This is a genomic window from Actinomadura sp. GTD37 (assembly GCF_041951365.1).
Lineage (GTDB): Bacteria > Actinomycetota > Actinomycetes > Streptosporangiales > Streptosporangiaceae > Spirillospora.
Window position 1 is genome coordinate 1 of record NZ_JBGNUS010000009.1, and the last position, 56990, is coordinate 56990.

At 73.3% G+C, this 56990-nt stretch carries 49 protein-coding genes and 2 tRNA genes (1 of these 51 running past the window's edge); 17 read left to right on the forward strand and 34 right to left on the reverse strand.

What is annotated here, in order from left to right; genetic code table 11:
• Positions 1 to 484 precede the first annotated feature (484 nt).
• Positions 485 to 557: transfer RNA gene (locus ACA511_RS33695), tRNA-Leu, on the reverse strand.
• A gap of 166 nt (positions 558 to 723) precedes the next feature.
• Positions 724 to 2130 (reverse strand): NAD(P)/FAD-dependent oxidoreductase, encoded by a 1407-nt coding sequence (locus ACA511_RS33700; RefSeq protein ID WP_375028742.1) that lies wholly within the window; start codon positions 2128 to 2130, stop codon positions 724 to 726.
• A 219-nt stretch (positions 2131 to 2349) separates the two neighbouring features.
• On the opposite strand from ACA511_RS33700, the gene ACA511_RS33705 reads away from it, so the two are divergent.
• Complete coding sequence (locus ACA511_RS33705; protein ID WP_375028743.1) at positions 2350 to 2997, forward strand: DUF4232 domain-containing protein; 648 nt, start codon at positions 2350 to 2352, stop codon at positions 2995 to 2997.
• Here the strand turns inward: ACA511_RS33705 and ACA511_RS33710 are convergent.
• Positions 2994 to 3815, reverse strand: coding sequence for a uracil-DNA glycosylase (locus tag ACA511_RS33710; RefSeq protein WP_375028744.1), 822 nt, complete (start codon positions 3813 to 3815; stop codon positions 2994 to 2996). The two genes, ACA511_RS33705 and ACA511_RS33710, sit on opposite strands and share 4 nt — an antisense overlap.
• Positions 3816 to 3965: 150 nt before the next feature.
• On the opposite strand from ACA511_RS33710, the gene ACA511_RS33715 reads away from it, so the two are divergent.
• A complete protein-coding gene (locus ACA511_RS33715) occupies positions 3966 to 4739 on the forward strand; it encodes a DUF2510 domain-containing protein (protein ID WP_375028745.1) in 774 nt (257 codons plus the stop codon).
• 15 nt (positions 4740 to 4754) lie between these two features.
• Here ACA511_RS33715 and ACA511_RS33720 read toward each other — a convergent pair whose 3' ends face one another.
• The 4 genes from ACA511_RS33720 to eno all read right to left on the reverse strand — a co-directional run bounded on the left by ACA511_RS33720 (position 4755) and on the right by eno (position 8116).
• Positions 4755 to 5702, reverse strand: a complete 948-nt coding sequence (locus tag ACA511_RS33720) for an exopolyphosphatase (protein WP_375028746.1) — start codon at positions 5700 to 5702, stop codon at positions 4755 to 4757.
• On the reverse strand, positions 5699 to 6271 hold the full coding sequence (locus ACA511_RS33725) for a DUF501 domain-containing protein (protein ID WP_375028747.1): 573 nt from the start codon (positions 6269 to 6271) through the stop codon (positions 5699 to 5701). Before ACA511_RS33725 ends, ACA511_RS33720 begins: the two co-directional genes overlap by 4 nt.
• Positions 6272 to 6288: 17 nt before the next feature.
• Positions 6289 to 6750, reverse strand: a complete 462-nt coding sequence (locus tag ACA511_RS33730) for a septum formation initiator family protein (RefSeq protein WP_375028748.1) — start codon at positions 6748 to 6750, stop codon at positions 6289 to 6291.
• Between the two features lie 82 nt (positions 6751 to 6832).
• Positions 6833 to 8116, reverse strand: a complete 1284-nt coding sequence (gene eno / locus ACA511_RS33735) for a phosphopyruvate hydratase (protein ID WP_375028749.1) — start codon at positions 8114 to 8116, stop codon at positions 6833 to 6835.
• 267 nt (positions 8117 to 8383) lie between these two features.
• Here eno and ACA511_RS33740 point away from each other — a divergent pair, with 267 nt between their 5' ends.
• Positions 8384 to 9742 (forward strand): sensor histidine kinase, encoded by a 1359-nt coding sequence (locus ACA511_RS33740; RefSeq protein ID WP_375028750.1) that lies wholly within the window; start codon positions 8384 to 8386, stop codon positions 9740 to 9742.
• A gap of 6 nt (positions 9743 to 9748) precedes the next feature.
• On the opposite strand, the gene ACA511_RS33745 is transcribed toward ACA511_RS33740, so the two are convergent.
• From ACA511_RS33745 to mfd, 7 genes are all read right to left on the reverse strand, one after another.
• Positions 9749 to 10105, reverse strand: coding sequence for a tetratricopeptide repeat protein (locus ACA511_RS33745; RefSeq protein WP_375028751.1), 357 nt, complete (start codon positions 10103 to 10105; stop codon positions 9749 to 9751).
• A 90-nt stretch (positions 10106 to 10195) separates the two neighbouring features.
• Positions 10196 to 10408, reverse strand: a complete 213-nt coding sequence (locus ACA511_RS33750; RefSeq protein WP_375028752.1) for a hypothetical protein — start codon at positions 10406 to 10408, stop codon at positions 10196 to 10198.
• A gap of 71 nt (positions 10409 to 10479) precedes the next feature.
• Positions 10480 to 11424: an NADP-dependent oxidoreductase gene (locus ACA511_RS33755; RefSeq protein ID WP_375028753.1), complete on the reverse strand. Its 945-nt coding sequence runs from the start codon at positions 11422 to 11424 to the stop codon at positions 10480 to 10482.
• A 118-nt stretch (positions 11425 to 11542) separates the two neighbouring features.
• Entirely contained in the window at positions 11543 to 14008 is a 2466-nt protein-coding gene (locus tag ACA511_RS33760; RefSeq protein WP_375028754.1) for a penicillin-binding protein, read from the reverse strand.
• Between the two features lie 79 nt (positions 14009 to 14087).
• Positions 14088 to 15080: a YabN family protein gene (locus ACA511_RS33765; protein ID WP_375028755.1), complete on the reverse strand. Its 993-nt coding sequence runs from the start codon at positions 15078 to 15080 to the stop codon at positions 14088 to 14090.
• A gap of 5 nt (positions 15081 to 15085) precedes the next feature.
• Positions 15086 to 15742 carry a hypothetical protein gene (locus ACA511_RS33770; RefSeq protein ID WP_375028756.1) on the reverse strand — a complete coding sequence of 219 codons (657 nt, stop codon included), beginning with the start codon at positions 15740 to 15742 and terminating at the stop codon, positions 15086 to 15088.
• A gap of 59 nt (positions 15743 to 15801) precedes the next feature.
• Positions 15802 to 19410 carry a transcription-repair coupling factor gene (gene mfd / locus ACA511_RS33775; protein WP_375028757.1) on the reverse strand — a complete coding sequence of 1203 codons (3609 nt, stop codon included), beginning with the start codon at positions 19408 to 19410 and terminating at the stop codon, positions 15802 to 15804.
• A 170-nt stretch (positions 19411 to 19580) separates the two neighbouring features.
• Between mfd and ACA511_RS33780 the strand changes: the two genes are divergently transcribed.
• The 5 genes from ACA511_RS33780 (at position 19581) to ACA511_RS33800 (ending at position 25155) form a co-directional block, all read left to right on the forward strand.
• A complete protein-coding gene (locus ACA511_RS33780; RefSeq protein WP_375028758.1) occupies positions 19581 to 20507 on the forward strand; it encodes a class I SAM-dependent methyltransferase in 927 nt (308 codons plus the stop codon).
• Positions 20508 to 20617: 110 nt separating this feature from the next.
• Positions 20618 to 22150, forward strand: a complete 1533-nt coding sequence (cysC, locus tag ACA511_RS33785) for an adenylyl-sulfate kinase (RefSeq protein WP_375028759.1) — start codon at positions 20618 to 20620, stop codon at positions 22148 to 22150.
• Between the two features lie 102 nt (positions 22151 to 22252).
• Positions 22253 to 23176 (forward strand): sulfite exporter TauE/SafE family protein, encoded by a 924-nt coding sequence (locus tag ACA511_RS33790; protein ID WP_375028760.1) that lies wholly within the window; start codon positions 22253 to 22255, stop codon positions 23174 to 23176.
• 120 nt (positions 23177 to 23296) lie between these two features.
• The gene (locus ACA511_RS33795) at positions 23297 to 24316 is read left to right on the forward strand and encodes a hypothetical protein (RefSeq protein ID WP_375028761.1); all 1020 of its coding nucleotides are present in this window, start codon (positions 23297 to 23299) and stop codon (positions 24314 to 24316) included.
• Positions 24316 to 25155, forward strand: a complete 840-nt coding sequence (locus ACA511_RS33800) for a hypothetical protein (protein WP_375028762.1) — start codon at positions 24316 to 24318, stop codon at positions 25153 to 25155. The genes ACA511_RS33795 and ACA511_RS33800 overlap by 1 nt, the downstream gene beginning before the upstream one ends.
• On the opposite strand, the gene ACA511_RS33805 is transcribed toward ACA511_RS33800, so the two are convergent.
• Both ACA511_RS33805 and ACA511_RS33810 read right to left on the reverse strand, forming a co-directional pair.
• The gene (locus ACA511_RS33805) at positions 25133 to 26176 is read right to left on the reverse strand and encodes a hypothetical protein (RefSeq protein ID WP_375028763.1); all 1044 of its coding nucleotides are present in this window, start codon (positions 26174 to 26176) and stop codon (positions 25133 to 25135) included. The genes ACA511_RS33800 and ACA511_RS33805 overlap by 23 nt on opposite strands.
• A 135-nt stretch (positions 26177 to 26311) precedes the next feature.
• Complete coding sequence (locus ACA511_RS33810) at positions 26312 to 28291, reverse strand: hypothetical protein (protein WP_375028764.1); 1980 nt, start codon at positions 28289 to 28291, stop codon at positions 26312 to 26314.
• A gap of 427 nt (positions 28292 to 28718) precedes the next feature.
• On the opposite strand from ACA511_RS33810, the gene ACA511_RS33815 reads away from it, so the two are divergent.
• From ACA511_RS33815 to ACA511_RS33835, 5 genes are read left to right on the forward strand one after another with little or no spacing between them, the layout of a single operon-like run.
• A complete protein-coding gene (locus tag ACA511_RS33815; protein ID WP_375028765.1) occupies positions 28719 to 30527 on the forward strand; it encodes a Wzz/FepE/Etk N-terminal domain-containing protein in 1809 nt (602 codons plus the stop codon).
• Positions 30528 to 30543: 16 nt separating this feature from the next.
• A complete protein-coding gene (locus ACA511_RS33820) occupies positions 30544 to 32133 on the forward strand; it encodes an O-antigen ligase family protein (protein ID WP_375028766.1) in 1590 nt (529 codons plus the stop codon).
• Complete coding sequence (locus tag ACA511_RS33825; protein ID WP_375028767.1) at positions 32096 to 33316, forward strand: hypothetical protein; 1221 nt, start codon at positions 32096 to 32098, stop codon at positions 33314 to 33316. Before ACA511_RS33820 ends, ACA511_RS33825 begins: the two co-directional genes overlap by 38 nt.
• Positions 33309 to 34184: a sulfotransferase domain-containing protein gene (locus tag ACA511_RS33830; RefSeq protein ID WP_375028768.1), complete on the forward strand. Its 876-nt coding sequence runs from the start codon at positions 33309 to 33311 to the stop codon at positions 34182 to 34184. The genes ACA511_RS33825 and ACA511_RS33830 overlap by 8 nt, the downstream gene beginning before the upstream one ends.
• Positions 34181 to 35797 carry an oligosaccharide flippase family protein gene (locus ACA511_RS33835; RefSeq protein WP_375028769.1) on the forward strand — a complete coding sequence of 539 codons (1617 nt, stop codon included), beginning with the start codon at positions 34181 to 34183 and terminating at the stop codon, positions 35795 to 35797. Before ACA511_RS33830 ends, ACA511_RS33835 begins: the two co-directional genes overlap by 4 nt.
• Positions 35798 to 35833: 36 nt before the next feature.
• Here ACA511_RS33835 and ACA511_RS33840 read toward each other — a convergent pair whose 3' ends face one another.
• The 12 genes from ACA511_RS33840 to ACA511_RS33895 all read right to left on the reverse strand — a co-directional run bounded on the left by ACA511_RS33840 (position 35834) and on the right by ACA511_RS33895 (position 48094).
• A complete protein-coding gene (locus ACA511_RS33840; protein ID WP_375028770.1) occupies positions 35834 to 36649 on the reverse strand; it encodes a WecB/TagA/CpsF family glycosyltransferase in 816 nt (271 codons plus the stop codon).
• Positions 36646 to 37584 carry a glycosyltransferase family 2 protein gene (locus tag ACA511_RS33845; RefSeq protein ID WP_375028771.1) on the reverse strand — a complete coding sequence of 313 codons (939 nt, stop codon included), beginning with the start codon at positions 37582 to 37584 and terminating at the stop codon, positions 36646 to 36648. The genes ACA511_RS33840 and ACA511_RS33845 overlap by 4 nt, the downstream gene beginning before the upstream one ends.
• Positions 37581 to 38597, reverse strand: a complete 1017-nt coding sequence (locus ACA511_RS33850) for a sulfotransferase (RefSeq protein ID WP_375028772.1) — start codon at positions 38595 to 38597, stop codon at positions 37581 to 37583. Before ACA511_RS33850 ends, ACA511_RS33845 begins: the two co-directional genes overlap by 4 nt.
• 6 nt (positions 38598 to 38603) lie before the next feature.
• Positions 38604 to 39866 (reverse strand): sulfate adenylyltransferase subunit 1, encoded by a 1263-nt coding sequence (locus ACA511_RS33855; protein ID WP_375028965.1) that lies wholly within the window; start codon positions 39864 to 39866, stop codon positions 38604 to 38606.
• A gap of 29 nt (positions 39867 to 39895) precedes the next feature.
• Positions 39896 to 40813 (reverse strand): sulfate adenylyltransferase subunit CysD, encoded by a 918-nt coding sequence (gene cysD / locus ACA511_RS33860; RefSeq protein ID WP_375028773.1) that lies wholly within the window; start codon positions 40811 to 40813, stop codon positions 39896 to 39898.
• Between the two features lie 127 nt (positions 40814 to 40940).
• Positions 40941 to 41867 carry a 3'(2'),5'-bisphosphate nucleotidase CysQ gene (locus ACA511_RS33865; protein WP_375028774.1) on the reverse strand — a complete coding sequence of 309 codons (927 nt, stop codon included), beginning with the start codon at positions 41865 to 41867 and terminating at the stop codon, positions 40941 to 40943.
• 83 nt (positions 41868 to 41950) lie between these two features.
• Positions 41951 to 43438, reverse strand: a complete 1488-nt coding sequence (locus ACA511_RS33870; RefSeq protein WP_375028775.1) for a sugar transferase — start codon at positions 43436 to 43438, stop codon at positions 41951 to 41953.
• Positions 43439 to 43691: 253 nt separating this feature from the next.
• Positions 43692 to 44267 carry an aminoacyl-tRNA hydrolase gene (gene pth, locus ACA511_RS33875; RefSeq protein WP_375028776.1) on the reverse strand — a complete coding sequence of 192 codons (576 nt, stop codon included), beginning with the start codon at positions 44265 to 44267 and terminating at the stop codon, positions 43692 to 43694.
• A gap of 103 nt (positions 44268 to 44370) precedes the next feature.
• Positions 44371 to 44991, reverse strand: a complete 621-nt coding sequence (locus tag ACA511_RS33880; protein ID WP_375028777.1) for a 50S ribosomal protein L25/general stress protein Ctc — start codon at positions 44989 to 44991, stop codon at positions 44371 to 44373.
• Positions 44992 to 45277: 286 nt separating this feature from the next.
• Positions 45278 to 46258 carry a ribose-phosphate diphosphokinase gene (locus tag ACA511_RS33885; RefSeq protein WP_375028778.1) on the reverse strand — a complete coding sequence of 327 codons (981 nt, stop codon included), beginning with the start codon at positions 46256 to 46258 and terminating at the stop codon, positions 45278 to 45280.
• Positions 46259 to 46422: 164 nt separating this feature from the next.
• On the reverse strand, positions 46423 to 47868 hold the full coding sequence (gene glmU, locus ACA511_RS33890; protein WP_375028779.1) for a bifunctional UDP-N-acetylglucosamine diphosphorylase/glucosamine-1-phosphate N-acetyltransferase GlmU: 1446 nt from the start codon (positions 47866 to 47868) through the stop codon (positions 46423 to 46425).
• A 154-nt stretch (positions 47869 to 48022) separates the two neighbouring features.
• Positions 48023 to 48094, reverse strand: a tRNA-Gln gene (locus ACA511_RS33895).
• Between the two features lie 502 nt (positions 48095 to 48596).
• Between ACA511_RS33895 and ACA511_RS33900 the strand changes: the two genes are divergently transcribed.
• Together ACA511_RS33900 and ACA511_RS33905 are read left to right on the forward strand one after the other, a co-directional pair.
• Positions 48597 to 49550, forward strand: a complete 954-nt coding sequence (locus ACA511_RS33900; protein ID WP_375028780.1) for an acyl-CoA desaturase — start codon at positions 48597 to 48599, stop codon at positions 49548 to 49550.
• 53 nt (positions 49551 to 49603) lie between these two features.
• Positions 49604 to 50350 (forward strand): TetR/AcrR family transcriptional regulator, encoded by a 747-nt coding sequence (locus tag ACA511_RS33905; protein ID WP_375028781.1) that lies wholly within the window; start codon positions 49604 to 49606, stop codon positions 50348 to 50350.
• A gap of 180 nt (positions 50351 to 50530) precedes the next feature.
• On the opposite strand, the gene ACA511_RS33910 is transcribed toward ACA511_RS33905, so the two are convergent.
• Positions 50531 to 51325, reverse strand: coding sequence for a trans-aconitate 2-methyltransferase (locus ACA511_RS33910; RefSeq protein WP_375028782.1), 795 nt, complete (start codon positions 51323 to 51325; stop codon positions 50531 to 50533).
• A gap of 194 nt (positions 51326 to 51519) precedes the next feature.
• Between ACA511_RS33910 and ACA511_RS33915 the strand changes: the two genes are divergently transcribed.
• Both ACA511_RS33915 and ACA511_RS33920 read left to right on the forward strand, forming a co-directional pair.
• On the forward strand, positions 51520 to 52362 hold the full coding sequence (locus tag ACA511_RS33915) for a patatin-like phospholipase family protein (RefSeq protein ID WP_375028783.1): 843 nt from the start codon (positions 51520 to 51522) through the stop codon (positions 52360 to 52362).
• A 9-nt stretch (positions 52363 to 52371) separates the two neighbouring features.
• Positions 52372 to 52863 carry a MarR family winged helix-turn-helix transcriptional regulator gene (locus tag ACA511_RS33920; protein WP_375028784.1) on the forward strand — a complete coding sequence of 164 codons (492 nt, stop codon included), beginning with the start codon at positions 52372 to 52374 and terminating at the stop codon, positions 52861 to 52863.
• Between the two features lie 21 nt (positions 52864 to 52884).
• Here ACA511_RS33920 and ACA511_RS33925 read toward each other — a convergent pair whose 3' ends face one another.
• From ACA511_RS33925 to ACA511_RS33945, 5 genes are all read right to left on the reverse strand, one after another.
• Positions 52885 to 54000, reverse strand: a complete 1116-nt coding sequence (locus ACA511_RS33925) for an amidase (protein ID WP_375028785.1) — start codon at positions 53998 to 54000, stop codon at positions 52885 to 52887.
• A 48-nt stretch (positions 54001 to 54048) separates the two neighbouring features.
• The gene (locus ACA511_RS33930; RefSeq protein WP_375028786.1) at positions 54049 to 55839 is read right to left on the reverse strand and encodes an ABC-F family ATP-binding cassette domain-containing protein; all 1791 of its coding nucleotides are present in this window, start codon (positions 55837 to 55839) and stop codon (positions 54049 to 54051) included.
• 42 nt (positions 55840 to 55881) lie between these two features.
• Positions 55882 to 56148, reverse strand: a complete 267-nt coding sequence (locus ACA511_RS33935; RefSeq protein ID WP_375028787.1) for a hypothetical protein — start codon at positions 56146 to 56148, stop codon at positions 55882 to 55884.
• A gap of 52 nt (positions 56149 to 56200) precedes the next feature.
• The gene (locus ACA511_RS33940) at positions 56201 to 56377 is read right to left on the reverse strand and encodes a hypothetical protein (RefSeq protein WP_375028788.1); all 177 of its coding nucleotides are present in this window, start codon (positions 56375 to 56377) and stop codon (positions 56201 to 56203) included.
• 107 nt (positions 56378 to 56484) lie between these two features.
• Positions 56485 to 56990, reverse strand: the 3' portion of a protein-coding gene (locus ACA511_RS33945) for a 4-(cytidine 5'-diphospho)-2-C-methyl-D-erythritol kinase (protein WP_375028966.1). 415 nt of this gene lie beyond the right edge of the window; 506 of the gene's 921 nt are visible here — the last part of the coding sequence; the start codon falls outside the window, past its right edge — the gene reads right to left on this strand; it ends in the stop codon at positions 56485 to 56487.

Sequence of the window (56990 nt, forward strand, 5' to 3'; positions counted from 1 at the left end):
CCCGCGAGTTGATCGGAGATCAACGAGCATGGTGGCCCGCCCTCGGGGGTTCCAGGGGGTCGGCCCCCTGGGTAAACAATGCGGGCCACCCGCGAGTTGATCGGAGATCAACGAGCATGGTGGCCCGCCCTCGGGGGTTCCAGGGGGTCGGCCCCCTGGGTAAACAATGCGGGCCACCCGCGAGTTGATCGGAGATCAACGAGCATGGTGGCCCGCCCTCGGGGGTTCCAGGGGGTCGGCCCCCTGGGTAAACAATGCGGGCCACCCGCGAGTTGATCGGAGATCAACGAGCATGGTGGCCCGCCCTCGGGGGTTCCAGGGGGTCGGCCCCCTGGGTAAACAATGCGGGCCACCCGCGAGTTGATCGGAGATCAACGAGCATGGTGGCCCGCCCTCGGGGGTTCCAGGGGGTCGGCCCCCTGGGTAAACAATGCGGGCCACCCGCGAGTTGATCGGAGATCAACGAGCATGGTGGCCCGGCGCGTGCCCCTGGTCGGACTCGAACCGACACGATGGCTCTTTTAGGGAGCCTGCCTCTGCCATTGGGCTACAGGGGCGGCGTCATCATATCGAGTCAGGGGCTGAGAACGGCGCGTCCTTTCACGGGGTTGGGGGAGACGGCCGGGTCCGGCCAGTTCGACAGCGCCAGTCAAGAAGCGCCACGGTCCCGCCGGACAGGCCCGCGTGGACGTGCCCGACCCGCTCTCACCTCGGTGGACGGAGTCAGGCCGACACGTTCTCCTGGGTGCGCCCTGCGGCGAGTTCGAATTCCTGGCGCGGCCGTTCCAGCTCGGCCAGGGAGACGATTTCCCGCCGGAAGAAGAACGCGAGTGTCCAATCCATGGTGATACGGAACTTGCGGTTGACGGTCGGCATCCGCGACAGGTGGTAGGTGCGGTGCATGAACCAGGCGGGGAGGCCGCGCAACTGCACTCCGTAGACGTTGGCGACGCCCTTGTGGAGGCCGAGGCTCGCGACGGAACCGACATAGGCGTGCTTGTACGGCTTTCGCGGCTTGCCGTGCACGTCCGCGGCGATGTTGTCGCCGAGCCGCTTGGCCTGCCGGACGGCGTGCTGGGCGTTGGGCGCGGTGAACTCGCCCTTTCCGCTGAGGTCGGGGACGGCGGCGTTGTCGCCGGCCGTGTACACGTGCTCCAGCCCTTCGACGGTCAGTTCGGGGGTCGCCTTGAGGCGTCCCTTGTCGTCCAGCGGCAGGTCGGTGTCCTTGAGGAGGGGGTGCGGTTTCACGCCGGCGGTCCAGACGAGGGTGCCTGCGTCGAACTCCTCGCCGTCGCTCAGCACGATGTGCCGTTTCTCGGCGGACTTCAGCAGCGTCTTCATCTTGATCTCGATGCCGCGGCGGCCCAGCGCGTCGGCGGTCCAGCGGCCCATCTCCGGGCCCACCTCGGGCAGGATGCGGTCGGTCGCCTCCACCATCATCCAGCGCATCTCGCGCGGGTCGATCGTCGGGTACCACTTGCACGCGTCCCGCGCCATGTCCTCCAGTTCGGCCATGGCCTCGACTCCCGCGAACCCGGCCCCGACGAACACGAACGTCAGCGCGCGCCTTCTGACGTGCTCGTCGTCCGGGTTGGCGGCGGCGATGTCGAGCTGGTGGAGGACGTGGTTGCGCAGGAAGATCGCCTCTTCGACGGTCTTGAAGCCGATCCCGCTTTCGGCGAGCCCGGGGATGGGCAGCGTCCGCGAGATGGAGCCGGCCGCGACGACGAGCATGTCGTAGCCGACGTCGCGCGCGGCGACGCCGTCGGTCCGCGTCCCGGCAGGGCAGACGGTGATCCGCTTGGACGCGTGGTCGATCCGGGTCACGAACCCGTTGACGATCCGGCAGCGTCCGAGGACCTTGCGCAGCGGCGCGACCACGTGCCGCGGCTCCAGGTTCCCCGCGGCCGCCTCGGGGAGGAACGGCTGGTAGGTCATGTAGGACTGGGGGTCGACGACGGTGACGACCACCTCGCCCCGGCGCAGCTCGCGGCGGAGCCTGCGCTGCAGGCGCAGGGCCGTGTACATGCCGACGTACCCCCCGCCGACGATCACGATCTGCTTCGCCGATCCCCCGCCGCGCGCCGAGGTGCCCGGAGGGCCGCTCGTCCGAACCGATGTAGAAGGCATGTCCGGAGCGATACCCGTACGCCCGGCATGCGAACTTCATGGCCCCTTCCGGCATCTCACCGGATGTATCACCAGAAAGAGGACGGCGGGATCAGGGCCGGACGGGGGCGCCAAGCGGCCGCGGACGGCGGACCGGGACGGGGGCCGGTCACCACGCCCGCGGCCGCTTGGCCAAGGCCCTGACCTGCCGTCGCTCTCGTTCACCGGGGGGTGGGCACGATGCCGCGACTGATCTGGGGGATTGTCGTCGCCGCCGCCGTCACCGGAGCGCTCGCCGGATGCGGGTCCAGCCCTGACGCGGGCAGCGCGTCGTCCAGCGGGGGTGCGACGGCGGGTCCGGCTTCGTCAGGGACGTCCGCCACGGCCACGGCCACAGCCACGGCCCCGGGGACCGGTTCGCCCGGTTCGCCCGGCGCGCCCGGCGCGCCCGGTGCCGCGGCGGGGAGCCCGCACTGCACCAGCGGCATGCTCGGCGCGTCGCTCACCGACCTCGGCACCGCGGCGGGGAACCGCTACGCGACGCTCGTCCTGACGAACAGGTCGGGCAAGAACTGCACGACGGGCGGCTGGTCGGGGCTCCAGCTGTCCGGCGCGGACGGGACGGTCCCGACGAAGGTCGTCCGCGAGGGCGCCGCGCGCACGATCACGGTCGGCAACGGCGGCCGCGCCTACGAGCGGCTGCACTGGGCGGTCGTGCCCGCCGGGGACGAGCCGGACGACGCGGGCTGCGAGCCCGAGCCGTCCGCGCTGAAGGTGATCGCGCCCAACGACACAGAGCAGATCACCGCGAACTGGACGTACGGGGCGGTCTGCCAGCACGGCCGGATCCGCCTCCAGCCCCTCACGACGAACCCGGAGCCTCGCTAGCGGTAGTCGCGGGCGCGGGTGAGGACGGCGTCCAGCATCTCCTCGGTGACCCGGCCGGTGAAGGTGTTCTGCTGGCTCGGGTGGTAGCAGCCCAGCAGCAGCACGGGGTCGCGCCGGGCCACCGAGGGCGGCGGCGCCAGCTCCGCCTCCGCGCCGTGGCCGAACTTCGGCCGCGGCCGCGGCACCCCGTACCCCGCCTGCTTGAGCGCCGGCCACACGCCCTGCCACGCGAACCCGCCGAGGCACAGGACGCAGCGGACGCTCGGCGCCACCATCTCGACCTCGCGGGCCAGCCACGGCAGGCACGTCGTCCGCTCCAGCGGCGTCGGCTTGTTGTCGGGCGGCGCGCAGCGGACGGTCGCCGCCATCCGCGCGCCGATGAGCCGCTGCCCGTCGCCCGCGCGGACGCTGGTCGGCTGCGCCGCGAGCCCCACCCGGTACAGGGACGCGAACAGCCAGTCGCCCGACCGGTCGCCGGTGAAGATGCGCCCGGTGCGGTTGCCGCCGTGCGCCGCCGGGGCCAGCCCGATGATCAGGATGCGCGGCTCGGGGTCGCCCCACCCGGCGATGGGGCGGCCCCAGTACTCCTCGCCGGCGAACGCGCGGCGCCGCTGGACGGCGACCTTCTCCCGCCACGCCACGAGCCGGTCGCAGGCGCGGCACACCGACTGGCGGGCGCACAGCTCGTCCAGACCGGGCGCTTCGGCGGCCAGCTCGACGACCTCGCCGGTGCCGTGGGCGACGGGGGTGCCCGGCGTCGCGGGATCCTCCGGCCACCCGGATCCGGGCGGCACGAACGGGGCGTTGGCGGTCGGCATACCATCGATCGTCCCACGCCGCGCCGTCTCGCCCGGCGGTGGCCGGGTTCCGCCCATGCCGGGTGCGGGACGGGCCTGGTCGGTACGATGCGTTCGCCGGTCGGGGAGGCGGGTGTCCGGCGTCGCCATCGTGCCCAGCGGGAGGCAGGAGTGTCGCAACCGGGCTGGTACCCCGACCCCTACGGCACCGGGAGCCTGCGCTGGTGGGACGGCCGGACCTGGACCGAGCGCCTCAACCCCGAGCCCGACCGGCCGCCCCGGCTGCCCCCGCCGCGGCAGGAGAGGGCGCCGGTCCGCGAGGAGGCCGGCGCCGCCCGCGCCGCCCCGCACGCGCAGCGCCCCTCCTGGGACCGCGCCCCGGACGTCCAGGGGCTGGACGTCACCCTGCGCGGCCTGCACCTGTACGCCGACGACCAGGGCCTCGCCTACGCGGACGCGTCGCTCACCTGGCCGAGGGTGGAGTGGGTGGCGTACTGGGCGGCCGACCGCCCGGCCGGTTCCGGCCACCGCCCCGGCACGCAGTGGATCTTCCAGGCGGGCCGGTTCCCGTTCCGCGGCGGCCCGCGCGTCGAGGTGGTGATCGAGCCGGACGCCGTCCCGGGCCGGGACCCCGACCCCGAGCACGTCTGGGGGCGGCTGATCCAGCTCTGCCAGGAGCACGCGGAGCCGCGGCTGGTCGCCGAGCTGGCCGGACGCGTCCGGGCCGGCGACTCGGTCGACGTGGCGCAGGGGCTGACCGTCCATCCGGGCGGGGTGCGCGGCAACCGGGTGTCGCTGAGCTGGTCGTCGATCTCCGGCGCGACCGTCGACCGGGGCCGGGTCTGGATCCAGCAGGCCAGCAGCAGCGCGCCGATCCTGTACGTCCCGCAGCAGAACCCGAACGCGGTGCTGATCCCCGCGTTGCTGGCGCGGCTCAAACGCTGAGCGCCCGCGCCGGGCTCAGAGCAGCGACCAGGCGATGCCGTCCAGGATGTCGTGCTCGCTGACGACGACGGCGCCGAACCCGTACTCCCGCATGATGCGGTCCAGGATGAGCGCGCCCGCGCCGATCACGTCGACGCGGCCGGGGTGCATGACGCCGATCTCGGCCCGCTCGGCGCGGGTGGCGTGCAGCAGCCGCCGCGTGACCTCGTGCACCTGGGTGGCGGTGATGCGCGACAGGTGGATGCGGGACGCGTCGTACTCCGGCAGGTCGAGCGCGATCCCGGCGACCGTGGTGACCGACCCGGCGAGGCCGACGAGCGTGCGCGCCTCGTCGACCGGGACCCGTTCCCGGACGGCGTCGAGCGCGGTGTCGATGTCGGCGGCGGCGCCGGAGATCTGCTGCGGGGAGGGCGGGTCGTCCTTCAGGTGCCGCTCGGTCATCCGCACGCAGCCGATGTCGATCGAGCGGGACGCGCCGGCGGTGGAGCTGCCGAGCACGAACTCGGTGGAGCCGCCGCCGATGTCGACCACCAGGTAGGGGCGGGCGGGCCGCAGCTCGGCCAGCTCGCGGGTGGCGCCGAGGAACGACAGCTCGGCCTCCTCGTCCCCGCTGATCACCTCGGGGACGACGCCGAAGATGTCGAGGACGCCGCTGACGAAGTCGGACCGGTTGGCGGCGTCGCGGGTCGCGCTGGTCGCCACCACCCGGGTCTTGATCGGGCCGTGCCCGGTGCCGGCGCCGTGCCGCTCGATCAGCTCGGCGTAGCCGCGCATCGCGGTGAAGGTCCGCGCCAGCGCGGCGGGCGAGAGCCGCCCGGTCTCGTCGACGCCCTCGCCCAGCCGGACGATCTCCATCCGGCGCTCGACGTCGGTCAGCCGCCCGCCGCCCTCGCCGGGCACGATGTCGGCGATCAGCAGGCGGACCGAGTTCGTCCCGCAGTCGACGGCCGCGACCCGCGTCACTCGCTCTCCCCCGGTTCGGCCCGGTGATCCACCCGGGCCCGCTCGATCTGGACGCCCTCAGGCTGGACGCCCTCAGGCTGGACGCAGGGCCCGGACCGCCACCATTCGGGCAGCGCCTCCAGGCCCTCGCGGCCGAACGGGTTCGCGCCGGGCACCGCCAGCTCGTGCGCGATCAGGGCGTGCAGGCACTTGACGCGCTCGGGCATGCCGCCGGCGCTCTGCGTGCCGGCGGGCAGCGGTTCGACGCCGTCCTCGCGGGCGGCGTCGTCGCGGCGGCGGAGGTAGTCGTCGTGGGCTGCGGCGTACTCGTCCCTGAGGGACGCGTCGCCGGCGAGCCTGGCCTGCATGTCGCGCATGACGCCGCTGCCCTCCAGCGTCCCGATGGCCGAGGCGGCCTTCGGGCACGTCAGGTAGAACAGCGTGGGGAACGGCGTCCCGTCGGGGAGCCGCGGCGCGGTCTCGATCACCGCGGGCAGCCCGCACGGGCAGCGGCTCGCCACCGCGCGCACACCGCGCGGCTCCCGTCCGAGCTGGGCCGCGACGGCGGCCGTGTCACCTGCTTCGATCATCTGTCCCCACCCGCGAATCAGCGCGGCCGGTCGGCGGCCTCCACCGACCGCCACAGGGTCTCGTACCACGGCGGCCTGCTCGGCGGCCCGCCCCGGCGCGCCTGCCGGCCCTCGGCCCCGGTTCCGTCCAGCACGATGTAGCACTTTACGTCAGGACGGCAGTAATGAAGCCGTCGCGTCGCCTCACGCTCAATGTACGACTTATCACCCAATTGTTGCTTGCGCTGGGCGAGTTCCTCGACCTGCCCGCGGGCCGCGGCCTCCTTGTGCCGCAGGTCGGCGATCTCCTTGCGCTGGGCGATGTACTCCCGGACGGGGTAGGCGAGGCTCAGCGCGATCGCGCACACCACCACCGCGAGGATGGCGGCGCGGCTGGTCAGCGCCGGATTGCCGCGGCGCCCCGCGGATTCGCGGTCGTGCGCGCCGAGGTCGTCGCCGTCATCGTCGTCGCGGTCGTCGCGGTCGTCGCGTTGCGCCATACCGTCCCCTGCCTCCGGCTCGGCCGCCCGGGACCCGGCGGCGGGACGCGGCCGTCCCGCCCGCCGGGTCACCGGCCGCTGCTCAACCCCGCGCGTCGAAGCGCGGGAACGCGGCGGCGCCGGCGTAGCGCGCGGCGTCGTCCAGCAGTTCCTCGATGCGCAGCAGCTGGTTGTACTTGGCGACGCGGTCGCTGCGGGCCGGGGCGCCGGTCTTGATCTGGCCGCAGTTCGTCGCGACGGCCAGGTCGGCGATCGTGGTGTCCTCGGTCTCGCCGGACCGGTGGCTCATCATGCACTTGTAGCCGCTGGTCTGCGCGAGCGAGACGGCGTCGAGGGTCTCGCTGAGCGTGCCGATCTGGTTGACCTTGACCAGCAGCGCGTTCGCGGCGCCGGACGCGATGCCGCGGCCGAGCCGCTCGGGGTTGGTGACGAACAGGTCGTCGCCGACGATCTGGACGCGGTCGCCGACGGCGGCGGTGAGGCCCTCCCAGCCGGCCCAGTCCTCTTCGTCGAGGGGGTCCTCGATGGAGACCAGCGGGTAGGCGCTGAGCAGCTCGCCGTAGTAGGCCGCCATGTCGTCCGCGGACCGCTTGGTGCCCTCGAACGCGTACTGGCCGTCGGCGTGGAACTCGGTGGCGGCGACGTCCAGGGCGAGCGCGATGTCGCGGCCGGGGGTGAAGCCGGCCTTGCGGATCGCCTCCACGATCAGGTCGAGCGCGTCCCGGTTGCTCGGCAGGTCGGGGGCGAAGCCGCCCTCGTCGCCGAGGCCGGTGTTCAGGCCCTTGGACTTCAGCACCGACTTCAGCGCGTGGTAGGTCTCGGCGCCCCAGCGCAGCGCCTCGGCGAAGGTGGCCGCGCCGATCGGCGCGATCATGAACTCCTGGATGTCGACGTTGCTGTCGGCGTGCGCGCCGCCGTTCAGGATGTTCATCATCGGGACGGGCAGCAGGTGCGCGTTCGGGCCGCCCACATAGCGGAACAGCGGCAGGCCGGCGGAGTCGGCGGCGGCCTTGGCGACGGCCAGGCTGACGCCCAGGATCGCGTTGGCGCCGAGCGCGGACTTGGCCGGGGTGCCGTCCAGGTCGACCAGGAGCTGGTCGATCAGCCGCTGGTCGGACGCCGGGTAGCCGACGAGCTTCTCGTCGATGCTCTCGTTGACGGCCTTCACGGCGTTGCGGACGCCCTTGCCGCCGTAGCGCTCACCGCCGTCCCTCAGCTCAACGGCCTCGAACTGGCCGGTGGAGGCGCCGCTCGGCACGGCGGCGTGCGCCTCGGTCCCATCGGCGAGCAGGACCTCGACCTCGACGGTCGGATTGCCGCGGGAGTCAAGGATCTCCCGGGCGAGTACGGCCTCGATCGACGACACGGGGAACCCCCAGAGGATGCGGATGGTCTGGTGCGGTCACCGAGCCTATCCGCGCGGCCCCCGCACCGACCAACTGGCTCGCCGTGCAGGGCGTCCGCAGGGCGTCCGGCGGGTGCCGCGAGGCCGCGGCATGACCGGGTTTTACCCGTCCGCCACGGTGGCGTTTGCCCCGTTCAGGTAAGGAATCTCGGGAACAGGCAGGAACATACCCGGGAGGTCGCCATACGCGTCCGGCTCCGCCGGCCGTCCACGGGACTGAGCCACTGGATGTGGCGGGCCGTCCTGCATCGCCCGGAGATCCGCATCCGGATGACGCTCACGGCCACGCTGGTCGCGCTGGTGCTGTCCACCACGCTGTGCGGGGTCCTGCTGGTGCTGCTCAGGCAGCAGGCGACCGCGGAGACCGTGCGGGGTCTGGCCCGGGACGGGCGCAGGGTGGCGACGGCCATCAACGCCGGACGGCTGCGGAGTTCGATCGTGACCTCCGACGACGAGCTCCTGCAGGTGACGGACCTGAACGGGCGGGTGATCGCCGCCTCGCCGCGGATGCGGGGCCGCCCCCCGGTGCGCTTCGCTCGGCCGACGGCCGACGACCTCCGCCGCGACGGGCGCAGCTGCGACGTCGACGCGCCCGGCGGCGACTGCTTCCTCATCGTGGCCTACCAGGTCGGCGTCGGGCCGTCCGCGAAGATCGTCTCCTCGATGGCCCCGCGGCCGGGGCTGCTCCCGCACCCGGTGGCCGCACTGCTGCTCGTGCTCGGCATCCCGTTCATCACCGGCCTCGTCGGCTACGCGACGTGGCTGTCGGCGACCCGGACGCTGCGGCCGGTGGACGGGATCCGCCGGGAACTGGACGAGATCACCGCCACGGACCTGGAGCGCCGCGTCCCGGTGCCCGGCCGCCGCGACGAGGTGGGGCTGCTCGCCGAGAGCGTGAACGCGACCCTCGACCGGCTGGAGCAGGCGGTCGCGCGGCAGCGGGCGTTCGTCTCCGACGTGTCGCACGAGCTGCGCAGCCCGCTCACCGCACTGCGGATGGAGGTGGAGCTGGCGCTGGCCGCGCCGGAGGACAGCGACGTGCCGCGGACGCTGCGGGCGGTCCTGGAGAACATCGAGCGCCTGTCGGCGGTGGTGGACGACCTGCTCGCGCTGGCGCGGCTGGAGGCCGACCGGAGCTTCCCGCGCGAGCCGGTGGACCTGACCGAGCTGGCGGACGAGGAGGTCCTGCGCCGGCCGCGCCGCACCCAGGTGACCGTCCTGTCGGAGGGGTCGGTGACGGTGCGCGGCGGGCGCAGCGAGCTGGCGCGGCTGCTGACCAACCTGCTCGACAACGCCGACCGGCACGCGTCCGCCGAGGTCACGATGATCCTGCGCGCCGAAATGCCCGCGACCGCCGTCGTCGAGGTGATCGACGACGGTCCGGGCATCGCGCCGGAGGACCGCGAGCGGGTGTTCGAGCGGTTCACCCGGCTGGCCGAGGGCCGGCACCGCGACGCGGGCGGCACCGGCCTCGGGCTCGCCATCTCCCGGGACATCGCCCAGGCGCACCGCGGGTCGCTCGTCCTCACCGACCGGATCGACGGCCGCGACGGCGCCCGCTTCGTCCTCCGCCTGCCCCGCTCCTGACCGGGGTCAGTACAGGTCGGCGGCGGTGACGGTGACCTCGACGCCCGGCGCCGGGTCGACGCCCATCGCCTTGGCGAGCTTGCGGAACACGGCCGCCTCGTCCGCGCGGCCCCGCCGCTCCAGGGTGCGGGCCAGCGCCTCGTGGGCCCAGCCGTTGCACGGGTCGAGCTCCACGAGCCCGCGGAGGGTCGCCTCCGCGCGGCCGAGCTGCGCGCTGTGGAAGTAGGCGCGGCCGAGCAGCTCCACGACGGAGCGGTTGCCGGGGTTCTCCGCGGCGATCGGGGCCAGCAGGCGCGCCGCGCCGGCGTAGTCCTTGGCGTCGAAGAACAGCGTCGCGCGCTCGAACTCCTCGTAGGCGGTCATCGCCGCCTCCCCTCCGTTGCTTGACACAACCCGCAACCGGGGGCGGGGGGCCTTTGTTCCCGGGTGTTCCCGGGTGTTCCCGGGGCGGGCTCAGCCGAGGCCGAGGGAGTCGCGGAGGCGTTCGCGCTCGGCTTCGAGCTGCTCGATCTGGCCCTGCAGCTCCTCGCGCTGCGCGAGGTACTGGCCGGCGTCGATGAAGTCGCCGGCGTCGGCGGACGGCTCGGGCAGGTCGGCGCGGAGCCGGTCGAGGGACTCGTCGATCTCGCGGAGCCGGGTGCGCCGCTCGTCCTCGGTCTGGTTCATCTCATCCTCCCCGTCGGGTACGGCCCTTCATGCCCACGGGAGGCGCGGGCAGTCCTCGCCTCGCGCGGCGCTCAGACGCGGAGCACCGTCTTGCCGCGCGCGCCGCCCGCCCGGTTGGCGGCCAGCGCGTCGGCGGCCTCGGCGAGCGGCGCCTCGCGCTCGACCCGGACGCGGAGCTCGCCCGCGTCGATGAGGTCGGAGAGCCGCTCCAGGAGCGCGGCCGAGGGCTTGCCCTCGTAGTTGACGCCGCGCAGCTCCCTGGCCTCCATCGCGTCCGGGTTGACCGCCCAGGTGGTGCTGACGTACGTCCCGCCGGGGCGCAGCAGCTGCGCGATGTGCTCGGCGGCGGTGGTGTCGCTGACCGCGTCGAGGACGACGTCGACCCCGTCGGTGTGGACGGCGAGCACCTGCTGGTTGAGGTCGCCCTTGGAGTGGTCGACGGTCTCGTCCGCGCCGAGGCGGCGCATCGTCCCGGCCATGTCGTCGCGGGCGGTCGCGATGACCTTGGCGCCCGTGCGGGCGGCGAGCTGCACCGCGCTCTGCCCGACGCCGCCGGTGGCGCCCACGACGAGGACGGTCTGCCCTGCGTCGACGCGGGCCTCCTCCACGATGGCGAGCGCGGTCGTGCTCGCGGTCGGCACCGCCGCCGCCTGCGTGTAGATCATCCCCTCCGGCATCCGCGCGACCGGCCCGTCCTCGCGGACGATCGCGTACTCGGCGTAGCTGCCGAGGCCGCGCGGGGCGTCCAGGAAGCCCCCGTAGACCTGCTCGCCGTGCCGCAGCCGGACCACGTCCGCGCCGACCTCGTCCACGACGCCCGCGCCGTCCTGCCCGAGGATCAGCGGGAACGGCACGTCGACGGAGTCCTTGAGCATGCCGTCGGCGATCTTCCAGTCGACCGGGTTGAGCCCGGCCGCGACGATCTTGACAAGGATCTCCCCCGGCCCCGGCTCCGGGCGCGGCAGGTTCATCAGCGCCGGTGTGGCGCCGTACTCGGACACGGCGATGGCTCGCATGACGATCGTCCCCCCGATCGGATCTTCACGGGGCCGCGACAACCCCCGAGGTGATCTACCCGATCACCGGGCCGTCACACGGATCCGCAGGTCGCAGGGGTCGGAGCGGCCGTCTTCGTCAGGCGGGGGCCTGCTGCGCCGGGTCGCCGGGCAGCGGCGGGACGGTCACCGGCGGGCTCGGGCGCGGCGGCCCGCCGGGGCCCGGACCGCCGCCGTCGCCGGGCTCGTCCGAGCCCTCGCTGACGCGCAGCGTGATCGTCGTGCCGGGCTCGGCCGACCCGGGCCCGGGGTTCATCTCGGCGACCGTGCCCTTCTTGTACCGGCGCGACTCGACCGGCTCGCCCACCTCGGTCTGGAAGCCCGCGGCCCGGAGCCTGGCGACGGCCTCGGCGGGCTTCATGCCGCGCACGTCCGGCACCTTCGCCCGGTCCTCGCCGGACCCCTTGCTGAAGTAGTGCGACGGCGGGCGCTGGAACGACGACGCCGCCGTGCCCGCCAGCGCGCCGCTCATGCTCTGCTGCCAGATCGGCGCGGGGATCGTCGCCCCGAACACGGAGCCGTAGCAGGTGCCGTCCATGCAGAGGTTCCCCATCGGGTACCGGTAGCCGCCGCGCGGGTCGCCGACCCAGACGGCCGCCGCCAGTTCCGGGGTGTACCCGGCGAACCAGGCGGCGGAGAAGTCGTCGACGGTGCCGGTCTTGCCGGCGGCCGGACGGCCGATGCCCATCCCCTGCGCCGTGCCCTTGGTGAGGACGCCTTGCAGGACGTAGTTGACGGCGTCCGCCACGCCCTCGTCGATGACCTGCTCGCAGTCGCGTCCCGGCACCTTCAGCCGGTGCCCGGACGCGTCCCCGACCGCCTTGATCGCGGTCGGCCGGCAGTACTCGCCGCGCGCGCCGAACGCCGCGTAGGCGGCGGCGAGCCGCAGCGGCGACACCGGGTTGAAGCCGAGCGTGAAGGCCGGGTACTCCTCCAGCGGCTTGCCGTTCGCCTGCCGCATCCCGAGCCGTTCGGCCATCTTGACGGTGTCGCAGAGGCCGACCTTCTTCTCCAGCGCGAGGAAGAACGTGTTGACCGAGTGGTGCGTGCCGGTGACGAGGCTGAACTCCTTGCCGCCCTCGCCGTCGGCGGCGTTGCGCAGGGACGCGCCGGGGTCGCCGACCCGGGCGCCGTCGCAGTTGCGGAAGCCGACGGGGGTGAACTCGCGCGGCGCCATCAGCCGGGTGCCGAACGGCAGGCCCTCGTCCAGCGCGGCGGCCAGCGTGAACGCCTTGAACGTCGACCCGGCCTGCATGCCGATGCTGGAGCCGTGGCTGGCGTCGGCGGCGAAGTTGATCCAGGTCTTGCCGCGCTCCTTGTCCGGCCCGAGCCGCCGGTCGACGACCAGGGCCTTGATCTCGCCGGTGCCCGGCTCGACCATCGCCTCGGCGGCGGCCTTGTGCGCCGAGTTCTTCGGCGGGACGTGCTGGTCGACGGCGCGCTGCGCCGCCTTCTGCGCCCGCGGGTCCATGGTGGTGCGGATCGTGAGGCCGCCGCGCTTGAGCAGCTTCTCGCGGTCCTTGGGCGTCTTGCCGAACACCGGGTTCGTGAGGATCTCGCGCTGGACGTAGTCGCAGAAGAACGCCGACCTGCTGGTGACGCAGCCGCTCCGGAGGTTGTCGACGTCCAGCTGGATGGGCCTGCTCCTGGCGGCGTCCGCCTTGGCCCGGTCGATCCAGCCCAGCTCGGCCATCCGGTCCAGGACGGTGTCGCGGCGCTGCCGGGCCTCGCCGGGGTGCCGGGTCGGGTCGTAGGCGTAGGGGTAGCGGATGATCCCGGCGAGCAGCGCCGCCTCCGGCAGGTTCAGCTCGGACGCGTGCTTGGAGAAGTAGTGCCGGGACGCGGCCTCGACGCCGTAGGCGCCGTCGCCGTAGTAGGCGATGTTGAGGTAGCGGCGCAGGATCTCGTCCTTGCCGAACTTCTCCTCCACGGCGACCGCGTACCGCAGTTCGCGGATCTTGCGGGCGGCGGTGACCTCCTTGGCCGCCTCCCGCTCCTCGTTGTTGTCGGCCTGGGTGAGCAGGAGGTTCTTCACGTACTGCTGGGTGATGCCGGAGCCGCCCTGCGTCACCTGCCCGCTGCTGAGGTTGCTGGCGAACGCCCGCAGCGTGCCCTGCATGTCGATGGCGCCGTGCTCGTAGAACCGGCTGTCCTCGATGGCGAGCACCGCCTGCCGCACCACCGGCGCGATCTTGGCGAGCGGGACGTCGACCCGGTTCTGGTAGAAGAACGTCGCGATCTTCGATCCGTCCGCGGCGAGGATCGTGGAGCGCTGCGGGACGCCGGACGTCGTCAGGTCGACCGGCTCGCTGTCGAACCAGCGGGCCGTGTCGCGGGCGCCGACCCCGGCCGTGCACGCGGTGGGCAGCAGCATCAGCGCGACGAGGAGGCCGGCGAGGCCGCCGAGCGCGCCCAGTCCGCGCAGCGCGCGGGCCTTCTCGGCCCGGCTCGTGGACGTGGTCAGGACGCGGCGGCGGCGCGGCGGGACGGGGAGCCCGCCCCTCGCGGCGCGATTCCCTGGTTCACCATCTGCCCCGGCAGGCACGCGCTTAGAGTAAACGTGCGTACGCGGCCGGACCACCCCATCGGCGATGTTCCGGTCGATTCCCCGCGATTCAGGCGAGCTACCGCCGTCGTTCCCACGCTCGGACACGATCGCGGAATACCCGCGAAACGGCGCGCAACTCCGCCTCCGGGTCGGCGCCCCGCTCCGCCGCCTCCCGGACGAGCGCGAAAAGCCTTTCCCCCACGTCGCTCCCGGCGTCCGAGGCGCGACCCTCGGCGAGCCCGTCGGCGAGGCCGGCCGGGGCCTCCAGCCGCGCGGCGCGGCGCTGGAGCTGCGCGGCCAGCGACAGCGCCGGCTGCCCCAGCGGGACGCCGTCGAGCGCCGACGCCTCGTCGCCGCTCTTCGCCGCCCGCTCGGCCGCCTTGATCTGCTCCCAGTTGGCGTTGACCTCGTCGGCGCCGGACACGGTCACGTCCCCGAACACGTGCGGATGGCGGCGCACCAGCTTCTCGACGATCGCGCCCGCGACGTCGTCGATGGTGAACGCCGTCTCGTCGTCGCGTTCGGCGGCCACCACCGAGTGGAACGCCACCTGCATCAGCACGTCGCCCAGCTCCTCGCGGAGCGCGCCGAGGTCGCCGGACTCGATCGTGTCGAGGACCTCGTACGCCTCCTCCAGCAGGTACGGGACGAGGCTGACGTGCGTCTGCTTGCGGTCCCACGGGCATTCGCGGCGCAGCGTGTCCATGACCGACACCAGGTCGAGCAGCCGCGCGCCCGGCAGGTCGTAGGAGCCGTGCAGGACCTCGACGTCCAGCGGATCGGCCACGACGAGCGTCCCGATCTCGCGCATCAGCGCCTCGTCGCCCTCGGGCGCGGCCACCCACACGATGCCGCCGTCCGGGGCCGCGGACCGCGCGTCGGCCACCAGCCGCGCCGCGTCGGGCTCCTCGACCGTCTCCGCGCCGACCCCGGCCTCGCGCAGCGCGGGCAGCAGCGGGTGCCCGGCGCGGAGCCGGACGGCGGCGGCCGACCGGAGCGCGTCCCACGCCCGCCAGGTCAGCAGGCCCGGCGCGACCCGGTGGGTGGTCGCGAGCAGTGTCAGGCTCATGCGCCTCAGATACCCGAGTCGGGGCTGGACAGCCGGTAGGTGATCGGGCCGACCTCGAACTTGCCCGGGTCGTAGGTCCCGTAGCGCGGGTTGACCTCGATGTGCATGCCGTCGGCGGTGCGCTGGAACAGCTCGTTCCACTGCCGGCCGGCCTGCTGCGTCGCCGGGCTCAGCCGGTTGTCCATGTCCGCGCCGAACCGCCGCATGACCGCGATCTGCGTCGCGACGAGCCGGGCCAGGTCGCGGGCGCGGTCGCGGGGCAGTCCGCTCGCCAGCGTGACCGAGTCGGCGCCGCCCTGCTGGTTCAGCGCCTGGACCGCGCCGTCGACCTGCCCGCCGCTGACCGTCACGCCCGCCTTGCGGGCGACCCTGTCGGCGACCTGGAAGTTGATCAGCAGGGTGAGCGCGCCCTGCAGATCGGACTCGGAGTCGCCGGCGAGCTGCGGCGCGACGCCCCCGGCGTTCGCGCGCAGCTCGTTGGCCGCCGGGTCGGCGCGGAACTGGGTGCGCCAGTCGCGGACGGTCTGGCTGAGGTCGGTGACGGTGATGCGGTCGTCGCCGACGAGGGCGGCGGTGCCGACCTTCGGGGAGCCGCCGCAGCCGGCCAGCGCGCCGGCCGCCAGCACGACCGCCACCGCCGCCTTCACGGACTTACCAGGCACGGATTCCTCGTCTCGTCATGAATGGTCTGAATCGGGGTCGGAGTCGGGATCGGCTCAGGCTACCGCTTGCCCGACGCGGTCGCGGGTTCGAGGAACAGGGCCTCGACCAGGTCGGTCGCCCACCTCAGCAGCTCCTGGTCGCGCAGCGGCCGGCCGCCGATCGCCGCGGTCTTCGGCGCCGGCACGAGCAGGGTGTCGGTCGCCGGCTTCAGGATGCTCTTCGGGTACAGCCGCTGCAGCCTGACCTGCTTGGAGTCGGGCAGGTCCACCGGGGTGAACTTGACGAAGGCGCCCTGGAGCGTGACGTCGGTGAGGCCCGCGCTCCGCGCCTTCGCCCGGAACCGCGCGACCTCCAGCAGGTTCAGCACCGGGACGGGCAGCGGGCCGAAGCGGTCCTTCAGCTCGTCGTGCACGGCGCCGATCTCGTCGTCGGACGTGATGGCGGCGATGCGGCGGTAGGCGTCCAGCCGGAGCCGCTCCCCCGGCACGTACTCGTGCGGCAGGTGCGCGTCGACGGGCAGCTCCACCCTGGTCTCGACGCTCTCCGCCCGGGCTCGGCCGCCGTTCTTCAGCTCCTGGACGGCCTCCCCCACCATCCGGACGTACAGGTCGAACCCGACGCCCGCGACGTGCCCGGACTGCTCCGCGCCGAGGATGTTGCCCGCGCCGCGGATCTCCAGGTCCTTCATGGCGACGTACATGCCCGCGCCGATCTCGGTGTGCTGGGCGAGGGTCGCGAGCCGCTCGTGCGCCGTCTCGGTCAGCGGCTGCTCGGGCTGGTAGAGGAAGTAGGCGTAGGCGCGCTCCCGGCCGCGTCCGACGCGCCCGCGCAGCTGGTGGAGCTGCGACAGGCCGTACATGTCGGCGCGGTCGACGATGAGGGTGTTGGCGTTGGGCACGTCCAGCCCGGACTCGACGATCGTGGTCGCGACGAGGACGTCGTAGTTCCGCTCCCAGAAGTCGACCATGACCTTCTCGAGCTCGTTCTCGTTCATCTGCCCGTGCGCGATGCCGATCCGCGCCTCCGGGACGAGCCGCGCCAGGTTCGCCGCGACCTTGTTGATCGAGCGGACCCGGTTGTGCACGAAGAACACCTGGCCCTCGCGCAGCAGCTCGCGGCGGACCGCGGCGGCGATCTGCTTCTCCTCGTACGGGCCGACGAACGTCAGGACGGGGTGCCGCTCCTCCGGCGGGGTGAGGATCGTCGACATCTCCCGGATGCCGGTGAGGCCCATCTCCAGCGTGCGCGGGATCGGCGTCGCGGACATCGCGAGGACGTCGACCTGCGTCCGGAGGCGCTTCAGCTCCTCCTTGTGCTCGACGCCGAACCGCTGCTCCTCGTCGATGATCACCAGGCCGAGGTTCTTGAACCGGGTCTGCGACGACAGGATGCGGTGGGTGCCGACGATGACGTCCACGGCGCCCTCGGACAGCCCGCGCAGCGTCTCCGCGATCTCGGCGTCGGTCTGGAACCGGCTGATCGGCTTCACCACGACGGGGAACGCCGCGAACCGCTCGGTGAACGTCGACATGTGCTGCTGGACGAGCAGCGTCGTCGGCACGAGCAGCGCGACCTGCTTGCCGTCCTGGACGGCCTTGAACGCCGCGCGCACCGCGATCTCGGTCTTGCCGTAGCCGACGTCGCCGCAGATCAGCCGGTCCATCGGGACGGGCCGCTCCATGTCGACCTTGACCTCGTCGATGGCGGCGAGCTGGTCGGGCGTCTCGTTGTAGGGGAACGCGTCCTCCAGCTCCCGCTGCCACGGGGTGTCGGGCGCGAACGGGTGGCCGGGGCTCGCCATCCGCGCCGAGTAGAGCCGGATCAGCTCCCCGGCGATCTGCTTGACGGCCTTGCGGGCGCGGGACTTGGCCTTCTGCCAGTCGGCGCCGCCGAGCCGGTGCAGGCTGGGCGCCTCGCCGCCGACGTAGCGGGTCAGCTCCTCCAGCTGGTCGGTCGGGACGAACAGCCGGTCGCTCTTGGCGTATTCGAGGATCAGGTACTCGCGGGTGGCGCCCTGCACCGTCCGGCTGACCATCTCCACGTACCGGCCGACGCCGTGCTGCTCGTGCACCACGTAGTCGCCGGTCCTGAGCTGGAGCGGGTCGATGCCGCCGCGCCGCCTGGACGGCATGCGCCGGGCGTCCTTCGTGGACGACTTCTGCCCGGACAGGTCGGTCTCGGTCAGCACCGCGAGCTTGGCCGACTCCCAGACGAACCCGTTCTCCAGCAGCCCGGTCGCGACGTTGACCAGCGCCGGCTCGGGCGGCCCGGCGAGGTCGGCGAGCCGCGCGCCGAGCCCCTCCTCCCCGACGAGCTGGACGAGCCGCTCGGCGGGCCCGTGCCCGGCGGTGACCATCACGACGCGCCAGCCGCCGTCGACCCAGCCCTTGAGGTCGCCGACGACGCGGGACGTGTCGCCCCGGTACGCCTCCGCCTGCCGCACGCCCAGGTTCAGTGCGTCGCCCGCGTCGCCCGCGTCATTCAGGGAGGACGACCCCCCTGTGCCCGCTTCGCCCGCCGTGAGCGGGTTCAGCGCCGTGACGCTCCACCGGGGCAGACCCAGCTCCGTGCTGTGCCGGCGCACCTCCTCCAGCGAGCGGAACGCGGCCGCGCCCAGGTCGATCGGCGCCTCTCCCCCGGCGGCGGCGTTGACCCAGCTCGCCTCCAGGAACTCCTGGCTCGTCCGGACCAGCTCCACCGAGCGTGTGCGGATCCGCTCCGGCTCGCACACCAGCAGCGCCGACCCGTCCGGCAGCAGGTCGGTCAGCAGCTCCATGCGGTCGGCGAGGACGGGCGAGAACGCCTCCATGCCCTCGACGGTGTCGCCGCCCGCGATCCGGCCGAGGATCTCCTCCAGCGCGGGGTGCTCTCCGGCGAGCAGCTTCGCGCGCTCGCGCACCTGCTCCGTCAGCGGCAGCTCGCGGCACGGCGGCGCCCACAGCCCGTCCTGGGCCACCTCCAGGGACCGCTGGTCGGCGGCCTTGAAGTAGCGGATCTCCTCGACCGTGTCGCCCCAGAACTCCACCCGGAGCGGGTGCTCCTCGGTCGGCGGGAACACGTCCAGGATGCCGCCGCGCACCGCGATCTCGCCGCGCTTCTCCACCAGGTCGACGCGGTGGTAGCCGGCCTCCACCAGGGCCCGGACGGTGTCGTCCATGTCGGCGTCCGCGCCGGAGGCGAGCCGCACCGGCTCCAGGTCGGCGAGCCCGGCGACGATCGGCTGCAGGACGGCCCGCACCGGCGTCACGACGACGTCCAGCGAGCCGCCCTTGCCCGCCAGGCCGCGCTCGGCCTCCTCGCCGGTGGGCGGGCCGCCGGCGTCGGGGTGGACGAGCCGGCGCAGCACCGCGAGCCGCTGCCCGACCGTGTCCGAGCGCGGCGACAGCTTCTCGTGCGGCAGCGTCTCCCACGCCGGGAAGTGCGCGACCCGGCCGACGTCCAGCAGGCTCGACAGGGCGGCGGTCAGGTCCTCGGCCTCGCGGCCGGTCGCGGTCACCGCGAGCACCGCGCCGCCGCCGTCCGCGCGGAGCCGGCGGCTCAGCGCGGCGGCGAGGATCGGCCACAGTGCGGCCGGCGCGACGACCTCCTGGTCGGCCCGCGCCCGCTTGAGGGCGCGCTCCAGACGGGGGTCTTCGCACGCAAGGTCAACAAGTCCAGAAAGCGTCATCTTCGCCCGCACAATCGCCGATAAACCCGAGGCAGGGCAGCCCGAAAAGCCGGAAATCCCCGCGGGATCCCAGCGCCTCGTACCAGGGTACGCGCCTCCCGCGACACGACGGTTACCAAGAAAGGGCAAATAGCGGACGGAGCGCAGTCGTGCGATTACGCTGCGAGATTGTGACCGATCTGCGTACGCCGCCGGTCAACGACGGCGATCTCTTCTCAGAACGCGCCCGTCAGTACGCCCTAGAGAAGCCCCTGCAGCGGATCCACATCCTGGAGGCGGGCTGCGGCTGGGGCACGGGCCTGGACCTCGGCGACCGCGAGCACCACGTCACGGGCGTCGACATCGAGTCCCCGGAGCTGCGCGCCCATACCTGCGAGCGGCCCGACCTCGACGCCTGGCACCTCGGCGACCTGCGCACGGTGCCGCTGCCGCCGCGCGCCTACGACATCGTGCACGCCTCGTACCTCATCGAGCGCGTGCCGCACGCCGAGCTGGTGCTCGACCGGTTCGTCGCCGCGCTGAAGCCCGGCGGGCTGCTGCTGGTGCACCTGCGCGACCGCGACACCGCGTTCGGCTTCCTGGACCGCAGGCTGCCCGGGTGGCTGCGCACGTCCGGCCGCCGCCGCGGCCGGCCGCGTCCGGGGCGGGGCCCGCGCGCGGGCCGGGGAGCGCGCGCCGGGCGAGGGGCGCGCCCCGGGCGGGGGCCCCGCGGCGCGCACGCCCGCGTCCCCCACCCGGCGGACGAGCGGGTCGCCGGGCCGGGGCCGGGGCCGCGGCGCGAGCCGCCCGTCCCCGCCCCGGCGCCGCGTCCCGCGTCCCGGCCGGAGCCGACGGTCCGGACGAGCCCGCCGCCCGCGGTCTACAGCCGGGTCGCGTCCCGGTCCGGCCTGCGCTGGTACTGCGTGATGCGCGGCCTGGTGATCGCCGAGGAGTACACGTCCCGGCAGGCCGTCGACGCGCTCGGGGCCGGAACCGGCCTCGCCGCGCTGCTGTGCCGGCTCGTGTCGGCGGCCACCCGGGGGCGCCTCACCGCAGACCACAGCGAGGTGACGCTGGTCATCCGCAAACCCGAGAACCGTTTCGCGCGGGTCATCTGACCGGGGGCTGGCGTGCGCGGGCCGGCGGCGACGCAGTATTTTTCCTGCGGAAACTCCCACTGACACGGACGAGCCCGGCTCCCCGCCGCCGGGCGGGATCGGAGATCGCGGTGACCGCCGAAGCCGGCCTTCCCGACACGCTGCGCGACCTGCCCGCCTGGACCCCCGGTCCGGTGGAGCTCGCCGACCTGGAGCTGCTGCTCGCCGGGGCGTACCCTCCGCTGGCCGGGTTCCTCGGCTCCTTCGACACCGCGGCGGTGACCGCCGGCGGCCGGCTCGCCGACGGCACGCCGTGGCCGGTCCCGGTCACGCTGACCGTCCCGAAGGAGCTGACCGGGCACGAGCGGGTCGTCCTCCAGGACCCGGAGGGCGTGCCGCTCGCCGTGCTGGAGGTCACCGAGTCCTGGCAGGACCCGGTGACCCAGGCGTGGCGGCTCGCGGGGCCGCTGGAGGCGCTCCGCGCCCCCGCGCACGGACCGTTCCACTCCCTGCGCCGCCGCCCCGCCGAGCTCGTCCCCGCCGAGGGCGCCGTCCCGGCTGAGTCCCCCGGGGGCGGCGGGGCCCCCGCGCCTTCCGGGAACGTCCTCGCGGTGGCGACCCGCGAGCCCCTGCACCGCAAGCAGCTCGGCCAGCTGCGCCAGGTCGCCGAGCGGCTCGGCGCGCGGGTCCTCGTCCTGCCGCTGCTCGGCGGCGCGCACGACGACTCCCTCGTCCGCGCGCTGCTCGGCGTCCGCCGGGAGCTGCCGGACGGGGCCCGGATCGTCCCGGTGCCGCTGCCCGTCCGCGGCTCCGGCGCCGCGCAGGAGGAGCGCGACGTCCTGCTGCGCGCGCACGTCGCCGCCGCGTACGGCGCCACCCACCTGCTCGCCGAGGCGCAGCTGGACGGCACCGCGATCCCGCTGGTCGTCCCCGAGCCGTGGGCCTACGACGCCGACGTGGAGGTCTGGCGGCCGGTCGCGCGCATCGAGCCCGACCACGTCCAGGCGGAGCTGACCGCCCGGCGGCTGGACGAGCTGCTGGACGCGGGCGAGCCGGTCCCCGACTGGTTCACCCCGCCCGCCGTCGCGGCCGAGCTGGCGCTGGCGCGGCCGCCGAAGCGCTCGCGCGGCATCACGGTGTTCTTCACCGGGCTGTCGGGCTCCGGCAAGTCCACGGTCGCGCGCGGCCTGTCCGACGCGCTGATCGAGCGCGGCGGCCGGACCGTCACGCTGCTGGACGGCGACGTCGTGCGCCGGATGCTGTCGGCGGGCCTGACGTTCTCCCGCGCCGACCGCGACCTCAACATCCGGCGGATCGGGTTCGTCGCCGCCGAGATCACCCGGCACGGCGGCACCGCGATCTGCGCGCCGATCGCCCCGTACGCGGCGACCCGCGCCGAGGTGCGCCGGATGGTGTCCGCCGTGGGCGACTTCATCCTGGTGCACGTCGCGACGCCGCTGGAGGAGTGCGAGCGCCGCGACCGCAAGGGCCTGTACGCCAAGGCGCGGGCGGGCCTCATCCCGGAGTTCACCGGCATCTCCGACCCCTACGAGGCGCCCGGGGACGCCGACCTGACGCTCGACACCTCGCGGCTGGCCCCGGACGAGGCGGTCGGCCGGGTTCTCGACCTGCTGGTGGCCGGCGGCTGGGTTCGTCCCGAATAGCTCAACTGCCCCCGTTTGTCCCTCGACACCCGGGTTACACCCATCTGAGCTCGTCCTCTAGGGTGTACGGGAGTTTTCCTATATGGCAGGTAGGTCATGCCGATGGACTTCGATTGGACGATGGCGCTGGGCTCGTTCCTCGTCGCCATCATCGTCGGGCTGACCGGCATGGGCGGCGGCGCGCTGATGACGCCGATGCTCGTGACGTTCTTCGGGGTCAGCCCGCTCGCCGCCGTGTCCAGCGACCTGGTCGCCGCCGCCGTGATGAAGCCCGTCGGCAGCGCCGTCCACTACCGGCAGGGCACCATCAACATGCGGCTGGTCGGCTGGCTGTGCGCGGGCTCGGTGCCCGCCGCGTTCTCCGGCGTCCTGCTGGCGAAGGCGCTCGGCCACGGCACGTCGATCGAGGACCTCATCAGCAAGGCGATGGGCGCCGCCCTGATGATCGCGGCGATCGGGCTCGTCCTGCGCGCCTACCTGGGCCGCCGCTCGGGGGCGGGCGAGGACGGCGGCAAGGCGCCCGAGGTGAAGGTGCGCCCCGTCCCCACCGTGCTGATCGGCATCGTCGGCGGCCTGGTCGTCGGCATCACCTCGGTCGGCTCCGGCTCCCTCATCATCGTCGCGCTGCTCGCCCTGTACCCGGCGCTGAAGGCCAACCAGCTCGTCGGCACCGACCTGCTCCAGGCCGTCCCGCTGGTGTTCGCGGCGGCCATCGGGCACCTGCTGTTCGGCGACTTCCGGATGGAGGTCACCGCCGCCCTGCTCGTCGGCTCCATCCCCGGCGTCTACCTCGGGTCCAAGGTCTCCTCGCGCGCCCCCGGCGGCCTCATCCGCCGCGTCCTGGCGCTCGTCCTGGTCGCGTCCTCGCTGAAGATGTTCGGCGTCGGCGCCGTCCCGCTCGCCTGGACGATGGTCGTCCTCACCGCCGCCACGGTGGGCGTATGGCTCGCCACCCGGCGCCGAGGCCCGGGCCCGGCCGCCGAGCACGCCGGGCCGCCGCGCTCGGAGTCGCACGCCGTCCGCTGAGGACGGCCGGTTCCGGTCGCGGGCCCCGTCCGGCCGGGCAATGACGCGAATGGACGATCGCACGGACCGGTAATCCCTAGAATCAGCCAATCAGTGCTGTTCATCCCGAGGAGGCCGTCCGTGCCGTCAGTGCCGCCCCTGCCGGTCCGCCGCGTCGCGATCCCGATCGCGCTGGCGGCGCTGCTCGCGCCGCTGGGCGCGCCCGGCGCCCTCGCCGCGGCTCCGAACGGCGTCGAACTCGACGCCGTGGTCGAGAGCCTCACCGAGAACGGCGGGCTCTACATCGCCCCAGGCGTCCGGGACCTCAGTGACGGCCAGCTCGACAAGCTGCGCGAACCGCTGGAACGCGCCCACCTCCCGGTGTACATCGCGATCTTCCCTGCCGGGACGCTCCCCGCCCGGACCACCGCCTACAACCGGCTGATCGCCGACATCTACCAAGAGGTCAAGCGCAAGGGCACCTACGCGGTCGTGGTCGGCAAGACGGTGCGGGCCTACTCGTGGAGCGTCTCGCCGGGCACGACCAGGAAGGCGTGGGCGGGCGCGAAGAAGAACGGCGGCGGGAGCCTGGTCAACGAACTCTCGCTGTTCGCGCGCAGCGCGGGCGCCGCGGCGCCCGGCAAGCCGGGCCCGGGGCCGGACATCGGCGCGGAGAGCCCCGTCGCCACGCCCCCGCCCGAGCCCGACGACAAGGCCGCGACCGACCCCGGCAGCGCGTCGGTGCCGGTCGACGACGAGGGCGGCATTCCGCTCGGACTGATCGGGGGCGGCGCGGCGGTCGTCGCCGTGGCCGCCGGCGGCGCGGTGTTCCTGCTCCGCCGCAAGCGGCGCCCGGCGGTCGCCCCCGCGGGCGGGCCCGCCCCCGCCTCCGGCGGACCGGGCAGACCCGGTGGCCCGGGTGGACCGGGCGGCCCTGCGGGCACGCCGGGCCCGGACAGCCCTGCCGGTCCCGCCGGTCCCGGCGCCGCCGCGCAGGCCCCCCAGACTCCGCAGGGCCCGCAGGCCCCACCCGCCCCGCCCGCCCCACCGGCCCCCTTGACGCCGCCCACGCCGGGCGCCGCGCCCTCGGACGCCCCGCGACCCGGCGGTCCCTCGTCCGGCGGCCCCGCGACCGGCGACGACCGTCCGCCGACCGTCTGATGGCCGCTCTCGTCGCCCTCTGCGTGCTGGGGCTGGTCCTGACCTTCATCATCGGCTACGCCTGGACGAGCCGGCCCCCGGGCGACCAGGCGGCGGCGACCGCGCGGCTGCGCACCGCCCGCACGCAACTCGACGGGACGCTCGGCCCGGTCGGCTCCTTCGCCGTCTTCCTCGGCGCGGGCACGTTCGTGGTGACCGCCGTGTGCCTGCCTCTCGGCGAGCTGTGCCAGCGGCTCCTGAAGAGCCACGACGTCCCGATGTTCAAACTCGCGCAGCGCACCGTGCGGCCCGGCGCGTGGACGGACGTGATGAAGGTCCTCACCCAGTCGGGGAACGTGTGGCCGACCCGGTACGTCGGGCTGGCCGGGGCGATCGCGCTCACGCTCCTCGCCCTCCGGAAGGGCCGCCGGGTGTGGGTGCCGGCGCTGCTGATCGGCTCGGTCGTCCTGGTGGAGCGCTTCCAGCAGACCGCGCTCGGCGCGCTGGTCGACCGGGGGCACCCGCCGACGACGCTCGGGACCTACCCGTCGGGCGGCTGCGCCCGGCTCATCTCGATCTACGGCGCGATCGTGCTGATCACGCTGTCCTACCTGCGGGCGGGCCCCCGGGTGCGCGCCGCCGTGTGGGGCGTCTTCGCCGCGTTCGCGTTCTGGGAGGGGTACACGCGCTGGTACCTCAGCAAGCACTGGATCACCGACGTGTACGGCGGCTGGATCTACGGCTACCTGCTGCTGGCCGTGGTCGTGTTCGCGGGCCGGTCGCTGCTCACCGAGGGCGCGGACCGGAGGCCGTCCGCGGACGGCGGGCGCGAACCGGTCAGGGCGGCTTCAGCCGGTTGAAGTCCGGCATTTTGGTGATCTGCCGGAATGCCGTCGCCGAGTCGTCCGTGGCGTTCCATCGCGTGTCCCCCACGGGCGTCTTCGGCGACTCGAAATAGAAGAGCGCCTTCAGCCGGGGGTATTTGGGGAGCTGGCGCGGGACGGACGCGAAGAAGCGCCGGCTGAAATCGGGGTCGTTCTTGCGATTGACGGTGCCCCACTCGGCGAGCATGAGCGGCTTCTTCGGGAACCGCGCCGACGCCCACGCATAGAATCCCGGCCATTTCGGATAATCCGGACGCGTCTTGTTGACCAGCGTCCCGAAATCGTTCACCCACTTGTCCGCGTAGAGGTCGGCGGCCACCCAGTCGATCACGTCGTCGCCCGGATAGAGGTCGTTGAACCAGGGCTGCGACCCCCAGTTCGGGACGCCCATGTAGGCCATCACGGTCACCACGTTGTCGGCGCCGCCGGCCCGCAGCCGCTTGATCACGTGCCGGACCATGGCGCGGTAGTCGCGGGCGGTGTACCCCGACCCGGGCGACGGCCGGACCTCCTCCTCGGGCTCGTGGTGGACGGCGAGGAAGAACGGGTGCGGATGGGCGGCGCGGATGCGGCGGGCGATGTCGTCGATGTGCTCGTCGACCGCCGGGTCCCCGGCAGCGACCTGCGCCCACGTCCGGCCCATCTCGGGCTTCCAGTTGAGGAACAGCAGCCGGCTCCGGCCGCCCTCCCGCGCGATCGCGATCTCGCGGTCGGTCGGGAAGATCTCGCCGTCCCGGTGGTAGAGGTGCACGACGTCGGCGGGGTGGCGGGTCTTGTCCTCGAAGTCGTCGAGGGCCTTCTCCGTCGACTTGCTCGTGAACACGCCCGGCGCGACCCCCCACCACCGGCCGCACTCGGGGACCAGCCGCTTGGAGACCGCGCAGGCGGGGCGTTCGGCCGAGTCCCCGCCGACGTAGACGCCGACCCCGGCGCCCGCGAGGACGACCGCGCCCGCTCCCGCGCCGAGCGCCCAGCGCGCCTTCCTCGTCATGGCCATCAGAAAAGACTCCCGTTGCACGTAAAGGCCAGGCGCCCACCGTATTAGGGCGGGCGCCCGGCCCAATATCACTGCCGCGCTACAGGTCGCACGAGGGAATGGCTTACCTTCGTGCGGTCCGCGGCGAGTGGCGCATCAGCCGACGAACAGGCCGCGGCCTCGCCAGTCCTCCGTGCTGACCACCGTGGAGCTTCCACTCGGCGCACCGTCGACGAACTTCACCGCGTTCAGCCGGCCGTCGCTCGCGACATAGTAGAGCTTACCGTCCGAAACAAACATTCCTCGGACGTTCGACCAGCCGGAGGACGCCGCGGTGTACTCCAGGGCGCCGAGGATTCCGCTCTCCGGCGTGAAGTAGCGGTAGTACAGCGCCGAACTGCCGGACCGGGTGTAGTACATCCGGCCGTTGTCGAAGAACATCCCGAGCGTCCGGCCGCCCGACAGCGAGCTGTAGAAGTCGGGCTGGCGGCCCTTCCAGCTCGGCTCGTCGGCGTCCCACGCCGCGTCGGCGTAGGGGTTGGCGAGCACCTCGGCTCCGACCGCCGTGCCGTTGAACGCGCGCTTGTACAGCTTGCCGTCGGCCTTGGCGTACCAGAGGACGCCGTCGATCAGCATCGTGCCCCGGACGTCCGACCAGTCCATGCCGCCCGCGACGGTCTCGGTGACCGCGGCGCCGGCCGCCGTCCCGTCGAAGGTGCGCGAGACCAGCTTGTCGGGCTGCACCATCGATCCGGGCGCGGCGACGTACACCTTGCCCGGCAGCTGCCCGGTCTTGTCCTCGGGCAGCGTCGTCCCGCCCGTGAACGGGAAGTAACCGATCTTCCCGCGGAACTTCTGCGACGCCGGCGGCAGGAAGTAGTTGGTGTCGCTGCCGACCCACAGGCCGTCGGAGGTCACCAGCAGCGACCAGGCGCCGTCGCCGCGGGGGTCGCGGCCCGGGTTCCAGGAGAGCGGGACGCCGTTGCGCGGGTCGAGCGCGGCCAGGCCGGGCCTGGTCACCGCGCCCGGGCCGGCGTTGTCGCGGCCGCTCGGGTTGTTGGACCAGCGGGGGTGCCCGCCGGCGAACACGGCCGAGCCGGAGACGGCGACGGAGTCGATCGTGTCGCCGCCCGTCCAGTTCACCCACGCCGGCTTCACGTTCGAGCCCTCGGCGCCGGTGTCCCAGCGGGTGACGCTGTCGCAGAGCTGGGACGTGCCGTACGGGCCGCCGGTCGAGCCGACCACCACGTACTTGCCGTCCGGCGACATCGCCATGTCGCGGACGTAGCTGTCGAAGACGGTGTTGCACGAGGTGGCGAACCCGTCGGTCTTCCACGTCGTGTCGAGCGCGTCGGAGGAGTCGCCGAGGTTCAGCCGGGCGAACTGCCGCCGCTCCTCGCCGCCCGCCGTGCGGAAGTTCCCGAGCGCGAACATCTTCGTGCCGTCCGGGGTGGCGGCGATCCGGCGGACGCGCGAGACGCCGCCGTTGTGCACGCCGGTGAACGGGACGGTGCCGAACTTGGTCGACAGCCCGCCCGTCGTCGGGCTGAGCGCCGCGAGGCCCTTGCGGTTCGCGCCCGCGACCGAGGTGAACTGCCCGGCGAGGTACACGCGCCCGTGCGCCTGCTCGATGTCGAAGACGGCGCCGCCCTTGACCCCCGGCGTCTTCCAGGTGCCGTTGGCGAGCTCCTTGCCGGTGGCCGCGTCGAGCCGGGCGAACTTCGGCCGGGCCTTGCCGTTGACCGTGTTGAACTTGCCGCCGACGAGCACCGACTTGCCGTCCGCCCCGGGCGCGAGCGCCAGGACCTCGTCGTCGAGCTGCGGCTTGAAGGCGGTGTCGAGGCGCTTGGTCGAGGCGTTGATCGCCAGGAGGTTCGTCGCGGCGTACGTGGTGTCGCCCTGCTTGACGGACTTGAACTTGCCGCCGACGAAGATCTTGCCACCGACCTGGGTCATGGCGTAGACCACGCCGGCCCAGCCGCCCTGGTTCGGCTCGATGTTCGGGGTGCCGCCGTAGGGCGTCTCGGCGGGCATCTTCCCAGCGGGGGTTTGCGCGGCGCTGGCGACGACCGGGACCTGCCGGCCCTCGGCCAACTGCGGGGCGGCCACGAGGCCGATCCCAGCCAACGCCGTCACCGCAACCGTCGTATCACGGCGCAGACGCGACACTTATGCCTCCTCGGCGGGGATTCCTCGGAAAGACGAAGTATTGACCCAACGCGCCCATCGTGTCGCAGGTACAGTCGCCTGAGGCGAGAGTTACCCGACTGATACTTTTGGGGGGAGCCCGCGCTAGCATAGCGGCGCGCATGTACGGCCGCTAGGCCGCATCCGACTTCCGAACGGCCCGGCGCGGACCGCCGCCGGCCCGCCCGCGACCGCTCCATCCGGCGGCCCCATCCGGCGGCGCCCACCGGCGCGGAGAGTGTCCGAACCGGGTCGTCGCCCGCTATATAGTGACCGCGACGCCACGCCCCCCACCTCACCCGGCGACTTCCGGCGGCCGGACCCGGCGGCCCGGCAATCGCGCGGCGGCGGGGCGGTGACCGCGAAAGGGACTGAAGTGTCGTCTAGTCCAGCACCCTCCAAAGAGTTCGTCGACTACACCGGGCTGATCCGGCGGCGTTGGGGAATCGTCGTGTGCTGCGCCGCGCTCGTCTTCGCCGCCGTCGCCGCCTACACGTTCACGGTCGCCAAGACCTATACCGCCGAGGCGCAGGTCCTCGTGGCGCCCACCGGCTTCGACGACTCCGCGCCGGCGGCGTCCAAGACCCAGTCGGACGTCAACCTCGACACCGAGGCCCAGGTCGCCAAGTCGCTCGAGGTCGCCAAGGAGGCCAAGCGCCTCCTCAAGTACGAGGACTCCGAGAACCACCTGCTGGCGCACGTCACCGTCTCGGTCCCCCCGAACTCGGGCGTCCTGACCATCGCCTACACCGACGACAACCCCAGCGGCTCCGCGAACGGCGCGAACCTCTTCGCGCAGGCGTACCTCAACCAGCGCACGGCGTCCGCCCAGGCGAACCTGGCGCGCCAGATGGACGTCATCAGCAAGAAGGTCGAAGACCTCACCAAGCGGAACAAGCTCCTGCTGGACCAGATCCCGCGCACCAGCGGCGCCACCCGCACCTACGCGCGCAGCCAGCAGCAGATCATCGGCCGCCAGATCACCGAGCTGACCGGCCGCCTGGGCTCCCTCAGCACCACCACGATCAACCCCGGCCGCATCATCAGCAACGCCTCCACGCCCACCCGGCCCAGCGGCCCGAACGTGCCGCTCTACCTCATCGGCGGGCTCATGGCCGGGCTGCTGGTCGGGCTCGGCGTCGCCGCCGTCCGCGACCGCCTCGACACCCGCCTGCGCAGCGCGGCGGACGTGGAGCGGATGCTCGACATGCCCGTCCTGCTGGAACTCCACCCGGCCGGCAAGGGCGAGCGGCTCGGGCTGCTGCCCGCCCGCAGCCGCAACGGGCAGGAGGTGCACGAGCTGAGCCACCAGCTCAACGCCGTCCTCGGGCACGGCAACCACGTGATCCTGGTGACCAGCGCCACCGACGGCCCCGGCGCGGGCCTGTCGGCCGCGAACCTGGCCGCGGCGCTCGCCCGCACCCAGTCCCGCGTGGTGCTCATCTGCGCCGACCTGCACTCCCAGGAGTCGGCGCGGCTGGCCGAGGCGCCGACGAGCATCGGCCTCGCCGAGGTCCTGCTCGGCTCGCGCTCGCTCCGCGACGTGATGCTCCGCTCGCCCGTGCAGAAGCGGCTGTGGGTCGTCCCGCCCGGCATCGACACCGACCTCGCCTACGAGCTCCTCCAGACGCGGCAGATGGTCCACGTCGTCGACCAGCTCCGCTCCAACACCGACTACGTCGTGATCGACGCGCCGTCCACCAGCAGGAGCGCCGACGCGCAGGCCATCGCCGAGGCCGCCGACACCGCGCTCGTCGTCGTCGAGGTCCCGGAGGCCAAGCGCAAGGACCTGGAGGAGTCGGTGCGCGCCCTCGACCGGATGAGCGTCGCGGTGCTCGGCACCCTCGTCGTCCCGGCCCAGCCGCGCACCGAGACCGCCCACCCGCGGACCGGCCGCGCCGTACGGCCGGCCCGCGCTCCGCGGCCGGTGGCGGGCGGCGCGGCCGGCGCCGGGGGCCTGGGCAAGCACGGCGGCCTGGACCTCGAAGCCTTCGGGGACGGCCCCCCGGACCGCACCGTCATCGACGGCCCCGGCGACCGTCCCGTCGCCGGTCAGCGGCGGAGCGAGCTCGCCAAGCCCGAGGCCGACATGGACGCCGAGCACCGCGCGCCGGCCAACGGCAGCGAGCCCGACACGACCTCGGTGATACCGCGCTACAGCCGGCACGACGACCCGGACGACTAGTCCGGCCGACGCTGAGATGCCCATCCCCTCCACATCGTCCGCGGATTCCGCGCCGGAGACCGCGTCCGACGGCGCGGTCCCCCCGTCGCGGATCGAGGAGCCGCTCCCGATCCGGCTGCGCGACCTGCCGCGCACGACGTGGCCGCTGATCGCGCTGCTCGTCGGCTACCCGGTGTGGTGGCTCCTCGGCCTCGGCGTCTTCAGCTTCGTCATCTGCGCCGTGCCGATGGCGCTCATCCTGCTCAACCGCCGCCCGCTGCGGTTCCCGCCCGGCTTCGGGCTGTGGGTGCTGTTCCTGGTCTGGTACCTGGTCAGCCTCACCATGCTCGACAAGAACCCGCCGGGCGCGTACGGCGAGTTCGACTTCGGGCGGGTCGTCTCGGTGCTGGTGCGGCTGGTCGTCTACCTGGCGTCCGCGATCATCGCGCTGTACGTCGGGAACCTCAGCGAACGGGAGCTGCCGCGGCTCGCGCTCGTGCGGATGCTCGGGGCGCTGTTCGTCACCACCACGCTCGGCGGGCTGCTCGGCGTCCTCTACCCGAACTTCACCCTCACCCCGCTGTTCGGGATGCTGCTGCCCGGACGGATGCGCACCGACGCGTTCGTGCAGAACATCATCAACCCCACCGCCGCGCAGATCACCTGGGTCGGCTCGGTCAAGGCGATCCGCCCGGAGGGCCCCTTCGAATGGGCCAACACCTGGGGGAACAACTACTCGATCCTGCTGATCTGGTTCGTCCTCGGCTGGTGGGTGTACGCGTCGCGCAAGCGCCGGATGCTGGGCGTGGGGATCTTCGCGCTCTCGCTGATCCCGGTCGTCTACGGGCTGAACCGCGGGCTGTGGGTCGGGATCGGGCTCAGCGCCGTCTACGTCCTCGTCCGGCTGGCGCTGCGCGGCCGGGTCATGGCGCTCGGCGTGGCGGGCGTCGCGCTCGTGCTCGGCGGCACCCTGTTCGCGGTGTCGCCGCTGTACGCGCAGGTCCAGACGAGGCTCGACAATCCGCAGAGCAACAGCATCCGCGCCTACACGCGCGCGAAGACGATCGAGGCGACGTTCACCTCGCCCATCATCGGCTACGGCACCACGCGGTACGCCGTCGGCAGCGACAAGACGGTCGTCACCGGCAAGACGGAGGCGTGCCCGGAGTGCAAGCACCCGCCGCTCGGCTCGGACGGCCAGTTGTGGCTGCTGCTGATCTCGCAGGGCTTCGTGGGGGCGGGCCTGTACGTCCTGTTCTTCCTGAACGCGATCCGGCGGTACTGGCGGGACATCTCGCCGATCGCGACGGGCGGCGTCCTGACGATGCTGCTCGTGCTCTTCTATATGACGGTCTACGACGGGCTCTACACGCCGATGCCCCTCTACCTGCTGTCCTTCGCGGTGTTGTGGCGCAACGGCATGGACCTGAGCAAGCCGCGCGGCGAACCGATCGCCGTGCGCGCCCGGCAGGCGCGCGACAAGACGCTCGTCGCCGCCCGGACGCGGCGGCTGCTGGAGTCGAAGTCGCGCCGGGCCGCGCTGTCCACCCGGACGAACGGCACGCCCATCAGGATTCGGGAGGGAAAACGTGAGCGACACGGCGGACCGGCTGGCGGCCCTGAGTGAGACGGCACGGCTGCTGTGGCCCGAACCCGCACGCGTCGCCTTCGGCTCCGGCGACCGCCTCCTCGCGCCCGGCGCCCGCCGGCCCAGGATCCTGCTGCCCGCCGACCGCGCGGCCTCCGTCGCGGCGCTGCGCGCCTACGGCCGGGTCGAGTCGCGCGCCGCGCGGCTGGTGACGGCCGGGCTGACCTGGTCGCTGCGCTGCGGGCTCGGGCGGGCGGTGCTGCGCCAGAGCGTGCGCGTGGACGTCCCCGACGGGGCCGAGACCGTGGAGACGTACCTGAGCGCGGCCCTGGGGCGTCCGGTGTGCGCCGCGCTGTACGCGCGGCCCGCGGGCCGTGCCAACGACAAGCCGGTGCTGCAGGCGCTCTCCCCCGGTTCGAGCGGGCCGCCGGTCGCGTTCGTCAAGGTGGGGGTGAACGAGCTGACCGGGCGGCTCGTGCGGGCCGAGGCGGCGGCGCTGGCGCGGCTGCCGCGCGCGGCGGGCGCCGTGGTCCGCGCGCCGGAGGTGCTGCACTTCGGGTCGTGGCGGGGGCTGGACGTCCTGGCGCTGACCCCGCTGCCGACGTGGGAGCCGGGCCGTCCGGTCACGCCGGACCTGCTGGCCGCCGCGCTGCGGGAGATCGCCGCGGCGGCGGGGACGCGGCGGCTCCGCCTGGCGGCCTCCCCGTACTGGGCGGCGCTCCGCGACCGCGTCGCCGCGCTGCCGGGCGAGGCGGCGGACCGGCTGCGCGCGGCGCTCGCGGAGATCGGCGAGCGCCACGGCGACGCCGAGATCGCCTTCGGGTCCTGGCACGGCGACTTCACGCCGTGGAACACCGGCGGCTCGGACGGCGGGCTCCTCGTGTGGGACTGGGAGCGGTTCGCCGGCGACGTCCCCGTGGGCTTCGACGCGCTGCACCACGTCCTCCAGCGGGCGGTCTCCGACCCGGCGGCCGACCCCGCGCGGGCGGCGGCCGGCTGCGTGCGCGACGCCTCCGCCGCCCTGGCCCCGTTCGCCGCCGGGCCCGCGCACGTCCGGCCCGCGGACGCCGGGCTCGTCGCGCGGCTGTACCTCGCCGAACTCGCCGCGCGCTACCTCGCCGACCGGCAGGCCGAGGCGGGCGCCCGCCTCGGCGACGTCGGCGCCTGGCTCATCCCCGCCCTCGCCGAGGGCGCGCACGAAGCGAAGGAAACGCATGGCTGACAAGCACCAGGCGGCGCGGCCCCCCGGGCACAAGCGGCTGGCCCAGGCCGCCGCCGTCACCGCGGGCAAGGCCACCCACCGCGCCCGCATGCTGCCCGGATTCCTCATCGTCGGCGGGCAGCGCTGCGGCACGACGTCGATGTACCGGACGCTCAGCCAGCACCCGGCGCTGCTCAAGGCCCTGTGGCACAAGGGCGTCCACTACTTCGACACCGGCTACGGCAACGGGCTCCCCTGGTACCAGGGGCACTTCCCGCTGCGCGCGACGGCCGCGCGCGTCGAGCACCGGCACGGCGTGCGGCCGCTGGCGTTCGAGTCGTCGCCGTACTACGGCTTCCACCCGCTGGCGGGGGCGCGGATCGCCGCCGACCTGCCGGACGTGAGGCTGCTGATGCTCGTCCGCGACCCGGTGGAGCGCGCGTACTCGGCGCACTCGCACGAGCTGGGGCGCGGCTTCGACACCGAGCCGTTCGAGCGGGCGGTGGAGCTGGAGGAGGAGCGGCTGGCGGGCGAGGCCGAGCGCCTCGCCGCCGACCCGGCCGCGACGAGCCACGCCTACCAGCACAACGCCTACCTCGCGCGGGGCCGCTACATCGAGCAGATCGAGCGGCTGGAGGGGCTCGTCGGCCGCGACCGCCTCCACGTCGTGGACAGCCACGAGTTCTTCACCGAGCCGGAGACCGTGTACAAGGGCGTCCTGGACTTCCTCGGCGTCCCGCCGCTCGGCTCCCCGGTGTTCGAGCGGCACAACGCGCGCAGCCGCTCGCCGCTGCCGGACGCGCTGCGGGCGCGCCTCGACGAGCACTTCCTCCCCTACGACGAGCGGCTGGCGAAGTGGCTCGGCCGCACCCCGTCCTGGCGCCGATGAGCGCGCCCACGACCGGCGCGGACGGTCCCGGCGGGCCGGGCGGCGCCGCACCCGCCGCCGGCGGGCCCGCGGCGGAGGGCGGCGGCGCGGGCCCGGGGTCGAAGGGCTCCGACGTCGGCGCCCTCGCCCGCGGCGGCGCCCTGAACATCGCCGGCGCGGGGATCTCCGCGCTGGCCCAGCTCGTCGTCGTCGCCGTCATCACCAACGCGTTCTCCCAGGACGAGGCGGGGATCCTCTTCGCCGCGACCTCGGTGTTCCTGCTGTTCGGCGCGATCGCCGAACTCGGGACCCAGACGAGCCTGGTGTACTTCATCGCCCGGTTCCGCTCGCTCGGCCGCACCGAGCGGATCGGCCCGCTCGTCCGGCTGGCGCTGCGGCCGATGGTGCTGTTCTCCGCGGTGCTCGGCGGCGTGCTCTTCGCGGCGGCGCCATGGGCGGCCGAGGCGATGATCCACGGCGACTCCGGGGACGGCGTGACCTACCTGCGGGTCCTCGCGGTGTTCCTGCCGGTGATGAACCTGTCGGCCGGGGCGCTGGCGGCGACGCAGGGGTTCCGGCGGATGCGGCCGTCGGTGCTGGTGGAGAACATCGGCCGACCGCTGGTGCAGCTCGCCGCGGTCGGCGCGGTGGCGGCCGCCGGGGCGTCCGGGCTCATCGCCGTCGCGTGGGTCGGGCCGTACCTGCCCGCCGCGGTGCTGGCCGTGCTCGCGATGCTCTCGCTGGTCCGCCGCACCGCGCCGGCGGACGGCGCCGCCCCGGACGTCCCGCCCGACCTCGGCCGCCGCTTCTGGCGCTACGCGCTGCCGCGCGGCCTCGCGGGCATCACCCAGATCCTGCTGCAGCGCATGGACATCCTGCTGGTCGCGGCGATGCTCGGCGCCCGCGACGCGGCGATCTACACCGCGGCGTCCCGGCTCCGCGTCGTCGGCCAGCTCGCCAACCAGGCCATCTCGCAGGCCGTCCAGCCGCAGCTCTCCGAAGTGCTCGCGCACGACGACCGCCGCTCCGCCAACACGCTCTACCAGACCGCCACGAGCTGGCTGATGCTGGCGAACTGGCCGCTGTTCCTGCTCTCGGTGATGTTCGCCGAGCAGCTGCTGCGGATGTTCGGGCACGGCTACCACACCGGTGTCTCGGTGATCGTGGTGCTGGCGATCGCGATGCTGCTCCGCGCGGGGACGGGCATGGTCGAGGTCGTCCTCATGATGGCGGGCAAGACCACCTGGAACCTCGGGAACGTCGTCCTCGCGCTCGGCGTGAACGTCTGCGTCAGCGTGCTGCTCATCCCGCACATCGGGATCATGGGGGCGGCGCTCGGCAACGGCGCCGCGCTGCTCGCCCGCAACGTCATCCCGCTGCTGCAACTCCGCATGAAGCTGGGCCTGCACCCGTTCGGGCCGGGCTCGCTGGCCGCCGCGGCGCTGGCGGGCGTCTGCTTCGGCGCGGTGCCGCTGCTCGTTCGGCTGACGTGGGGCGGCGGCCTGCCCGAGCTGGCCGCCGCCGCGGCCGTCGGCGGCACCGGGTACGTCGCGGGCTGCTACCTGCTGCGCCGCCCGCTGCACCTGGACGAGGCCGCGCACTCGATCCTGCGCCGCGGCCGCCCGCGCCGCTGACCGTCCGGGGCGCGCCGCAGGGCGCCCCGGACGCGGCTAGCGGCGGTACCGGTCCACCGCGCAGCCGGTGAGGAACCGCGCCGCGAACGGAAGGTCGTGCAGGATGTAGCGGCTGAACAGGCGCCGGGGCTCGCCCGCCAGCCGGTGCAGCCACTCCAGGCCCGCCCGCTGCATCCACTCCGGGGCACGCTCGATCTCACCCGCCGCGAACGGGATCGCCGCGCCGCACCCCACGAACCACGCGCCGGGCAGCGCGGGCCGCAGCGCGGCGATGAGGCGGTCCTGGCGGGGGAACCCGAGGCCGACGAACACCAGGTCGGGCTTGACCGCCGTGAGTTCGGCGGCGATCGCGGCGACCTGGCGTTCGTCCCGGTCGAAGCCCATCGGCGGCGCGGACGCCCCCGCGACGCGCAGCCCCGGGTACCGCTCGGCGAGGACGGCGCCGGCGCGTTCGGGGACGCCGGGCGCGCCCCCGCCGAGCAGGTAGACCGACCGGCCGTCGCGCGCCATCGCCGCGCTCAGCGTCCAGATGAGGGACGCCCCGGTGACGCGGGCGGGCAGCGGGCGGCGGGCGAGCCGCGCGCCCCACAGGATCGGCGTCCCGTCGGCGACGACGAGGTCGGCGCCGGTGACGAGCGACCGCGCCTCCCCGCCGCGCCGGGCCTGCCGCACGATGTCGATGTTCGGCGTCACCAGGTGGCCGCCCGCGCCGCTCGCCAAGCCGGCGGCGACGCGCTCGACGACCTGCTCCTCGGTGAGCGCGTCGAACGGCAGGCCGCGCAGCACGACGCGCGGCCCGCCGCCCGCCGCCGCGTCCTCCGCGGCGGCCCCGGCCTCGACGCCGCCCGTCATATGCCGTGCCCCTTCGCGTGCAGGGTCCGCAGCACCCGTTCGTCGGAGACGAGCCCGGACGCGACCGCCAGCGCGAACGGCACCCGCCGCTCCCGCCAGTTGGCGCGCATCGCCCGCCGCGACCAGCTCAGCGCCTCCCGGCGGCGGCCCAGCCCGGCGTTCCAGAACGCGATCTGCGCGTAGACGCGCGCCGACCCGACCGGGTCGGCGGCGAGCTCCGGGTGGTGCGACAGCATCCACCGCAGGCCCTCGATCTTGGTGGCGTACTCCCCGGCGAACAGCGACGTCCGCCCCCACAGCACCCGCACCAGGGGACGGTCGACGTTCACGATCGGGTGCCGCCGCGCGGCGCGCAGCGCGAAGTCCCAGTCCTCGTTCTGGCCGGCCGGGATGGTCTCGTCCACCAGCCCGATGCCGTCCGGCCCGGTCAGCGCCGCCCGGCGCGCCAGGTACGTGGACGAGTGGACCATCACCATCCGGGACCGCACGAGGTCGGCGTGCGTCACCTCCTCGGCGCCCGCGAGCCGCGCGTTGCCGCCGTCGCGGAACTCCACGAGGATGCCGCAGCTCGCCAGCACGGCGTCCGGCCGGGCGGCGAGCGCGGCCGCCTGCGCGGACAGCTTCTCCGGCAGCCACCGGTCGTCGTCGTCGCAGAACGCCACCAGCTCGGTGTCCAGCGCGAGGATGCCGGTGTTGCGCGCCCCCGCGAGGCCCGGCGCGCGGTCGTTGGCGAGGACGGTGACGCGGCCGTCCGCGCCGGGCACGTCCGCGAGGGAGAGGTCGGGCTCGGCGCGGTCGTACACGACCGCGACCCGCAGCGCGCCCGGATAGTCCTGGGCCAGGACGGCGTCCAGTGCCGCGCGCAGCAGCTCCGGACGGTTGTGCGTGGGGATCACCACGCCGACGGACGGATGTCCGCCCGGCTGCTCCGTCATGCGTCGCCTCCGAGATAGCTGTAATGGCGCAGCAGCGGCAAGGTCATGGCGGTGACCTTGCGCTGGTCGGCGGCCGGCAGCGCGGTCCGCCACCGGTCGTCGGACCGGATGTCGATGCGTCCGGTGCGGAAGCGCATCGGGTTGCCGGACGCGGTGTGGTTGGCGGTCAGCTCCGCGTGGCCGTCGCCGGCGAAGGCCAGCGCCGCGTCTCCGGCGGGCAGCCCCGCGAACCGGGCGATGTCGCGCAGCCGGCCGCGCGGATCGGCGACGAAGTCCTCGTAGCGCATCCGCCGCACCCGCACGCCGCGCCGCGCGAGGAGCTGGTAGGCGCCGTTCTCGGCGTTCCAGTGGACGGCGGTGCGGTGCGGCGGCCACCGCGTCATGTACTCGTCGCCGCCCGCGTCGGCCTCCGGGCGCCGCACCTCGCGCGTCCACGAGTAGGCCACGCCGCGGCTGTCGCGCACGACGTGCAGCACCCGCAGGTCGAGCCGCCCGGCCCGCGCCGCCCAGCGCAGGCAGAACGCGAGCGACGCCTGCTTGCTGGAGTCGATCAGGACCGTCGCGCCGGCCTCCGCGGCGACGGCGCGGTACAGGCGCAGGTAGTGGTCGACGTACTCGGTGACGAGCGGCGCCCGGTCGGCGGGGAGCCGGTCGCGGGCGAGCGCCGGGATGTGGCGGGTGCGGTCCACCGCGGCGCGCAGCTCCGCGAAGCGGCCGAGGTCCAGCGCGTCCCAGCCGCCGAACGCCGCCTTCCCGACGCGCAGCCACACCGGGCACTCGCCGAACGGGACGCCGCAGCCGCAGCGCTCCCCCTCGTGGACGCCGCGCTCCCACAGATGGACGACCTCGCCGAGCGCCATCGCGCCGGGCAGCTCGCCGAGCAGCCGCTCGACCAGCGTGGTGCCGCTGCGGCCGAGCCCGCCGAGGAACAGGACGCGGGGCGGGGCCGCCCCCTCCGCAGGCCCGTCCGCTGGCCCTTCGGCGGACGCGTCCGCATTCGGGTGGGGGGACACACCGGCCTACTTCGCGCCGAGGATCATGCCGGCCGCGACGGTGTTGTTGGTGGCCTCGTCGATCAGGATGAAGCCGCCGGTGAGGCGGTTGCGGGCGTAGTCGTCCACGAACAGCGGCTGGGTGACGCGGAGCGAGACGCGGCCGATCTCGTTCAGGCCGAGGCCGTCGGCCTGCTCGTCGCGGTGCAGGGTGTTGACGTCCAGGCGGTAGTGCAGCGCCTTCACCATCGTCTTCGCCGTGCGGGTCGTGTGCTTGATGACCAGCTTGGACCGCGGGGTGAGGGTGCGGTCGGGGGTCATCCAGCAGATCATCGCGTCGATGTCCTGCGCGGTCTCGGGACGGTTGTTCGGCCGCGCGATCATGTCGCCGCGGGAGATGTCGATGTCGTCGGCGAACCGGAGCGTCACCGACATCGGCGCGAACGCCTCCGGCACGGAACCGCCCGGCCCGTCGATCTGGGTGATCGTCGTCGTCAGCCCGGACGGCAGGTGCACGACCTCGTCGCCCGGCTTCAGCACGCCGCCCGCGACCTGGCCCGCGTAGCCGCGGTAGTCGTGCAGATCGGGGTCGGTCGAGGCGTGCGGCCGGATCACGTACTGCACCGGGAACCGCACGTCGATCAGGTTCCGGTCGGACGCGATGTGCACGTGCTCCAGGTGGTGCAGCAGCGACGACCCCTCGTACCAGGGCATGTTCACGCTGCGCTCGACGACGTTGTCGCCGTGCAGAGCCGAGATCGGGACGAACGTCAGGTCGGTCACGTCGAGCTTGGACGCGAACGCGGTGAACTCGTCCACGATCCGCTCGTAGACGCCGCGGTCGTAGTCGACCAGGTCCATCTTGTTGACCGCCACGACCAGGTGCGGCACCTGGAGCAGCGTCGTCAGGAAGGCGTGCCGCCGCGACTGCTCCAGGATGCCCTTGCGGGCGTCCACCAGGATGATCGCGAGGTCGGCGGTCGAGGCGCCCGTCACCATGTTGCGGGTGTACTGGATGTGCCCCGGCGTGTCCGCGATGATGAACTTGCGGCGCGGCGTCGCGAAGTAGCGGTAGGCGACATCGATCGTGATGCCCTGCTCCCGCTCGGCGCGCAGCCCGTCGGTGAGCAGCGCCAGGTTCGTGTACTCCTCGCCGCGCTCGGTGCTCGTGCGCTCCACCGACTCCAGCTGGTCCTCGAAGATCGACTTCGAGTCGAACAGCAGCCGGCCGATCAGGGTCGACTTGCCGTCGTCGACGCTGCCCGCGGTCGCGAACCGCAGCAGGTCCATGGGCTTGCCCGCGGGCTCGTTCCCGGCCATCAGAAGTAGCCCTCCTTCTTGCGGTCCTCCATCGCGGCCTCACTCGTCCGGTCGTCGGCGCGGGTCTGGCCGCGCTCGGTGATCCGGGTCGCCGCGATCTCCTCGATCACCTCGTCCAGCGACGCCGCCGACGACTTCACCGCCCCCGTGCAGGACGCGTCGCCGACCGTCCGGTACCGGACCGTCGCCTCGAACTCCGGCTCGTCGTCGCCCCGGTTCGCGAAGCCCGTCTCGGCGTCCAGCAGCAGCCCGTCCCGCTCGAACACGCGGCGGGTGTGCGCGAAGTAGATCGCGGGGAGGGCGATGTCCTCCCGCCGGACGTAGTCCCAGATGTCGAGTTCCGTCCAGTTGGACAACGGGAACACCCGGACGTGCTCACCCTGCACGATCTTCGTGTTGAACAGGTTCCACAGCTCGGGACGCTGGTTCTTCGGATCCCACTGGCCGAACTCGTCCCGGAACGACACCACCCGCTCCTTGGCGCGGGCCTTCTCCTCGTCCCGCCGCGCCCCGCCGAACGCCGCGTCGAACCGGTGCTCCTCGATCGCGTCCAGCAGCGGCGCGATCTGCAACCGGTTCCGGGACGCCCGGCGGCCCTTCTGCTCGGTCACCCGGCCGCTGTCGATCGCGTCCTGCACCGACGCCACCACCAGCCGCACACCGAGCTCGCCGACCCGCCGGTCGCGGAACTCGATCACCTCGGGGAAGTTGTGCCCGGTGTCGACGTGCATCACCGGGAACGGAATCGGCGCGGGCCAGAACGCCTTCTCGGCCAGGCGCAGCATCACGAGGCTGTCCTTGCCGCCCGAGAACAGCAGCACCGGCCGTTCGAACTCGGCCGCCACCTCCCGGAAGATATGGATCGACTCGGCTTCAAGGACGTCCAACTGCGACAGCAGGTAATCGGAACGCTGCATGGTCTGGGGCTCTCTCCACGCTGTTCTGGCAGATTGCAACCGGTGGCCCGGGACGGGACGTCCCACCGGGTCGAACACCGGCCTACCGCGGTTCAGTCCCGGCCGGCCGGAGACGGTCGGGCGGACGTCACCCCGGCAGGGCGCCGGCCACTTCCGCGATGCCGGTCAGCAGCATCGACGCCGACATGGGATGGCACACCAGGATATCCGGGAGCCGGGGGTCCTCCCGGTTGTACACCAGCGGCGACCCGTCGACCCGGGACGCGTGCGCCCCCGCGCCGAGCGCCACCGCCGCCGGAGCCGCCGAATCCCACTCGAACTGGCCGCCCGCGTGCACGTACGCGTCGACCTCGCCGAGCAGCACCGCGGAGATCTTCGCCCCCGCCGAGCCGATCGGCACCAGTTCCACGTCCGCGTCCACCCGCTCGGCCAGTTGCCGGACGAACTCCGGCGGCCGCGTCCGGCTCACCGCGACGCGGAGCTTGCCCGCGTCCGGCGCCGGGACGTGCAGCGGCACCTCGCGCGGCTGCGCCGCCCCCGCACCGGCCGTCACCGGCTCGGGCTCGCCCGCCTCCGTCCGGACGAGGGCGGCGCCGCCCGTCGCGTCCGTGCGCAGCGTCAGGCCCTGCGCCGGCAGCGCCACCGCCCCGGCGACCAGCCGACCGCCCGTCCCCTCGCGCTCCCACAGCGCCACGTGGACGGCCCAGTCGCGGCGGCCCTCCTCGGAGAACTCGCGGGTGCCGTCCAGCGGGTCGACGATCCACACCCGGCCGGCGGTGAGCCGCTCGGCGGTCGCGGTGTTGCGGGTCGGGGCGCGGTCGTCGTCCTTCGACCGCTTCCCCGCCACGGAGGAGCGCCCCTCCTCGGACAGGACGGCGTCACCGGGACAGCGCTCGGCCAGCGCCGCCATGAGGAACTCGTGCGCCCGCAGGTCGCCCGTGTCCTTCAGGACCCGGGGATCGGCGAAGCCCACCTCGGCCCGCACGTCCAGCAGCAGCCGGCCCGCCGCGCCGGCGAGCTCCGCCGCCAGCGCGTGATCGTCCCCACCCGTCATCCGCTGATCACATTCCCGACTCGAATGGTCTGTTCGCTCTACTTTCTCATGCCTACCCGAGCGGGCCCCATGCCCGGTCCCGCTCAGTAGGCGCCCGACCCCTTGAGCACCGCGGACCAGGTCTTCCACATGATCTGCAGGTCGAGGGCGAGGGTCCAGTTCTCGACGTAGCGCAGGTCGAGCCGGACCGACTCCTCCCACGACAGGTCGGAGCGGCCGCTCACCTGCCACAGGCCCGTCAGCCCCGGCTTCACCACCAGCCGCCGGTACACGTCGCCGCCGTACTGGGCGACCTCCTCCGGCAGCGGCGGACGCGGACCCACCAGCGACATCTCGCCGCGCGCCACGTTGATCAGCTGCGGCAGCTCGTCCAGCGAGTAGCGGCGCAGCCACCGGCCCACCCGGGTGATCCGCGGGTCCTCCCGGATCTTGAACAGCACGCCGTCGTTCTCGTTGTGCTGGACCAGCTCGACCTTGCGGGCCTCGGCGTCGGCCACCATCGTGCGGAACTTCAGGACCGTGAACTCCCGGCCCCCGCGCCCCACCCGGGTCTGCCGGAACATCACCGGACCCGCGCTCGTCACCTTGATCAGGAACGCGACGATCACCAGCAGCGGACTCAGCGCCAGCAGCCCCCCGAGCGCCGCCGTGCGGTCGAACAGGCCCTTGAACAGCTTGCGGCCGCCGTCCAGCTCCGGGTGCTCCACGTGCAGCAGCGGCAGCCCCGCCACCGGGCGGATCGAGATCCGCGGGCCGGTCACGTCCATCAGCGCCGGCGCCACCACCAGCTCGACGTCGTTGCGCTCGATCTGCCACGCCAGCCGGCGCAGCGCCACCCCGTCCATCTCCGGACAGGCCAGCACCGCCACCGAGTCGGCGCCGATCCGGTCGGCGACCGCCGCCGCCGCCTGGAAGAAGTCGCCCAGCACCGGGACGCCCTCGACCTCGGCGACCGCGTCGTCGCCGGACGCCAGCGCCGGCGGCAGGCACACGGCCGCGATGTCCATGCCGTGGTAGCGCTTCTTGCGCAGCTCCCGGATCAGGTCGGCCACCGACGTCCGGTGCCCCACCGCGACCACGCGCCGCATGCAGTGCCCGTTCCAGCGCTTCTTGTGCAGCCACTTGCGCAACCTGTACCGCGCGACGAGCGCGAGGAACGTGCCGAGCGGCAGCGCCATCACCACGTAACCGCGCGCCACCTCGGTCTTCGTCGCGTACGCCACGATCGCGACCGACGCCGTCAGGATGAACCCCGCGCGGATGACCCGGTGGAACTCCTCGTACCCCACGCCGATGTACCGCGGCTGATAGGCCCGGCACATCATCAGCGTCGCCGACCACAGCACGGGGAGGATCACGGTCAGCGCCACGTACGGCGCGTTCGGCGCCTTCGGCTCGATCGGCACCCCCGGGAACCGGAGCACGAACGCGACCACGGCGGCCGTCAGCATGCTGAGGAAGTCGAGGCACCCGGCGACCCGGCGGTACGATCCGCTCCAGTTCTGCGACTGCGCACGACTGTGCTCATGGCGGATCGATGACTCGGCCTGGACCTTGTCAACGACGGCCATAAACCACTCACCAATCCCCTGTAACACGCGCACCGTTAGCGCGATACACACCGAAGACGGTTGAACGCCGCTCGAGGTTCACATGCATCTCGAACCTCATCGAGCAGCATCTTACGGCTGCTTAGCCATGGTCACCGCCGGAACGCACCCACCGTCCCGGCAACGCCAACAAACTAGGGCAGATTCGCGCGAAACAACGCCAGGCACGCGAAACCGACCGGCCTTCCAGTCCCCCTTCCGCGGCCGGATCCGGTCAACCCGCGTGGAAGACGTTCTGCGCCGCCGCGAGCCCGTCGGCCATCAACGCCTCCACCGCGTCCGCCGCCCGGTCGATCTCGAGGTCCAGATCCTTGCGCTCGGTCGCGGAGAAGTCCTTCAGCACGAACGCCGCCGCGTCCATCCGCCCCGGCGGCCGCCCCACCCCGAACCGGACCCGCGCATACTCCTTCGTCGCCAGCGACTTCGTCACCGACCGCAGACCGTTGTGACCGTTGTCACCGCCGCCCTGCTTCAACCGCACCGCGCCGAACGGGATGTCCAGCTCGTCATGGACGACGACCAGACGCTCCACCGGCACCTTGTAGAAGTCCAGCAGCCCCTTCACCGGACCACCCGACTCGTTCATGAACGAACGCGGCTTCGCCAGCACCGCACGCGCCCCCGCGAGCCGGCCCTCCAGCACGTCCGCCCGCGCCCGGTGCGACTTGAACCGGCCCCCGGCCCGCGCCGCCAGGACGTCCAGCACCATGAACCCCGCGTTGTGCCGGTTCTTCGCATACGACGGCCCCGGATTGCCCAGCCCCACCACCAGCCAGAGATCCGCGCTCACCCGAACTCCTCACACAGGACGGCCCCCGCCGGTGCGCACACCCGCGGGGGCCATGAGAGAACCATGCGGCCCGCCGAAGCACGGCCGCGCGGCGACGCCTGCCCTACTCGGCGGACTCGCCCTCGCCGTCGGCGGCCCCGCCCTCGGCCTCCTCGCCCTCGGCCCCGGTCTCCGGCTCCGTCGCCGCCGTCGCGTCGGAGATCTGCAGGATCAGGATGTCGTCGTCGGCCACCAGCGTCGTCCCCGACGGGAGCTTCAGGTCCTTCGCGAGCACCTGCGAGTCGATCGTCAGGCCGGAGATGTCCAGGTCGACGGACACCGGAATGTTGGTCGCCTCCGCCTCGACGGAGATCTCCACCACCGTCTGCGCCACCTGGCCGCCCGGGACCACGTCACCGATCACGTTCACCGGCAGGTCGACGACGACCTTCTCGCCGCGCTTCACCAGCAGCAGGTCGACGTGCTCCAGGAACCCCCTGACCGGGTCGCGCTGCACGTCCTTCGGCAGCGCCAGCTCCGCGCCGCCGCCCAGCCCCTCGATGGTCAGCAGCACGTTCGGGGTCTTGAGCGCCAGCATCAGGTCGTGGCCCGGCAGCGAGATGTGCTGCGGGTCGGTCCCGTGGCCGTAGAGGACGGCGGGCACCTTGCCGGCCCGGCGGGTGCGCCGCGCGGCGCCCTTACCGAACTCGGTGCGCGGCTCGGCGGCAATACGTACCTCGGACACGGCGAAAACTCCTCGTTGTTGCGATCCACGGCCGTCCGGCACTGGACGTCCGCTACGGACAGAGCGAATCAGGCGATGCTCGATGCGTCAGGCGCCTCGAAGACTCTTTGCGTTCCCCGGGGAGTGCGGCCCCTGTACCGGCACCGCACTGAACGACCCGAGGCATGCGCGATTGGAAGAGTCTAGCCGATGGCAACCCCACCCCACGCCAGAGGCGCGTCTTTCCAGGGGCCGGCACTCGCTCCGCGCGCCCGCCCGCGACCGGCGGCCGGGATCCCGGCCAGGGTCAGCTGTGGCCGCCGAAGAGGCTGGTGACCGAACCGTCGCTGAACACCTCGTTGATCGCGCGGGCGACCAGCGGGGCGATCGGCAGCACGGTCAGCTTGTCGAACTGCTTCTCCTCCGGGATCGGCAGCGTGTTCGTCAGCACGACCTCCGAGATCCGCGAGTTCTTCAGCCGGTCCACCGCCGGGCCCGACAGCACGCCGTGCGTCGCCGCGACCACGACCTTGGCCGCGCCCTGCTCGAACAGCGCGTCCGCCGCCTTCACGATCGTGCCGCCGGTGTCGATCATGTCGTCGACCACCACGCAGGTGCGGCCCTTGACCTCGCCGACGACGTCGAAGACCTTGACCTCGTTCGCCACGTCCGGGTCGCGCTTCTTGTGGATGATCGCCATCGGGACGCCGCCCAGCCGGTCCGACCACCGCTCGGTCACCCGCACCCGGCCCGCGTCCGGCGCCACCACCGTCACCTGCGAGGTGTCCAGCCGGCTCTCGAAGTGCCGGGCCAGCAGGTCCAGCGCGAACAGGTGGTCCACCGGGCCGTCGAAGAAGCCCTGGATCTGCGCCGTGTGCAGGTCGACCGTGATCAGCCGGTCGGCGCCCGCCGTCTTGAACAGATCGGCCATCAGCCGCGCCGAGATCGGCTCCCGCCCCCGGTGCTTCTTGTCCTGCCGCGCGTAACCGAAGAACGGCGCCACCACGGTGATCCGCTTGGCGGACGCCCGCTTCAGCGCGTCCACCATGATCAGCTGCTCCATGATCCACTGATTGATGGGAGCGGTGTGGCTCTGGATCACGAAGGCGTCCGAGCCGCGGACCGACTCCAGGAACCGCACGAACGTCTCACCGTTGGCGAAGTCGTACGCGGACGTCGGCGTCAACTCGATCTGGAGGTTGTCGGCTACTTCCTTGGCCAGGTCCGGGTGGGCTCGGCCGGTGAAGAGCATCAGCTTCTTCTGACCGCTCGCTTTGATCCCACTCACCTCTGACAACTCCCCCTCAATGGATCTACTCCTTACCTGTGGGTTGTCGTCCCCACTCCCGCGCACCACAAGACTCCGGTGCACGGGTTGCTCTGTTGTCACGGAGGACGCCGCTGTCCTCCATGTCCCCGCACCGAGGCGGGGCAGTCCGGTCGGGCTCCGCGCTACGGCGCGCCCTCGTCATCGCCCTTCGCCCGGCGGGCCGCCTCCGCCGCCGGGCTCCCCGGCCGCCTGCGCTCCACCCAGCCCTCGACGTTGCGCTGCTTCGCCCGCGCGACCGCCATCGCCCCCGGCGGGACGTCCTGGACGATCACCGACCCGGCCGCGGTGTAGGCGCCGTCGCCCACCGTCACCGGAGCGACGATCATGTTGTCGCTGCCGACCTTCACATGCGACCCGATCACGCTGCGATGCTTCGCCACGCCGTCGTAGTTGACGAACACCGAGCTCGCGCCGATGTTCGAGCCCTCGCCGATCTCGGCGTCGCCCACATAGGTCAGGTGCGGCACCTTCGTGCCCTCGCCGATCTCGGCGTTCTTGGTCTCGACGTACGTCCCGATCTTGGCCTTCCGCGCCAGCCGCGTGCCGGGCCGCAGGTAGGCGTAGGGCCCGACGGACGCCTCCGGCCCGATCTCGGCCTCCACGCACACGGCGTTGAGCACGACCGCGCCCTCGCCGACCCGCGTATCGGTCAGCGTGCACCCCGGCCCCACCCGCGAGCCCTCGCCCAGGTGCGTCCTGCCGTGCAGCTGCGTGCCCGGGTGGATCTCGGCGTCCTGATCGGCGGTCACGTCCACGTCGATCCACGTGGACGCCGGGTCGACGATCGTGACGCCGGCCCGCATGTGCGCTTCGAGGATCCGGTCGTTCAGCTGCCTGCGCGCCTGCGCGAGCTGGACCTTGTCGTTCACGCCCTGGGTCTCGACCCAGTCGGCGACCAGGTGCGCGCCGGCCCGGTGACCGTCCCCGCGCACGATCGCGACGACGTCGGTGAGGTACTCCTCGCCGTTGGCGTTGTCGGTGGTCACCCGCTTCAGCGCGTCCGCCAGCAGGACCCCGTCGAACGCGTACATGCCGACGTTGATCTCGTTGATCGCGCGCTGCTCCGCGGTGGCGTCCTTGTGCTCGACGATCGCCTCGGCGCTGCCGTCCGCCGCCCGGACGATGCGCCCGTAGCCGGTCGCGTCCGGCATCTCGGTCGTCAGCACGGTCGCGGCGTTGCCCTCGCCCTCGTGCGCCTGCACGAGCGCCTGCAACGTCTCGCCCCGCAGCAGCGGATGATCGCCGTTGGTGACCACGACGGTGCCGTCCAGCGCGCCGGTCTGCTCCAGCGCCATCCGCACCGCGTGGCCCGTCCCGCCCTGCTGCTCCTGGACGACGGGCTCGGCGTCCGGCGCGTGCTCGGCGAGATACTCGACGACCTGCTCACGCCGGTGCCCGACGACCACGACGAGCCGCTCCGGCTCCAGCCGCCGCGCGGCGGCCAGCACATGGCCGAGCATGCTGCGCCCGCACAGTTCGTGCAGGACCTTCGACTTGCGGGACTTCATCCGGGTGCCCTCGCCCGCGGCGAGAACGATGACGGCGGCCGGTCGGCTCGCAGCACTCACAAGGAGGCTCCTCGGCATCGCGGACGGGATCGGTCTCGGACGCGCCCACCTGCGAGATCACGACAATGCAGGCCGGAACACACCCGACACGGGCAGGATACCGCCCACCCCCGACCACTCACCCCGCGCCACCCGGCCAGGACATTCCAAACAGCTCCGGCGCCAGGACTCGAACCTGAACTATAGGTACCAAAAACCCATGTGCTGCCGATTACACCACGCCGGATCAGAACGGTCAGTGCGGGCAGCGGCCCGAGCCGACCGGGCCCAACGATACCGACACCCGCGCAGCGAAACCCACCCGATTCCCGGACGCCCCGAAGGTCCGCGCCGACCACTCCGCAGGGTCAGGCCCGGCCGTGGCGTCCTGGACGATTTGCCCGGAACGGTTTAGGACGTCCACTACCGAGCACCCCATCTCCGTACCGTCCGACCAGGACCAAGGCACGGACGGCACGCCGGTCTCCGCGGAGACGCCCGGTCGGCGAGCAGGCTGGTCGCCGGAGGAGTCACCGACAGGCCCCATCAGGGAGCTTTCGGCGCGGGATCGGGTTCGGGGGTGGTGAGGGGCATCCCGGCGTTGTCTCGCGAGGGGCGGGGCGCAGGAGAGGTTTGTGGCCGGGGAGGCAGTTTCGTACTGAATTTGCCGTTCGCCACTGTCCAACTTACGGTGCCGTAGGTTACGTTGGCGTAGGTAAGGCTCCCCTAGTCGCAGGAAGTGGTGACGCATGACAACGGCTCCAACCGTGGATCCTCCCCGTCCGCAACCGCGTTCCGAGATCAACGCAACCGCGCGGGGCAACGCCGAACGGGTGCTCATCGCGGTGTTCACCGGCGTGCCTTTCCTCGCGCTGTTCGCGACGATCCCGCTGGCGTGGGGCCGGTTCCTCGGCTGGACGGACGTCGTGCTCATGGCGGTGTTCTACGTCCTGTCCGCCGGCGGCATCACGGTGGGGTACCACCGATACTTCACGCACGGGTCGTTCAAGGCCAAGCGGGGCCTGAAGATCTTCATGGCGCTGGCCGGGAGCATGGCCATCGAGGGGCCCGTCATCACGTGGGTCGCCGACCACCGGCGCCATCACAAGCACTCGGACAAGGAGTTCGACCCGCATTCGCCGTGGCGGTTCGGCGACGATTGGAAGGCGCTGGCCAAGGGGCTCGTCTGGGCCCATTACGGGTGGCTGTTCGACGCCAACCGGACGTCCAAGCAGCGCTTTGCCAAGGATCTGCTGAACGACCGCGACATCCGGCGCATCCACCTGGCGTTCCCGGGGCTGGTGGCGGTGTCGTTCCTGCTGCCGGCGGTGATCGGCGGGCTCGTCACCATGTCGTGGGCGGGCTTCCTGACCGCGCTGTTCTGGGCGGGGTTCGTCCGGATCACGCTGGTCCACCACGTGACGTGGTCGATCAACTCGATCTGCCACACCTTCGGCAAGGAGGACTTCGAGGTCCGCGACAAGTCCCGCAACGTGTGGTGGCTGGCCATCCCGTCGCTGGGCGAGTCGTGGCACAACCTGCACCATTCGGATCCGACGTGCGCGCGGCACGGTGTGCTGAAGGGGCAGGTCGACATCAGCGCCCGGATCATCCGGGGCTTTGAGAAGGCGGGATGGGCATACGACGTCCGGTGGCCGAACAGCGACAGGCTGGCGGCGAAACGCGCGAAGCAGGCGGTTTGACCGCCACAATTGGTTCCGTGACAGATCCCGCGCCCAGGCCCCGCAGAAAGCGGATGACCGGTAAGGAACGCCGCGAGCAGCTCCTCGACATCGGCCGGTCGCTGTTCGCCGAGCGCGGGCTGGACGGCACCTCGGTGGAGGAGATCGCCTCGGCGGCCGGCGTGTCGAAGCCCGTGGTGTACGAGCACTTCGGCGGCAAGGAGGGGCTCTACGCGGTCGTCGTCGACCGGGAGTTCGAGCGGCTGCTGAAGCTCGTCACCGACGCGCTGAACTCGGCGATCCACTACCGGGGGAAGCTGGAGAAGGCCGCGCTGGCGCTGCTGGAGTACATCGAGGGGCATCCGGACGGGTTCCGGATCCTCGTCCGCGACTCGCACGGCGGCACGGGCACCGGCAGCTACGCCAGCCTGCTGAGCGAGATCGCCGGCGAGGTGGAGTACGTCCTCGCCCAGGAGTTCGACCGGCACGACTACGACGACAAGTTCGCGCCCATGTACGCGCAGATGCTGGTCGGCATGGTCGCGATGACGGGGCAGTGGTGGCTGGACGTCCGGAGGCCGCGCCGGGAGGAGGTCGCCGCGCACGTGGTGAACCTCGCGTGGAACGGCCTGGCGGCGCTGGAGCCGAAGCCGTCGCTGGACCCGCGCCGCCGCCGCAAGGAGCAGGAGCGCCGGGACCGGGCCGCCGAGAAGGCCGCGGCGAAGGCGGAGAAGGCCGGGGAGAAGGCCGCGGCGAAGGCGGAGCGGGAGCGGCGCAGGGCGCGCCGGGATCTGGACGGGGTCGTCGACCCCTCGACGTGAGCCGGGCGGGCGGGCGCGGAGACAGCCGGTGGCCGCCCGGAGTTCGTCCGGGCGGCCACCGGCCAGGGGTCGCCGGGCTCGGGTCGCGAGTCCGGGATCTGCGGACGCCGCCCATCCGTCCGGGGTTGGCACACCGCAGGGGAACGAGTCGCCTCCCCCGGCGGACGGGCGGCATCCCGTCTAGGTGGTGTTCCGCGTGGCGATCACGAAGATCCTCCTGAAGGGGAACACGGTCCCGTAAGGGGCTGCGGGGTAGGCGCGGCGGAGCCGCTCCCGGTAGGTCGTGAGGAATTCGCCGGTCTCGTCCGGGTCGAGTGCGGCGAGGACGGGCCGCAGCGCGGTGCCCTTGACCCATTCGAGGACGGGGTCGTCGCCGTGGAGGACCTGCGCGTAGGTCGTCTCCCAGGCGTCGACGGCGTATCCGTGGCGGGCGAGGAGGTCGAGGTAGCCGGCCGGGTCGAGGACGGGGGCGTCCTCCTGGAGGCGGCCGAGCTTCGCGCGCCAGCGGTCGGAGCGGGCGAGTTCGCGCAGCAGGGCGTGGCTGGGCGCGCCGAAGTTGCCGGGGACCTGGAAGGCGAGCCGTCCGCCGGGGGCGAGCGCGGCGGCCCATCGGGGCAGCAGGCCGGGGTGCCCGGGGACCCACTGCAGGACGGCGTTGGAGACGATGAGGTCGACGGGTCCGCCGGGCTTCCAGGCGGTGACGTCGCCGACGCGGAAGGAGAGCCGGCCGGGGATCTCGTGCCGGCGGGCTTCGGCGATCATCTCCGGGGAGCTGTCGAGGGCCTCGATGACGGCGGCGGGCCAGCGGGCGGCGAGGGTGGCGGTGAGTTCGCCGCTGCCGCAGCCGAGGTCGGCGACGCGGGCGGGCTCGGCGCCGCCGAGGCGCGCGACGAGCTCGGCGAACGGCCGCGCGCGCTCACCGCCAAAGACCCCGTACTGCGCGGGATCCCACACGGCGCCATTTTCTCTCGACATCAAGACAAGCATGCCCCGCCCCTATCTTGATGTCAAGACTCCTCCGGCGTGTCGACCGACCGATCTCGTTGACCTGCGGCGTGTTGTTGTTATGCGGCCCGTCATAACAACAACACGCCGCAAGTCAACGGGGTCGTGGGCCTAGGACTCGCGGCCGATGGCGGCGAGCGGCCTGGGTTTCTAGGCTCGCGGGCATGAGAGTGGACGAGTGGGCGCTGGTGCTCGGCCCCGGCGGGCCGGTCGGGACGGCGTGGCTGCTCGGGCTCGCGGCCGGGTTGCGCGAGGCGGGCGTGGAACCGGCGGACGCGGACCTGGTCGTCGGCACGTCGGCGGGCGCGATCGCGGGCGCGGCGATCATGACGGGGCGGGATCTGGCGGCGCTGGCGGAGCTGCCGCCGCCGGACGAGCCGCGGCCGCCGGCGGATCTGTCGGTGATGGTGCGGGCGTTCGAGCTGGGCGCCGACCCGGAGCTGGCGCCGGACGAGGTCAGGCGCCGGATCGGGCGGCTCGCGCTGGACGCCGGGGCGCTGCCCGAGGAGCGGCACCGCGCGGGCATGGCGTTCCTGATCGGCACGGACGAGTGGCCCGCCGGCCGGCTGCTGGTCACCGGGGTGGACGTGGCGGCGGGCGAGCCGGTCACCTGGGACGGGGCGAGCGGCGTCCCGCTCTCGGCCGCGGTCGCCGCGAGCAGCGCGGCGCCGGGTTTCGCCGAGCCGGTGACGATCGGCGGGCGCCGCTACATGGACGGCGCGTTCGGCGGCGGGTCCAACGCGGGGCTGGCGGAGGGCGCCGGGACGGTCGTCCTCGTCGAGCCGATCGCGCCGGCGCCCGTGCCGGACGCGGACGGGGCGGGCGCCGCCGTCCGGATCGTCCCGGACGGGCGGACGCTGGAGGCGTTCGGCGGCAACGTCGGCGACATGTCGCGCTGGACGCCGGCCTTCCGGGAGGGGCGCCGGCAGGCGCCGGAGGCGGCGGAGCGCATCGCCGCGGCGCTGCCCGCCGGATCGGGGCGTGTGTCTCGATATCGAGACAGGTAGGGTGGCGGGATGCGCGACGAGGTCGACCGGCTGGTCGAGGCGTGGAACGCGGAACGTCCGGACCTGGACGTCCGGCCGCTGCAGGTCCTCAGCCGCGTGTCCCGGCTGGCCCGGCACCTCGACCGCGCCCGGCGCGCCGTCTTCGTCGCGCACGACCTGGAGTCGTGGGAGTTCGACGTCCTGACCGCGCTGCGCCGGGCGGGCGCGCCCTACCAGCTGAGTCCGGGGCGGCTGCTGCGCGCGACGCTGGTGACGTCCGGCACCATGACGAACCGCATCGACCGGCTCGCGGCGGCGGGCCTGGTCGAGCGGCACCCCGATCCGCTGGACAAGCGCGGCGTGCAGGTCCGCCTCACCGAGGCGGGCCTGACGCGCGTGGACGCCGCGTTCGCCGACCTGCTCGACCGGGAGCAGGCGATCCTGGACAGCCTCACCCCGGAGCAGCGCGACCTGCTCGCCGGTCTTCTCCGCACCCTCCTGATCCCGTTCGACCGGGACTAGAGCGCGGCCAGCACAGCACGGCTAGGACAGTGCGGCCTCCAGTGCGGCGGCCAGCCCGCAGAGCCGCTCCTCGCCGCCGGCCGGCCCGATGAGCTGGACCGACGCGGGCAGGTGCGAGCCCGGCAGCGGGACGGGCAGCGCGAACGCGGGCAGCCCGGCGACGTTGACCTGGCCCGCCAGCGTGGTGAGGACGAGGTCGGACTCGTCCGCCTCGCCGGGTTCGGGGGCGACGCAGGTGAGCACGGGCAGGGCGATCGCCGCGTGCCGGGCGAGGATCGCGTCCAGCTCGGCGCGGAGTTCCTGCTGGACGCCGAGGGCCCAGCCGAGCATCCCGGCCTCCGCCACCTCCGCCATCTGCCGGATGCGCCGCTGGATGCGTCCGCTGAGCTTGGCCGGGTCGTCGAGCAGGTGGCCGTTCTGCCGCGCCCCTTCGCCGCTGAGGATGACGCCGTTGGCGCCGGCGGCCTGCTCGTAGTGCGCGGACCTGACGTCGGTGAAGGGGCCGAGGCGGCGCAGCGCGTCGTCGACGGCGGCGTCGATCGCGGGGTCCACGCCGTCCACGCGGAGGCGCGCGACCGGGAGGTCCGGGTCGTACGGGACGGGCGTGAAGCCCGGTTCGATGAGGCCCATGCCGAGGACGACGGCGGCGACGTCGCGTCCCATGGGCCCGACGACGTCCAGGGTCGGCGACAGCGGGTACACGCCTTCGAGGGAGACGCGCCCGTTGGTGGTCTTCAGCCCGGCGATGCCGCAGCACGCGGCGGGGATGCGGACCGACCCGGACGTGTCGGTGCCGAACGCGACGTCGGCCTCGCCGGTGGCGACGGCGACGGCGGAGCCGCTGGACGAGCCGCCCGGCACCCGCGACGGGTCGAGCGGGTTCACCGGCGTGCCGGACCACGGGTTGACGCCGTCGGCGGCCATGCACAGCTCGTTCAGGTTCGCCTTGCCCGCGATGCGGGCGCCCTGCGCGCGTGCGGAGGCGACGACGGGGGCGTCCGCGGCGGCGGGTTCGGCGCGCTCGGCGACGGCCTCGCAGCCCGCCGTCGTGGGCAGGCCGGCCACGTCGATCGCGTCCTTGACGGCGAGCCGCGGGCCGCTGCCGGGCGCGTTCGTCTCGATGATCCAAGTCGTCATTGAGGGATCATGCCGGGTCTGTACCGCTTTCTCCAGCGGGCCGTCCTGCTAGCCGAGATCCTCGGCGAGCATCAGCCATTCCTCTTCGACGCGGGCGGCCTCGGCCTGGATCTCGCGGAGCCGGCCGTCGAGTTCCTGGAGCTTGGCGTAGTCGGTGGCGTGCGCGGCGAGCCGCTCGTGGAGTTCGGCCTCCTGCCCGGCGAGCTTCTCCAGGCGGCGTTCGAGCCGGTCGAGCTCCTTGCGGGCCTTCCAGTCCTGGCCGCCCTTGGGCTTGGGCGGTGCGGGCGGCTCGGCGGCAGCTCCGGACCTGGGCGCCGTACCGGTACTGGGCGCCGCGCCCGGTTTGGGGGCGGTCCCGGCGGCGCGGCGGTCGAGGTACTCGTCGACGCCGCCGGGCAGCATCGACACGCGGCCGTCGCCGAGGAGGGCGACGACGTGGTCGGTGATGCGCTCCAGGAAGTACCGGTCGTGGCTGACGACGACGAGCGTCCCCGGCCAGCCGTCGAGCAGGTCCTCGACTTCGGTGAGGGTCTCGATGTCGAGGTCGTTGGTGGGCTCGTCCAGGAGGAGGACGTTGGGCTCGCCCATCAGCAGCCGGAGCAGCTGCAGGCGGCGGCGCTCGCCGCCGGACAGGTCGCCGATGGGCGTCCACTGCCGGTCGCCGGGGAAGCCGAGGCGTTCGAGGAGCTGGCTCGCCGTCCAGTCGCGCTTGCCGACGGTGATGCGGCGCTTGATCTCCTCGACGGACTCCAGGACGCGCCGGGAGGGGTCGAGCTCCTCCAGGTTCTGCGACAGGTGCGCGAGCTGGACGGTCTTGCCCTGCACCACCGTCCCGGACTGCGGCCGGACGTCCCCGTCGAGGAGGCGCAGCAGGGTGCTCTTGCCGCTGCCGTTGACGCCGACGAGCCCGACCCGGTCGCCGGGCCCCAGCTGCCAGGTCATGCGCGTGAACAGCTCGCGGCCGCCGAGTTCGACGGACACGTCCTCGAGGTCGTAGACGGTCTTGCCGAGCCGCGCGGTCGCGAACCGGGTGAGCTCGACGGAGTCGCGCAGCGGCGGCTCGTCGGCGATGAGGGCCTGCGCGGCGTCGACCCGGAACTTCGGCTTGGACGTGCGGGCCTGCGGGCCGCGGCGCAGCCACGCCAGCTCCTTGCGCAGCAGGTTCTGCCGCTTGGCCTCGGTGGCGGCGGAGATCCGGGACCGCTCGGCCTTGGCGAGGACGTACGCGGAGTACCCGCCCTCGTAGCGTTCGACGCGGCCGTCGACGACCTCCCACGTCCGGTCGGTGACCTCGTCGAGGAACCAGCGGTCGTGGGTGACGACGAGCAGCGCGACCTTGCGGCCCCTCAGGTGCCGGGCGAGCCAGTCGATGGCCTCGATGTCGAGGTGGTTGGTGGGCTCGTCCAGCATCAGCAGGTCGGACTCGGGGACGAGGAGCCGGGCCAGCGCGACGCGGCGGCGCTCGCCGCCGGACATGCCGGCGAGCGGGGCGTCCAGGTCGAGGTCGGCGAGCAGCCCGGCGAGGATGTCGCGGACGCGGACGTCGCCCGCCCACTCGTGCTCGGCGCGGTCGCCCAGGACCACGGACCGGACGGTCGCGCCCTCCGGGAACGCGTCCCGCTGCGTCAGGTAGCCGAGCCGCACGCCGCGCGCGTGGGTGACCCGTCCGGCGTCGGGCTCGGTCTCGCGGGCGAGGACGGAGACGAGGGTGCTCTTGCCGCCGCCGTTGCGGCCGACGACGCCGACGCGGTCGCCCTCGTCCAGGCCGAGGGACACGGCGTCGAGCAGCGGCGCGGGCCCGTAGGCCTTGGCGACGTTCTCAAGGTTGATCAGATTCACGACACCGTCAAGCCTATTGCCCCGGACGCGCCGTTCGCGCGCTCAGGAGCCGGGCGGCGGCCCGGACGGCCCGGGAGGCGGCGGCTGGTGTCCGTGCGGGTCCGCGGGCGGCGGCGGGTATCCGGGCGGGCCCGCCCCGGGCGCGCCGTACTGCGGCGGACCGTATCCGGGCTGGCCGTACCCCGGCTGGCCGTATCCCGGCGGGGCGCCGGCGCCGCGGGACCCGCTCCGGGTGGCGGCCACGATGACGAGCGCGATCCCGGCGAGCAGCACCAGCGGGACGATCAGCAGCACGAGGAGTATCGACACGCTCAGACCTCCGGCACTCATCTCCATCACCGCCCTTCGGACGCGCCGCCGTTCAGCGGACGGCCGGGGGTGCGGAACGGTCCCCGGCGGGGCCTCGCACACTAGCGGCCGACACGGCCGCGCCAGGCGCGTTGTGGCGTATGTCACGGTCGCGGCGGACGGCCAGGACGACGAGCGTCGCCATCGTGGCGAGCGCGACCAGGCCGAGGAGCGCGGGCAGGATCGTCATCGCTCCACCTCGCCGGAGGGATCGATGCGGCAGGGAATCGCTGTCACGGAGAGTAGGACGTCCGTCGCGGGCGGGAGGTTCGCTTATGTGCGGACCGCACCTACCGCTCAGAGCAGGGTCGCGCCGGGGACGGGGCCGGACGCCCTGACGACCTGCTCGGCGACGCCCGCCCCGTCCAGCGCCGCGGCGAGGTCGGCGGCGTCCTCGGCGGTCTCGGCGAGGAACGCGCAGGTCGGCCCGGACCCGGAGACGAGCGCGCCGACCGCGCCGAGGTCGCGCCCGGCGTCGATCGTGCGGCGCAGCGACGGGCGCAGCGACACGGCGGCGGGCTGCAGGTCGTTCGACAGCGCGGCGCCGAGGCCCTTGGCGTCGCCGGTGGCGAGCGCGGTCATCAGCTCCTCGGACACGCTCGGCCACGGCGCCGCCCGCCCCGCCTCCAGCCGGAGCCGGTCGCACTCGCCGTAGACGGCGGGCGTGGACAGGCCGCCGTCGGCGGTGGCGAACACCCAGTGGAAGGTGCCGCGTGTGAGGGCGGGGGTGAGCCGCTCGCCGCGTCCGACGCCCACGGCGGTGCCGCCGAGGACGGCGAACGGCACGTCGCTGCCGAGATCGG

Excerpts from the sequence above, each read along its gene's own strand:
- ACA511_RS33700 (WP_375028742.1), bottom strand. The coding sequence starts at position 2,130 with ATGCCTTCTACATCGGTTCGGACGAGCGGCCCTCCGGGCACCTCGGCG.
- ACA511_RS33705 (WP_375028743.1), top strand. The coding sequence starts at position 2,350 with ATGCCGCGACTGATCTGGGGGATTGTCGTCGCCGCCGCCGTCACCGGA.
- ACA511_RS33710 (WP_375028744.1), bottom strand. The coding sequence starts at position 3,815 with ATGCCGACCGCCAACGCCCCGTTCGTGCCGCCCGGATCCGGGTGGCCG.
- ACA511_RS33725 (WP_375028747.1), bottom strand. The coding sequence starts at position 6,271 with ATGATCGAAGCAGGTGACACGGCCGCCGTCGCGGCCCAGCTCGGACGG.
- ACA511_RS33730 (WP_375028748.1), bottom strand. The coding sequence starts at position 6,750 with ATGGCGCAACGCGACGACCGCGACGACCGCGACGACGATGACGGCGAC.
- ACA511_RS33740 (WP_375028750.1), top strand. The coding sequence starts at position 8,384 with ATGTGGCGGGCCGTCCTGCATCGCCCGGAGATCCGCATCCGGATGACG.
- ACA511_RS33745 (WP_375028751.1), bottom strand. The coding sequence starts at position 10,105 with ATGACCGCCTACGAGGAGTTCGAGCGCGCGACGCTGTTCTTCGACGCC.
- ACA511_RS33750 (WP_375028752.1), bottom strand. The coding sequence starts at position 10,408 with ATGAACCAGACCGAGGACGAGCGGCGCACCCGGCTCCGCGAGATCGAC.
- ACA511_RS33755 (WP_375028753.1), bottom strand. The coding sequence starts at position 11,424 with ATGCGAGCCATCGCCGTGTCCGAGTACGGCGCCACACCGGCGCTGATG.
- ACA511_RS33765 (WP_375028755.1), bottom strand. The coding sequence starts at position 15,080 with ATGAGCCTGACACTGCTCGCGACCACCCACCGGGTCGCGCCGGGCCTG.
- mfd (WP_375028757.1), bottom strand. The coding sequence starts at position 19,410 with ATGACGCTTTCTGGACTTGTTGACCTTGCGTGCGAAGACCCCCGTCTG.
- ACA511_RS33790 (WP_375028760.1), top strand. The coding sequence starts at position 22,253 with ATGGACTTCGATTGGACGATGGCGCTGGGCTCGTTCCTCGTCGCCATC.
- ACA511_RS33800 (WP_375028762.1), top strand. The coding sequence starts at position 24,316 with ATGGCCGCTCTCGTCGCCCTCTGCGTGCTGGGGCTGGTCCTGACCTTC.
- ACA511_RS33805 (WP_375028763.1), bottom strand. The coding sequence starts at position 26,176 with ATGGCCATGACGAGGAAGGCGCGCTGGGCGCTCGGCGCGGGAGCGGGC.
- ACA511_RS33820 (WP_375028766.1), top strand. The coding sequence starts at position 30,544 with ATGCCCATCCCCTCCACATCGTCCGCGGATTCCGCGCCGGAGACCGCG.
- ACA511_RS33830 (WP_375028768.1), top strand. The coding sequence starts at position 33,309 with ATGGCTGACAAGCACCAGGCGGCGCGGCCCCCCGGGCACAAGCGGCTG.
- ACA511_RS33835 (WP_375028769.1), top strand. The coding sequence starts at position 34,181 with ATGAGCGCGCCCACGACCGGCGCGGACGGTCCCGGCGGGCCGGGCGGC.
- ACA511_RS33840 (WP_375028770.1), bottom strand. The coding sequence starts at position 36,649 with ATGACGGGCGGCGTCGAGGCCGGGGCCGCCGCGGAGGACGCGGCGGCG.
- ACA511_RS33845 (WP_375028771.1), bottom strand. The coding sequence starts at position 37,584 with ATGACGGAGCAGCCGGGCGGACATCCGTCCGTCGGCGTGGTGATCCCC.
- ACA511_RS33855 (WP_375028965.1), bottom strand. The coding sequence starts at position 39,866 with ATGGACCTGCTGCGGTTCGCGACCGCGGGCAGCGTCGACGACGGCAAG.
- cysD (WP_375028773.1), bottom strand. The coding sequence starts at position 40,813 with ATGCAGCGTTCCGATTACCTGCTGTCGCAGTTGGACGTCCTTGAAGCC.
- ACA511_RS33865 (WP_375028774.1), bottom strand. The coding sequence starts at position 41,867 with ATGACGGGTGGGGACGATCACGCGCTGGCGGCGGAGCTCGCCGGCGCG.
- ACA511_RS33870 (WP_375028775.1), bottom strand. The coding sequence starts at position 43,438 with ATGGCCGTCGTTGACAAGGTCCAGGCCGAGTCATCGATCCGCCATGAG.
- ACA511_RS33900 (WP_375028780.1), top strand. The coding sequence starts at position 48,597 with ATGACAACGGCTCCAACCGTGGATCCTCCCCGTCCGCAACCGCGTTCC.
- ACA511_RS33905 (WP_375028781.1), top strand. The coding sequence starts at position 49,604 with ATGACCGGTAAGGAACGCCGCGAGCAGCTCCTCGACATCGGCCGGTCG.
- ACA511_RS33910 (WP_375028782.1), bottom strand. The coding sequence starts at position 51,325 with ATGTCGAGAGAAAATGGCGCCGTGTGGGATCCCGCGCAGTACGGGGTC.
- ACA511_RS33915 (WP_375028783.1), top strand. The coding sequence starts at position 51,520 with ATGAGAGTGGACGAGTGGGCGCTGGTGCTCGGCCCCGGCGGGCCGGTC.
- ACA511_RS33920 (WP_375028784.1), top strand. The coding sequence starts at position 52,372 with ATGCGCGACGAGGTCGACCGGCTGGTCGAGGCGTGGAACGCGGAACGT.
- ACA511_RS33925 (WP_375028785.1), bottom strand. The coding sequence starts at position 54,000 with ATGACGACTTGGATCATCGAGACGAACGCGCCCGGCAGCGGCCCGCGG.
- ACA511_RS33940 (WP_375028788.1), bottom strand. The coding sequence starts at position 56,377 with ATGACGATCCTGCCCGCGCTCCTCGGCCTGGTCGCGCTCGCCACGATG.